Below are 57,671 nucleotides of genomic sequence, written 5' to 3'. Positions count from 1 at the left end.
ACAAAAACCCAGGCCTGTCGGGATGCCTGCGCATCTCCATCGGCACGCGTGAAGAGTGCGAACGAGTGATCGCCGCGCTGCAAGCCTTTTCTGTGGAGCAAGCATGAGCCAGAAGACCCTTTTTATTGACCGCGATGGCACCCTCATCTCTGAGCCGCCTGAAGATTATCAGGTTGACCGGCTGGATAAGCTGGCATTTGAGCCAGACGTTATTCCGGCGCTGCTGGCGCTGCAGGCCGCCGGTTATCGGCTGGTGATGATCACCAATCAGGATGGTCTGGGCACCGCCAGTTTCCCGCAGGCGGACTTCGATGGTCCGCACAATCTGATGATGCAGGTGCTGACCTCACAGGGTATCGCGTTTGATGATGTGCTGATCTGCCCGCATATGCCGGACGAGCACTGCGACTGCCGCAAGCCGAAAACCAGAATGGTGGAAGCCTGGCTGGCAGAAGGCGCGCTCGATACCGCCAACAGCTACGTCATCGGCGATCGCCTGACCGACGTTCAGCTGGCGGAGAACATGGGCATTCAGGCTATCCGCTACGGCGCAGATGGCCAGAGCTGGCAGACCATCCAGCAGCGTCTGACCCAGCGCGATCGCCATGCGCTGGTGCAGCGCAACACCAAAGAGACGCAGGTTCGGGTTGAACTGTGGCTGGACCGCGAAGGCGGCAGTAAGATCAATACCGGCGTGGGCTTCTTCGACCACATGCTGGATCAGATTGCGGTGCACGGCGGTTTCCGCATGCACATTGAAGTGAAAGGCGATCTCTACATTGACGATCATCACACGGTGGAAGATACCGGTCTGGCCTTGGGGGAAGCGCTGCTTAAAGCACTGGGCGACAAACGCGGTATTGGCCGTTTTGGCTTCGTGCTGCCGATGGACGAATGCCTGGCGCGCTGTGCGCTCGATATCTCCGGCCGTCCGCACATCGAGTTCAAAGCCGAGTTCAACTACCAGCGTGTGGGTGACCTCAGCACCGAGATGGTCGAGCACTTCTTCAGCTCGCTCTCTTACGCCATGATGAGCACCCTGCATCTCAAAACCAAAGGCAAGAACGACCATCACCGTGTCGAGAGCCTTTTCAAAGCCTTTGGTCGTACGCTGCGCCAGGCGATTCGCGTAGAGGGTAATACCCTGCCGAGCTCGAAAGGAGTGCTGTGATGAACGTGGTGATCATGGATACCGGGTGCGCCAACCTCTCATCAGTGAAATGGGCGATTGAACGTCTGGGCTACCGCCCGGAAGTCAGCCGCGATCCTGATGTGGTCCTGCGCGCTGACAAACTGTTTCTGCCGGGCGTTGGCACCGCGAAGGCGGCGATGACGCAGCTGGAAGAGCGTGACCTGATCGATCTGGTGAAAGCCTGTACTCAGCCCGTGCTGGGGATCTGTCTGGGGATGCAGCTGCTGGGACGCGGCAGCGATGAAAACGGCGGCGTGCCGACGCTGGGCATTATTGATGAACCGGTTTCGTTAATGGACACGCAGGGTCTGCCGCTGCCGCACATGGGCTGGAACCAGATTACCGCGCAGGCGGGCAATCACCTGTTCCGCGGCATCGACGATGGCAGCTATTTCTACTTTGTTCACAGCTACGCCATGCCGGTCAACGCCAGCACCATCGCACAGTGTCACTACGGCGAAGCCTTCACCGCAGCGGTGCAGAAGGATAACTTCTTCGGCGTCCAGTTCCACCCGGAGCGTTCGGGCAAAGCGGGCGCACAGTTGCTGAAAAATTTCCTGGAGATGTAATGATTATCCCCGCGTTAGATTTAATCGACGGTAAAGTCGTTCGTCTGCATCAGGGCGATTATGGGCAGCAGCGCGATTACGGCAGTGACCCGCTGCCGCGTCTGCAGGATTACGTTCGTCAGGGCGCAACCGTTCTGCATCTGGTGGATTTGACCGGCGCGAAAGATCCGGCGAAGCGTCAGATCCCCCTGCTGAAAACCCTGCTGGAAGGGGTGGATGTGACGGTGCAGGTCGGTGGAGGCATCCGCAGCCGAGACGATGTGCACGCCCTGCTGGAAGCCGGTGCCAGTCGTGTGGTGGTGGGTTCCACCGCCATCAAACAGCCGGAAGAGGTCAAACGGTGGTTTGCCGAGTTTGGCGCTGAGGCGATCGTGCTGGCGCTGGATGTGCGTATCGACGCCAGTAACCGTAAAGAAGTGGCCATCAGCGGCTGGCAGGAAGCGGCCGGCGTGACGCTGGAAGAGGTGATTACCGATTTTCAACAGGTGGGCCTGAAGCACGTGCTCTGCACGGATATCTCCCGTGACGGCACCCTCAGTGGCTCCAACGTCGCCCTCTATCAGGAAGTGACCGCACGCTTCCCGTCCGTCGCCTTCCAGTCCTCTGGCGGCATTGGCAAACTTAATGATATCGCCGCCCTGCGCGGCAGCGGTGTTCAGGGCGTCATTGTCGGTCGTGCGCTGCTGGAAGATAAATTCACTGTTTCGGAGGCGATCTCATGCTGGCAAAACGGATAATTCCCTGCCTCGATGTGCGTGACGGCCAGGTGGTCAAAGGCGTACAGTTTCGTAACCACGAGATCATCGGTGACATCGTGCCGCTGGCCCAGCGCTATGCTGCCGAAGGGGCCGACGAACTGGTGTTCTATGACATCACCGCCTCCTCCGATGGCCGGGTCGTAGACAAGAGCTGGGTGTCGCGGGTAGCGGAAGTCATCGATATTCCGTTCTGCGTGGCGGGCGGTATCAAAACCCCGGAAGACGCGGCGCGTATCCTGGAATTTGGTGCGGATAAGATTTCGATCAACTCACCGGCGCTGGCTGACCCGACGCTGATCACCCGCCTCGCGGATCGTTTCGGCGTGCAGTGTATTGTGGTCGGGATCGACACCTGGTTCGATGAGAGCAGCGGCAAATATCAGGTTAATCAGTACACCGGTGACGAAGCGCGCACCCGCGTGACCCAGTGGGAAACGCTGGAGTGGGTGCAGGAAGTGCAGAAGCTGGGCGCGGGTGAAATCGTGCTGAACATGATGAATCAGGATGGCGTGCGTAATGGCTATGATTTGGTGCAGCTGAAGAAAATGCGGGATGTCTGCAAGGTGCCGCTGATCGCCTCTGGCGGCGCAGGTACGATGCAGCACTTCCTGGAAGCCTTTACCGAAGCCAATGTTGATGGGGCGCTGGCCGCCTCGGTATTCCATAAGCAGATTATTAATATCGGTGAGCTGAAGAGCTTCCTGATCGACAACGGAGTGGAGATTCGCGCGTGCTAACCGAACAACAACAGGCTCAGCTCGACTGGGACAAAACAGAAGGCATGATGCCGGTCATCGTGCAGCACAATGTCTCAGGCGAAGTCCTGATGCATGGCTATATGAATCCGGCGGCACTGGAAAAAACGCTGGCTGAAGGCAACGTCACCTTTTTCTCCCGCACCAAAAACCGTTTGTGGACTAAAGGTGAAACCTCCGGCAACTTTCTGCAGGTAGTGAGCATTACGCCAGATTGCGACAACGACACGCTGCTGATCCTGGCCAATCCGATTGGCCCGACCTGCCATCTGGGCACCAGCAGCTGCTTCTCCCCCGCGGCACCGGAGTGGACCTTCCTTTATCAGCTGGAGCAGCTGCTCGCATCGCGCAAAACAGCCGATCCGGAGAGCTCCTACACCGCCCGCCTCTACGCCAGCGGCACCAAGCGTATCGCGCAGAAAGTGGGTGAAGAAGGGGTGGAAACCGCGCTGGCGGCAACCGTCAATGACCGGCATGAGCTCACCAATGAAGCCTCAGACCTGGTTTATCATCTGATGGTGCTGTTGCAGGATCAGGATCTCGACTTCAGCACGGTGATCAATAACCTGCGCGCCCGCCATCAGTAAGTGTGCAATAACCTGCTCAGAATGCCGTTTTTACGCGGATTCTGAGCAGCATTCTTCTCACATCCTGCACCGCTCCCCCTTCGTGATCACCGCCCATCTTCCCGGGAGAAGACCATGACCACCCATGAAAAGTTAATCGCCCTGCTGGAGCAGCATCAGGCACGCTACCGCCTGATGGAGCATGAGCCGACCGGTAAGTGCGAGGCCGTCGCAGCAATACGCGGTACCGAGATCGGTCAGGGCGCGAAGGCGCTGGTCTGTCATGTCAAAGGCAACGGCGTTAAACAGCATGTGCTGGCGGTGTTACCGGCCGATCGGCAGGCCGATCTGAATAAGGTTGCCGACGCGGTGGGCGGACGACGCGCGTCACTGGCCAGTCCGGCAGAAACCGACCAACTGACCGGCTGTGTGTTTGGTGCTATCCCGCCATTCAGCTTTCATCCCGACCTGCTGCTGATTGCGGATCCCAGCCTGTTTGAACGTTACCCGGAGATCGCCTTCAACGCCGGCCTGCTGGCGCGATCGGTGATCCTCAATACCGACGATTACCGGGCGCTGAGCGGCGCTCGCGTGGTGAACATTATCCGCTAATTGCTATCCCGTCTGCCCGGCGTTACTCTTCATGAACCTTCATCACGACAAAATAAGAGAAAAATCATGAACATTTTCACGCAACGCCTGCGTCAGACGCTGGCTGTCACCCTTCTGGCAGGCTGTGCATTTGGCGCGCAGGCAAAAATTGAACAGGTGCGTTTCGCGGTCGACCCGACCTATCCGCCATTTGAATCGAAAACGCCCCAGGGCAAGCTGGTCGGCTTTGACATTGATCTGGGCAACGCACTCTGTAAACAGATGCAGGCGAAATGCGTCTGGGTCGAAAGCCAGTTTGACGGCATGATCCCCGCGCTGAAAGCACGTAAGTTTGATGCCATCCTGTCAGATATGGGCATTACGGAAGAGCGCCTGAAGCAGATTGACTTCACCGTCCCGCTCTACGACACCCATACTCAACTGATTGCCCGTAAAGGCGCAGGCGTACTGCCCACCATCGAGTCTCTGAAAGGGAAAACGGTTGGCGTGCAACAGGGAACGGTTCAGGAGCGCTATGCCCTGGCGAAATGGCAGCCTCATGGTGTGACCGTGGTGCCTTATGGCGATCAGGCACAGGTAGAAAGCGATCTGGTTTCAGGCAGGCTGGACGCGGTCTTTACCGATGCGGCACAGGCGGCTATCGGGTTCCTCAAACAGCCACAGGGCAAAGCGTTTGAGCTGGCCGGTCCGATTATTCAGGATCCGATCATCGGCCCCGGCACGGCGATTGGCCTGCGTAAAGGCGATACTGAGCTGAAAACCGCGCTGGATAACGCCTTTGCCGACATCAAAAAGAACGGCACCTTTGATGAGATTCAGAAGCGCTACTTCGCCACGGATATCTCTATTCAGCAGTAGTGTCGCGGGCCCCATTTTCGTCCTCACCGCGATCCGGCACTATACTCTAACCTTTTCGGGACGGCGCGCTGTCGTCCTTTGCCGATTAAAGGACATTAACACGGTATGCATCAACAACATCATCCACTGTTAAGCGCCTCTTTAGGCACCCAGCGTGAAATCATCAGCTTTCACTTTGCTCAGGAGCATGAGCGTCAGGTCTATATCCAGGCGGCATTACACGGCGATGAACTGCCGGGGATGGCGGTGGCGTGGTTCCTGAAGCAGCGGCTGCAGGCGCTGGAATCCGCCGGGCAACTCAAAGCCGCCTTTACGCTGGTGCCGGTTGCCAATCCTCTGGCACTGGGCCAGCACTGGCACGGTACTCACCTCGGACGTTTTCATACCCTCTCCGGTCAGGATTTTAATCGCCGTTTCCCCTCACTGGGCACCACCCTGGCGGCCGGGCTGGCTGAGAGCCTGACCCAGAGTGAATCGCAGAACAGAAGCCTGATCCGCGAGGCGATCGATCGCCATTACCGCGATACTGTCCCTAAGACCGAACTCGATGCACAGCGCTTCACGCTGATGCGAATGGCCAGCCAGGCCGATCTGATGATTGACCTGCACTGCGACTGGGAAGCTGTGCCGCATCTCTACACCACCCCGCATGCGTGGCCGGATATTGAGCCGCTGGCACGCTGGCTGGGCAGTGAAGTGCAATTGCTCGCGCAAATCTCCGGCGGCGAACCCTTTGATGAAGCCTGCTGCGAACCCTGGCTGACGCTGGCGGAGCGGTTTGGCAAAGCGTATCCGATGCCACGCGGGCTGCTGCCGGTGACGCTGGAGCTGCGTGGCGTGCGTGATGTCTCACCTGAGCAGGCAGAGAAGGATGCCGATGCCATTATTTCAGCGTTGCAGGAGGGGGGCTATATCGGCTACAGCGAACCTTCGATTTCTGTGGAAGTGGCCGCGCCCGTTATTGGCGGTGATGAGCTGGTCCCGGCGAGCGCAGGCGGGGATGATGTGGTGGCCATCAATGACGGCCCCATCGGTTTAACCGTACCCGATGCGGCTGAAGCGCCGGGAGAAGCAGGCGTGATCAAAGAGCGTCATAGTGAAGGTTCTGCGGCCTCCTCCCCTGCCCTGAAAAACCCGTCGACACCTCTGGCTGGCTGTGAATATATTCACTCGCCGGTGTCAGGATTAATCCTCCATCGTAAACCGCTGGGCACAGAGATTCGTCCGGGAGAGGTAGTGGCTGAGATTGTCGATCCACTGACGGACCATATCACCCCGCTGGTGGCGGAGCATGGCGGTATTCTCTATGCACGGCACTGGGTGAGGTTTGCCACGGCAGGTATGCTGGTGGTGAGGCTGGCGGGAGAGAAAGAGATTCGCAGCGGTGATTTACTGGTGGGATAAAAAAGGGCTTCCCGAGGGAAGCCCTTTTTAGTGATTAATCTAACCACTCGGTGTGGAACACACCGTCTTTATCAATGCGCTTGTAAGTATGGGCACCGAAGTAGTCACGCTGCGCCTGAATCAGGTTAGCAGGCAGGACTTCTGAACGATAGCTGTCGTAGTAAGCAATCGCTGCCGAGAAGGTCGGCGTCGGGATACCGTTCTGGATGGCGTAAGAAACGACATCACGCAGCGCCTGCTGATACTGATCCGCGATATCTTTGAAGTAAGGCGCCAGCAGCAGGTTAGCAATACCCGCGTCTGCTTCATAAGCATCAGTGATCTTCTGCAGGAACTGGGCACGGATGATGCAGCCAGCACGGAAAATCTTCGCGATTTCGCCGTAGTGCAGATCCCAGTTGTTCTCTTCTGATGCCGCACGCAGCTGTGAGAAGCCCTGCGCATAAGAGACGATTTTACCCAGGTAGAGAGCACGACGAACTTTCTCGATAAACTCAGCTTTGTCGCCGGTGAAGGCCTGCGCCTGTGGTCCGCTCAGGACTTTAGACGCCGCGACACGCTGGGTTTTCAGCGAAGAAAGATAACGCGCGAAGACAGACTCGGTGATCAGGGACAGAGGTTCGCCGAGATCCAGCGAGCTCTGGCTGGTCCACTTACCGGTGCCTTTGTTCGCGGCTTCATCCAGAATCACATCAACCAGATATTTACCGTCTTCATCTTTCTTGGTGAAGATATCTTTGGTGATGTCGATCAGGTAGCTGCTCAGCTCGCCGTTGTTCCAGTCGGTGAAGGTTTCAGCCAGCTCTTCATTGCTAAGACCCAGCGCACCTTTCAGCAGTGCGTAAGCTTCAGCAATCAGCTGCATGTCGCCATATTCGATGCCGTTGTGAACCATCTTCACATAGTGACCCGCGCCATTAGGACCGATGTAAGCCACACAGGCTTCGCCATCTTCAGCACGTGCTGCAATCTTATCCAGGATTGGCGCAACCAGCTCATACGCTTCTTTCTGGCCACCAGGCATGATAGATGGGCCTTTCAGTGCGCCCTCTTCCCCACCGGAAACACCGGTACCGATGAAATTGAAGCCCTGGTCAGACAGCTCTTTGTTACGACGGATAGTATCTTTGTAGAAGGTGTTACCACCATCAATCAGAATGTCGCCTTTATCCAGGTGTGGAGTCAGAGAGGCGATAGTCTTATCGGTCGCTTCACCCGCCTGAACCATCAGCAGGATACGACGAGGTTTTTCCAGCGATTCGACAAACTCTTCAACGGTGTAAAAAGGAGCAAGTTTCTTGCCCGGGTTCTCAGCGATGACTTCATCAGTCTTTTCGCGTGAACGGTTGAAGATTGAAACAGTGTAACCGCGGCTCTCAATGTTGAGAGCCAGGTTGCGGCCCATCACTGCCATACCTACAACGCCGATCTGTTGCTTGGACATTACATACTCCTGTCTGTGGTCTCGCATGGTGTTACCCGTAACACCACTTTGTAAGTGATCAGTATGTTAACTCAGGATAGCGGATTAAAGGTAATGAATGGTGCGGTCGCGCGGATGAAATTATCTGAGAGAAATTCACACACTTAACAAGGATTTATAAAGCTTTGTATAGCTTTGAATCATTCTATCTGCCGTGAAAAGCGATTCGAAGCGCACCAGCGCAGCGGCACCATAAGTCATTGCCAGTTCGGGGTTGTGCCAGATTTCATCCATCGCCTTCCTCAATGCTGCAGGATCGGAGGGAGGGACGACTAATCCAGTAACGCGATCAATATTGATAAAGGTCGTTCCGGTTCCAATCTCACTGGAGATCAGCGGTTTTGAATAGAGCGCACCCTCAAGTAAAGAGATGCCGAAAGCTTCTGATCGTAAATGCGACGGGAAAACCAGACAGGTACATAACTGAAGCAAGGCAGATTTTTCACTGTCTTCCAGCGCACCCAGGAAATGGATATTGTCCACGCCTAACTGCTGTGCCTGCGCTTTCAGCTCAGCCTCAATAGGACCTGCACCCACCACGACGATGGGGTAACGGCTGTTTTTTGCCGCTTCGATTAGAATATGCAGGCCTTTGTAATATCGAAACGTTCCGATGAAGAGGAAGAAGCCATCCGGAAATCTTGCCTGCCATTTTTGCAGAACGGCAGGATCGTTATTCTGATAAAACTGTTTATCAAGACCGTAGGGAATAACTTCAACTTTCTCTTTGAACTGTTGCAGTACCGGGCTGCTTTCAACATAGTTTGGCGACGCGGCAACAATCCTATCAACACTTGAAAGAAAGCGGTTCATCAACGGAGTATATAGCTTTAACAGCACCTTCTGCTTAACAATATCAGAGTGGTAACTCACCACCGAGGGCTTTTTAATGCCAGCAGAAAAATGCATAAAGTCCATAAAAGGATATGGGAAGTGATAATGGATGATATCCGCATGCTGAGCCAGTTCCCTGAATTCTTTTATTGCTGAATAAGAGAATGGCGTTGAGGCAAACTCACACTGCGTTTTGACCCGATGAATCTGATGATTATCCAGGCTGTTTTTTTTGTTTTCAAACTGGGGACTATGAGTAAAAACAACAGATTCGATACCTGATTTAAAACCACCTTCTGCGAGCTGATAAATAACCTGCTCGATGCCGCCAAAAGTATCAGGGTAGTAGGTTTTGTAACAGTGTAGAACTTTCATCATATATATTTTGCGACCTGCTCATAAGCTTCAATGGTTTTATCCGCACACAGTGACCATGAAAATTCGCGGGCACGCGCTAACCCCGTATCAATCATTCGGCGCTTTTCATCAGCGTTTTCAATCATCATCTGGATGTAATTTGTCAAAGCATGAACGTCCTGAGGTTCATGCATTAATGCTGTATCTCCAGCGACTTCCGGAAGTGATGTTGCATTTGAGCAGATCACGGGTGTTCCTGATGCCATCGCTTCAAGAACCGGCAGGCCGAAACCTTCATAGATTGATGGGAAAACAAAGCTCGTTGCAGCACTGAATAAAAACGGCAGATCTTTACCGGGCACAAAACCTAAATATTTTAACCACCCTTCTCTCTCGCCCTTGTCAAAGAGCTTAAAGAGTTGCTCATTTTCCCAACCCTTATAACCACTGATGACCAGCGGGAAGGTGGATTTTTCATGGGCGGGCAGACGATCATATGCCTGAAGCAGTGTCAGTATATTCTTTCTTGGTTCAATCGTGCCGGTATAAAGAAAGAAACGTCGCCAATTAAGATTGTATTTTTCAAGAACCTGTTGTGCTTCTGCTTCATCACGGGGGTGAAAATTTTCATTACAGGCCAGAGGTGCTACGGCAATTTTATTATCTTCAATACCAAAGAAATCCATTAACTCATTCTTTGTATAATAAGAGTCAGTAATCAACATTGACGCACGCGAAACAGTATTCCTTAACTCTTTTTGCATCAGGTGGACGCGGCCAGCCGGATGAAATTGAGGCCAATGGAATACTGACAGGTCGTGAAAGGTAGCAACACAATGTTTCACGCGAGGCGGTAGATAGTAGTTAGGACTATGAAATATATAATTCTTGAAATCCCTCAGCGCTATCATTTTCATTACCGGAAAAGTCAGGCGATATATTTCACTTACTGTTTTGCTTCTTTGTAACTTACGCTTCAGAGATTGAACCGATTGAGCAGACTCACTCGCGACTGCAAGTGAGTCGCGAGTCTTCGTGCCATGAAGAAACGTCAGTGAGACGTTTTTTCTTTCCTGAAGCTGTTTAGCAAGCTCAAACGCATAACGGCCAATACCGGTTAAAGGATATTTTATACAGTCCGTAGAGTAAACGACGTTTATTGCTTTGCTTCCAGCATCCATTTCAGGGTATCTCTAAGAGGAATTTTAGACGAAGTCTCACCGACTAAGCTAGTGAGCAAAGTGATATCGCCACAGAGTTCTTTAATTTCATTAGGCCGCACAAAATCAGGATTAACTTCAATCTTAATATCATGGCCTGTCAGGGATTGGCAAAGATCAACGACTTCCCTCAATGAGTGCATTTTACCTGAAGCGACATTGACAATCTGAGCAGATGAGCGGGAGTGAAGTAACGCTGAATAGCTTTTAACGACGTCACGCACGTCGGAAAAATCACGCCATACATCTATGTTACCCAACTCAATGACATCTTTTCTCTCACGAAAATGTTTGACGATTTTCGGGATCAGAAAATTTTCTGCCTGACCGGCACCGGTGTAATTGAATGGCCGGGTAATAATAATCGGCAACTTTTCATAAAAAAGACTGGTCATATACTCCATAGCCAGTTTGCTTACCGCATAGTCATTTGCAGGTCTGGCAGGAACCGACTCTGCTAATTTTCCCGGTGTGTTATTACCGTAAACATTAGCACTGCTGGCGATCAAAACTGCATCCGGCATTTTTGCTGATTCGCTAAGAGCCTGTAACAGATTACGCGTACCGCAGAGGTTTACACTATAGAACGCATTCGGGTCAGCATGACCAACAAAAGCGATGGCTGCAAGATGAACAACGACGTCAGGCTGAATGCTGTCTACAGCATTTTTTACCTGTGCTGCATTCGTAAGATCAACCTGAAAATAGCGTGTGGAATTCTGGGCGGGAGTTGAACCGAAACCATAAACTTCATATCCGGCAGCGGATAAATCCGCTGCCATATATTGGCCGGTAAAGCCCTTGATCCCAGTGATCAATGCTTTTTTGCCATTAGTCATATCAGAAGGAGAACCCTTGTTTATTGCGGCGCAGATCTTCTTCTACCATCATCGCACACAATTCTTCGAGCGTGGTTTTTGGTTCCCAGCCCAGAATGTCTTTCGCGCGCTGTGGATTACCAATCAGTAATTCTACTTCAGCAGGACGGTAGAACTTAGGATTGACCTTGACCACCACTTTATTGGTGGCGACATCGATGGCAACTTCCTGCTCATCTTTACCTTCGAAGCGCAATTCAATGCCAGCCGCTTTGAACGCCATTGAAACGAAGTCACGGACTGTTTCAGTGCGGTTAGTTGCCAGGACAAATGTATCTGGCTCATCAGCCTGCAGCATACGCCACATGCCTTCGACATATTCCTTAGCAAAGCCCCAGTCACGCTTGGCGTCCATGTTACCTAACTCAAGCACATCCAGCTTACCGAGCTTAATTTTGGCTACTGAATCGGTGATCTTACGGGTGACAAACTCCTGTCCACGCAGTGGTGATTCGTGGTTAAACAGAATGCCGCTTGATGCGAAGATGTTGTAGCTCTCACGGTAGTTAATCGTCATCCAGTGGGCATACAATTTTGCAACGCCATACGGGCTACGCGGATAGAAGGGTGTATCTTCTTTTTGCGGAATAGCCTGAACTTTACCAAACATCTCTGAGGTAGACGCCTGATAGAAACGAATCTTAGGGTTCACGATGCGAATAGCTTCTAACAGGTTTACCGGGCCAATACCGGTAATTTCAGCGGTGGTCAGCGGCTGGTCGAAAGAAACACCTACAAAGCTCTGAGCCGCAAGGTTGTAAACTTCGGTCGCTTTGCTTTCCTGAAGTAAACGAATGCTTGATGACAGATCAGTCAGATCATATTCGACCAGGTGAAGATTAGGATTATTTTTGATTCCTAATTCTTCGATGCGCCAGAAGTTTACCGAACTGGTACGGCGATAGGTGCCAAAGACTGTATAACCTTTGTCGAGTAACAATTCGGCTAAATAAGCGCCATCCTGACCAGTGATGCCTGTAATAACTGCAGATTTCATAAAATATTACCTTAAACCAGGGTGTTATAGAGATCGATTGATTCTTTAGCAGAGTTGTACGATGACAGCTGTCTGACTCGTAGCAATGCGCCTTCGCTAAGTTTAGCTACAGCACTGTCATCATTGTTTAACAATGCGATTTTATCAGCAAGAGCTTGTGAATTACCATCTTCAAACAGTAATCCACAATAGTTATCAATGACAACTTCAGGAATTGCGCCTGAGTTGCTTGCAATAACTGGTTTACCGTGTACAAACGCTTCAAGAGGGACTAAACCAAAAGATTCATATCTTGAAGGGAAAATGACGACATCACTTAACGCATAAATTTTCTCACGATCGAAGTCATTAACTTCTCCGAGATATACTATATTGTCGTGATCTTTAAAGCGTTCATTTAGAATAGACCTAATATCAATTGAAGAGCTACCTGCTATTATGAAACACGCATTATTGTTGTTCAAATTATCCAGGTTAAATTTCTCAATTGCGTCTAATAATATATCAATGCCCTTTCTCAATTCCAGTCGACCTAAGAATAGGAATTTTTTCTTATTCTCTAATTTATCATCATTTAATTCAGGGAAGTTGTCTAACTTAGCATAGCCCTGAGAGACTTCATAATAAGGCCAGTAGGCTATACCTGCATGAATTTTATGATACTTTACAGTTTCAGACGGTGAATATTTTTCGATAAAGGTTTTCTTAATAGATTCACTAATAGGAATGACGGCGTTAGCGTTGTTGACAATTTGTGTTTCGAAGAAAGTTAAATAGTCAACATCTTCTGTTTTCATATTCCAGGCATTTTTTTCGTTGGCTACCTTCAGTGGCGTAACTAATCTGACCACTAAAGGGATTTTAAGCTTTTTATTAATCAGGCTAAATGCATAAACTTCAGAATCCCAAAGACATGAATCAACAACTGATACAGGATGAATCTCGTTAAGGCTATCTATTTCTACCGCCACTCTTGTAGACCATCCAAGAATAGAGTTGGCAATTTTTGAATCATCAATGTATATGTGATTAACCGATTGTTTTTCAATCGCAATAAGCTTAAATCGACCGCGCTCTAAAACATTAGGCTCATCACTTTCAATAATTACAGTTACAAAATGTCCAGCCAGCAGCAGTTCACTGACAAGGTGATAATAAAGTGTACCAATCCCACCAGAACGGGTAAATGGAGGAAACTCTTTACTAACAACTACAATATGAAGTCGCTTATACTCTGAAGACTCAAGGTTGAACGGAAGAAATTCTCCTGGCTTTAAATCTTCATTGTTTAATAGTTTTGCAGGATTGTTAGCTGCACTTAAACCAGCATCGAAACCTCGCCAGATATCAGCAAGATATTCATCAAACTGATATTTATTAATTTCTTTTTTATTATAACCACTTTGTATGTAATCGACTCTTTCCCTTTTGACGATAGATTTAAGTTCTTCTATCAGGAAATCCCGATTTTCTTTTGAGTAGGTTAGTGCAAAATAAACAGTATTTTTTACAATTGAGTACCAGTTATAGCCATATTTATTAGTTCTGTTTTCGCTTTGCGCAAATTCATGTCTTAAATATGCATTCTCACAATGATTAATTGAGAAACCATTTTTAATTAACCTAAAACAAAGATCGGTTTCATCAAGAAAGTAATCATATTCTTCATCAAATCCGCCACACTCTATTAGATAATCACGTCTGAAAATAGAGTTAGTACCAAGCAACGTCCTATTATAATCAGGATCATTCTTAATAGATTCGTTAGGATCGACAACACCACTACCAAAATGATCAACAAATATGTCTTTGGCTTGGAAATTCAATGACCCTGCATAGTAGGTGGGACCACCTGCACCAGCCACGTAGGAGTGTGTACTGTTAAAATAGTTTACAAGTGTTTCAAACCAGTCGAAAAACGGTATCGCATCATCATCAATAAACGCAACAAGATCTCCAGAAGCAGCTTTGATGCCTATATTACGTGATATAGATAGGTTTTTTACTGGATTGTTAAATACTTTAATTAGATGAGACCATTTCTCAAGTACTTGCGAAGTATTATCGGTAGATGGTCCATTGACGACAATGACTTCAAAATTATTGCTATAGCTTTTTCCCAGGTAATCCAGACACCTGTCTAAATGATCGCCGCGATTGAGAGTACAGATAACGACAGAAACAGTTTTAAATTGATCTTTATGCGGAAGAATCGTTGACAGGAAGCTATCTGCATATCCTTTCCACGAACTATAATTATTTTTAGTCAGTACATCATTTTGATAATCAATCAATGTCTGTCGGTAAATATTATCATTTAGAGATTTAGTTAACAGACCTTCCAGCTCATCTGTACCGTTAAATATACCTGGAGAACCTGATAATGTCTCAAATACCGCTGCCTTATTTAAGGCTAGAACGGGCAATTGATACTGTGAAGCTTCAAGTAAGGGTACCCCGAATCCTTCATGTTCACTAAACGAGATGAAGCAGGATGATTTTTTATAATAACTATCCAGTTCTTCTTCAGATACAGAGCCTGTAAGGATTACCTGATTTTTTAGATCGAGATCGTTAATAAGTTGAACTACTTTTTTATAGTAGGCAGAAGCGGTATCGTATTTACCCACAAGGAAAAGTTTATTAACTGTGTTTTTCTTTCTGTATTGATTGAAGAACTCGATCAGTTTATGTTGACATTTGTTTTCGCAAACTCTCCCCACAAATAAAATATTTTTTTCAACCTCATCTACTTTTCTAAGTTTATCAAGTTTACGATCATCTATGATTATAGGCAATTTAAGCGTTCTATTCTCAGGAAATCCAAGCTTGATAATTTCCTGGATGTTATAAAAGCTATCACCCGTAACAAAACTAAACTTGTCGATTATCGAACTTAGCTGGTCTCTACCCTTTTTACAGAGGTCATAAAGAAATGATTTTTTTTCGAAGAAATAATGGGGCGTAATATTATGATAATGTAGAACTTTAAAGCCTCGAGACGCGATTACTTTATCGGCACAATGTGCCGAAAATGCAGAAAAATGGAAAAGTATAATATCGTCATCCGTTGTCTGTAAATGATCGATGAACTTTACCAAAGGCTCTCTTTCTGGATGAAAATGCCTGACATAAATTTCTGATGTCAAGCCATATGCGCTTTTTACGTACTCATCGATATTTACGACATGATTAGAACATGCATCATACATATCCAAAGATTCAATTACTTGGATAAACCGTCCTGAAAAATGCTTATACATATTCAGCCTCTAACCTTAATATATATTTTTCTTGCAAGATCAAAAAGGGTTTTATTTTTACGCAATATTTTTACTGCGCCATACTTGAAACTGCCTTTTACCTTGACTTTAGATTTAGGATGGAGAGCCAGAAGGTTAATAAATATAAATGGACTTCCTCTGAATCTATCAATAAACGAATACCCTTCAATGTTTTCAGGCGAGCCTTTTGTAATCAAGACGACCATGGTCTTACGATAATCATCTTTACATAAAGTTATTAATTCATTGATCTCAAATCGGGTAGTCTTGAAAAGAAATCTTAATTCCTTAGGTAAAATATTGATACCTGTTCTTTCAGTCTGTCTCCTTTCTGAACGGGCATCTTCGATTGTCTCCAAAATAGCCTCATTGGCAGAGACAATTTTTTCATTATTCATAAGAACTCCGTTATTTAGTTGCGGAAATTTCCATTTCTCTGCAAAGACCGTTCTTTCTGTTATCTTCTACTAACGTTACATTAGTAAAACCAGCATCAGTAAGCATTTTTTTTAACGAGTCGACCGAGAACATTATGTAATGGAAGTCGCCTTCATAGTCCTGTGCTCCATAAGTTACTTTACGGAGATCATCGAAACTCATGTTTCCACTGACGTAATCCTTAATCATACTATCTGCGTCTGGCGTAACTAATTTAAGTATCCCGCCAGTTTTGAGCTTCTTATGCCAATGTGGAAAAATAACTTTGTTAAGTTCTAATTCTGTAAAGTGTTCAATGAGATGTGCAGCATAAATTTCTTCTAATTCTTCATCTTCAAATACTAAATCGCTTGCGCTGCAGATTACATCGACCCCAGGTAATTCTCTGGCATCAACGTTTATATAACCTTCAGGTTGAATATGTCCGCAACCAATATTGATCTTTCTCCAGCCGAGATTATCAAATTTATCTGAGGATAATATCTTTGTTTCAATTTCTTTTTTATTATCTCTGTCTGTCAACGTTCCTGTTTTCAGACGCAGTTCGAACATGAATTCTTCGCGTACAAATTCGAGCCTATCCTGAAGATTATGTACAAGCTGCTCAATGACGGCATTTTTTTCAGCAGTCTGATCAACACCAGCTTGAATCAACTGGCTCTTTTCTTCATTTAGCCGATTAAACTTTTCATCAATAGATACTATGTTTTGATTTAAAGCTTCAATTTTGTTATCAACATTTGTCACCTTACTTTCGAGTACATTAAAGATGTTAATAATATTATTATATTTATTTTTGATATCGCTTATAATATTTAACATAATTTTCCTAAATTTTGTTTACGATGCAGGTGTTTTCAAGCCAGGCGCTGCCGACAAATATTTTCCCAGGTGCTATTACGTTAAATTGCCCTAAGCCATCTTTCCAGTGAAAGCACTCTTCGTAATGATCCCTTTCTTTGTGTAATGCTGCTGAAATACTGTATTCGCCAACGCCTATATTCATATTAAATTTAAATCTAACGATCTTTTTACCCAGCTCATTCATTTCGATTTTGTGAGCGAGTGTATTAGTTCCAAAAACGATATTCCCAAGGCGATCCCGGATATGAAATCCAAGAGTCAGACCGGAGCTAACCTCTTTGTTATCAATGGTAAAGCATAGCGAACTCTCTTCAGCAACATTAACCACCTCAGTCTTTTGACCTGCTGAATTTTCAAGAAAGAATTTAGTAATAACCGCTTTTTTATTACCCGATTCAGATTTACCGTTTTCTGCATTAATGGCATTCTGTTCGGAACTTTTAGAAAGTTTGGCATTATATAAATTCATTACATCTGTAGGAGCGCCATCCGCTAAAATCTGTCCTTTATCGAGTAGGATAGCTCGGGTACAAATATTAGCTATTGCAGCCTGATCATGAGAAACAATGAGCAGTGTTGTGCCTTGTGCTTTAAATTCTCTGATTCTGTTGAAACACTTTGCCTGGAAATAAGCGTCTCCAACAGAAAGAGCTTCATCCACTATTAGCAACTCAGGCCTGACAGCAGTTGCAACAGCAAAGGCCAGCCTTACCTGCATGCCGCTAGAATATGTTCTAACAGGTTGATCAATATATTCATGTATTTCCGCAAAGGCCTCAATCGCCGGCATAAGGTCTTTGATTTGAGCACTATTAAGTCCCATTAACTGACCAGACATATAAACGTTGTCTCTGCCAGTAAAGTCAGGATGAAAGCCCATACCTAATTCAAGTAAAGCTGCCACTCTTCCGGTAACTGATACACTTCCTGAAGTGGCAATTGTTGTGCCAGTGATAATTTTCAAGAGCGTACTTTTGCCAGCGCCATTCATCCCAATGATGCCAACGGATTCACCGGCCCCGACTTTAAAGTCTATACCTTTAAGTATATCGATAGTTGTATGACACTTCTTATATCCCAATGATGCCCATTCAATCAGGCGATAGTTTTTTTTGGGATAATTTTTGTAGCTCTTTGTGACATTATTGACAGAAATTATATTCATTAGAGTTCATCTACCATTTCGCCGGAATGTTTACGGTAAAGATAAAATGCAGTGATATTAAAAAATACAGCAAGTATCATTGCCAAAGTTACGTTGCTCCATTCCGGAGCTTGATGATTAACAAATATATTCTGATATCCCATTATGATGCCAGTCATGGGGTTCATCAACAGCCAGTGTCTGGCCCATTCAGGCAGAATATTAATCAGGTAAATAACGGGGGTAAACCAGAACCAGAATTGAAGAACAATATTCATAAATTGTCCTACATCTCTGAAGAAAACGTTTAAAACTCCAAGCGTAATCCCCAAACCAGTTGCAAAAAGTATCTGTATTACAAGTAACGGGATAATATAAAGTATTTCAAAACCCGGGAAATTGCCTGATATAAGGAGAAACATTACATAGAGAGAAAAAATTATCAAAAAGTTTGTAAAAGAAACTCCTATTGAAATAATTGGTAAACAAATTCGCGGAAAATTGAGTTTCTTTAAATAGTTTCCACTATCTACAAAAATATTAATCAATCTGGCAACTAATTCTGAGAAAAGGCCCCAGGTCAAAAGTCCAGCACAAAGATAAATGCTATATGCAAATGGACCATTATTATCTGGCATCCTCGCCTTCATGACTTCCGAAAAAATGACTGTATAGACTGTAATCATGGCTAAGGGTTGCAGCACCAACCATGCCGCACCAAAGATACTTGTCTGATACCTGCTTTTAAAATCACGAATTATACTATTTAATATAAAATCACGATATCCGGCCGCAGCCACTAATGACTTTATCATTTATTATTTCCTTGAATCACATCAATTAAATTTTTTGTATTTAACTCCATTTCACGCAAGCAACCCCGAGCTTCCACATTGATTCTTAGTAAAGGTTCGGTGTTAGAATTTCTTACGTTTACTCTCCAGTTTTCAAATTCAATACTTACTCCATCAATGTAGTTCTCGTTGACGCAGTCTTTTAGATATTTAGCTTTTATAGCTTCGATGACTTTCTGTGTATCTTTCACTTTGAAGTTAATCTCACCGCTGCAAGGAAACGCCTTCATTCTTTCCGAAACCAGTCCGGAGAGCGTCTCCCCTTTCACTGCCAGCAGTTCAGCCACCAGCAGCCATGGAATCATGCCGCTGTCGCAGTAAGCGAAGTCGCGGAAGTAGTGATGAGCACTCATTTCCCCTCCATAGACTGCATCTTCTTCACGCATGCGCTCTTTGATGAAGGCGTGACCGGTTTTAGACATTACCGGAATACCACCTGCTTTAGTCACCACGTCGATGGTGTTCCAGGTCAGGCGGGGATCGTGAATGATTTTCGCACCAGACTCTTTTTTAAGGAACGCTTCAGCTAACAGGCCAACGATGTAATAGCCTTCAATGAACTCTGCATTCTCATCAAACAGGAAGCAGCGATCAAAGTCACCGTCGAAGGCGATACCCATATCCGCCTGATGCGCACGCACCGCATCAGAAGTATCTTTACGGCACTCTGGAAGCAGAGGATTAGGAATACCATTGGGGAAATTGCCGTCTGCTTCATGATGTACTTTGATAAACGATACAGGCGCATTCGCCTGCTTAAAGCGTTTTTCAATCTCATCGATGATATGACCCGCAGCACCATTCCCTGAGTTGATGACAAGCTTCATCGGTTTGGTAAAATTATTCAGGTCGATGTAGCCCATCAGATGATCGACATAAGCATCCAGTACTGAAATCTGCTTATAGCTACCGCGTTTGCCCTCTTCTACTGGAGCAAAATCATTGGCTTCCGCCAGACGCTGAACATCACGCAGACCGGTGTCACCGCTGACAGGACGTGCACCTTCCCGTACCAGTTTCATGCCGTTGTAGTTCATCGGGTTATGGCTGGCAGTCACTTCAATGCCGCCATCAAGACCTAAATGAAAGGTAGCGAAGTAGATCTCTTCTGTTCCGCTCATGCCAATGTCGAGTACATCGGTGCCCGCATCCCGCAGTCCATTGGCCAGTGCCAGCTTTAATGACTCGCTGGTCAGTCGGACATCGCCGCCCACGACGATCGTTTTTGGGCGGACGAATTCGCCATAGGCGCGGCCGATACGGTAGGCAATATCTTCGTTCAGTTCAGTGCCTAATTCGCCACGAATGTCATAAGCTTTAAAACAGGTCAGTGCTGCCATGATCTTGTCTGTCCTTACTTACTTGCAAACTGTTGTTTAATCAAAATGAGGTCATCATCGCCAAGGTAAGAGCCCGACTGAATCTCCAGCAGTTCCAGTGGAATCTTGCCTGGGTTTTCTAAAGTGTGCGGGTGACCGATGGGAATAAAGGTTGACTGGTTTTCTGTCAGCAACAGGGTTTTATCCTGAATGGTGACCTGGGCTGTGCCTGAGAGTATCACCCAGTGTTCGGTACGGTGATAATGCATCTGCAACTGGAAGGCTTCGCCAGGCTTAACCGTAATACGGTTAACGTTGAAACGACCCGTGTTCACCACCAGATCACAACGTCCCCAGGGCCAGTAGGTTTCCCGATGGCGGCGGTATTCGCTGCGGCATTCGCTCTTCAGGAACTCAACTACACGCTTAACATCCTGAACCTGATCTTTACGCGCGACCAGTACCGCATCCTTAGTATTTACAATCACCAGATTTTCAACGCCAATGGCAGCAACCAGCTGATCTTCACTATTGATGTAGCAGTTTTTAGCGTTATGCAGGAAGGTGTCACCCTTCAGGGAGTTACCATGTGCATCTTTATCATTCACTTCCCACAGTGCAGACCAGGAGCCCACATCACTCCATCCGGCCGCCAGTGGGACAACCACTGCCGCATCGGTCTGTTCCATGACGGCGTAATCGACTGACTCATCCGGGCAGGCGATAAAGTCATCTTTATCAATACTGATAAAATCGTTGCCTTCTTTGACGTTAGCCATGGCACGTCGGCAGGCTTCAAGGATATCCGGACGGAATTTCTCAAGCTCCTGCAGATAACGTTTAGCCCGGAACATGAACATGCCGCTGTTCCAGTAATACTCACCTGACTCGAGGTACTGCTCAGCAGTGCTCTGATTCGGTTTTTCAACAAAGCGCTGAACCTGATAAGGACCATTTTCTGAGCCTGGCAGCGCTTCGCCACGCTGAATATAGCCATATCCGGTTTCCGGACCGGTTGGCACGATGCCGAAAGTCACCAGCTTGCCCTGTTTGGCATAGGCGGTAGCGACTTTGATAGCCTGATGAAACGCAACGCGGTCTTCAATCACGTGATCAGCAGCCAGCACCAGCAGAACCGGATCATCGCCCTGCTCTACAGCGTTCAGCGCAGCCAGTGCAATGGCAGGAGCTGTGTTGCGCCCTACCGGCTCAAGAATAATGTTATGAGATAGCTTGTTGATTTGTCGCAATTGCTCGGCAACCAGGAAACGGTGCTCCTCGTTGCAGATGACCATTGGTGCGCGTGCCTCGACGCCGCTCAGACGATTGACAGTCTCCTGCAGCATGGAGTGCTCGCCATGCAGACAGATAAACTGTTTAGGGTAAAGTTCGCGGGAAAGGGGCCATAAGCGGCTGCCGGTTCCTCCGGCCATGATTACGGGAAGTAACATTCCACATCCTCTAACAAATTTAAACATGCTATGCATATAAGCGGGTCAATATTTATTCATTATAAATAAACAGCCACGCTACCGCCCCTGGCTTGCAGCAACCAATGCGCTGTGTGATAGGAATTTCGCCTTCACGGGTTAGCTTGTCGATGCGCTGATGATATTTCATTCAATCGCATACGGGTTCCGGGATAACTGCAAATAGTACATTTTGTGCGGCAAAAATAATATGCCTAATCTTCCAATGCGAGTGACAAAACTTAAGACTGACTAAACAATAATCGTGCCCAGCATGATGAGATGTAAGCACTGGCAAAACAGCATAGTCGCTCAGGAAAAATCATGCATAGTGCTTCTTCACAGAGCCGTACTACTCTCTATTGTCATCAGCCCCTCATTTCGAAAGACCAGGATAATTCTGTATTAAGCGTCGAGATATCCATAAACTGCCAGTTAAGTGAATGAGCAAACCACGAATCTGAAGTTCCTCTTAATGCAGGCATAAAAAAACCCGGTCAAAACCGGGTTTTTTGATTATTACGTCGTCAACTACCGGAACCCATCCGGGTTCCTACTCTGCCAGTTCCACGTATCGCGCATCATTTCATCGATGCCACGTGTTACGCGCCAGTCGAGCTCACGGTTCGCCAGGGACGCATCTGCCCAGAAGGCAGGCAGGTCGCCGTCACGACGCGGTTTAATCTCAAACGGAATTGCTTTGCCGGAGGCCTGCTCAAACGCCTTGATCATCTCCAGTACCGAGAAGCCTTTACCGCCGCCGAGGTTAAAGGCGGTGTAGCCCTCAACTTTGCTCAGATGGTCCAGCGCTTTCAGGTGTCCTTCAGCCAGGTCGACCACATGGATGTAGTCACGCAGGCAGGTGCCGTCTGGCGTTTCGTAGTCTCCGCCAAACACACCCAGCTTCTCCAGACGACCAATCGCGACCTGTGCGATGTAAGGCAGCAGGTTATTCGGGATGCCGGTCGGGTCTTCGCCGATTTCGCCTGACTCATGCGCGCCAACCGGGTTGAAGTAGCGCAGCGCAATCGCCTTAAACTTCGGCTCTGCTTTGGCGAAGTCGCGCATGACGAACTCGATCATCAGCTTAGAAGTGCCGTAAGGACTGGTGGTGCCGCCAATCGGGGTTGTTTCCACATAGGGAACCGGTGCATCCGCGCCATAAACGGTGGCTGACGAACTGAAGATGAAGTTCCAGACGCCCGCGTTGCGCATCTCTTCCAGCAGCACTACCGTACCCGCGACGTTGTTCTCGTAGTACTCCAGAGGCATACGCGTCGACTCACCGACCGCTTTCAGCGCGGCGAAGTGGATGACGGCGGAAATGCTGTTTGAGGCAAACAGGTCGCGCAGGCAGGCGCGGTCACGGATGTCGCCTTCGACGAAGGTCGCTTTCTTCCCCGCCAGCTTTTCAACGCGGTTGATCGCTTCGCGTGAGGCATTGCAGAGGTTATCCAGCACCACCACATCATCACCGCGCTGCAGCAGCGCCAGTACGGTATGGGAACCGATATAGCCTGCCCCGCCCGTTACCAAAATAGCCATGTGCACTCCTTGTAAGCTGCCGCGCAGTGCGCGGCAAAATAATTACTGTTGTTTTGCCAGGATGTTCTGAATCGCTTCGCGGAAATCGCGGCCCTGGGCGTTGTTACGCAGTCCGTAAGAGACGAACGCCTGCATGTAACCCAGTTTACGACCGCAGTCGAAGCTGTGGCCGGTCAGCAGTGAAACATCAACAGGTTTGTTTTTGCTCAGGCTGGCGATCGCATCGGTCAGCTGGATACGGCCCCAGGCGCCAGGTTCAGTGCGCTCCAGTTCAGCCCAGATGTCCGCAGAGAGCACATAGCGCCCTACCGCAGCCAGGTCAGAGTTCAGCTCAGCCGGATGCTCAGGCTTCTCAACAAAGTTGGTGATACGGCTGATATCACCTGGGTTGTTGATCGGCTCTTCGGTGGTGATCACGGAGTACTCAGAGAGGTCGGAGGCAGGCATATGCTGTGCCAGAACCTGACTGTGGCCGGTCTCTTCAAAACGGGCAACCATCGCCGCGAGATTATAACGCAGGTGGTCAGCAGTGGAATCGTCCAGCAGCACGTCCGGCAGCACCACGACAAATGGATTATCACCGATCATCGGACGGGCGCAGAGAATCGAGTGGCCCAGGCCCAGCGGCTGTGCCTGGCGCACGTTCATGATAGTTACGCCTGGCGGGCAGATAGACTGCACTTCGCTCAGCAGCTGACGCTTCACACGCGCTTCCAGCAGCGCTTCCAGTTCATAAGTGGTATCGAAGTGGTTCTCGACCGCATTTTTCGATGCATGCGTGACCAGCACGATCTCTTTAATACCTGCGGCAACACATTCGTCAACGATGTACTGGATCATCGGTTTGTCGACGACAGGCAGCATCTCTTTCGGAATGGCTTTAGTCGCAGGGAGCATATGCATACCGAGGCCCGCAACCGGGATTACTGCTTTAAGCTTGGTCATATTTATTCCGTTTAATAAAATGAAGATGTGGGTCGATTATGCAGGATCGGCCGGAAGAGCAAGTATAATCTTTATCTGAAAAGCGGACAGTAACTCTCTGTCATAACTTAGAAATTCGGCATTTTGCCCATTGCCAGCGATACCATAAACTGAGTAAAGACAATCAGTAATCGCAGATTGCCACTGTGATCTGCAGCACTGTTCGTTGCATGGCTGAGACCAGCCATAAATGAAAACGGGCGACCCTGAGGTCGCCCGTTGATATCGCTGTGTGATGATTACAGCCAGCCTTCAAACCACTCCGGCATGATGAAGAGATTGAAGTGGTTCACCAGCACCATCAGGCCGACTAAGACCACCGACACCGCCACCCACTGCCGGGCATAGGGCATAAAACGAATGCCAATTACCGGCTTGATAAAGAACGGGTGGGCCAGCGCCGAGATCAGGATCTGCGAGATGGAGAGCGTCAGCGCCACATAGAGTACGTTAGGCCAGATAAAGGTGGTCGCCAGCACGCCCAGCACCACGATACTCGCCACGATGTTCCAGTAGAACTCGACGTTGGTGCGTCCGTTAGCCTGCGAAATGGCACCGGTCAGTCCCCCCATCGGCCGCAGCATACCGAACAGCAGCATCAGCGGGATCAGGTGATAAACCTGCTCGTGAGATGCGCCATAGAGTATACGGACGATCACCGGCGAGAAGATGCCAATGACCAGATACATTGCGCTGCTGAACAGCATGATCCCCAGCGTCCCCTTGAGGAACAGCTTTTTCAGCTGCTCAGCATCGTGCTGCTTCTCAGCAAAGCGCGGCAGCGCCAGACGGTTGATGACCGGCGTCACCAGCTTCAGCGGTTGCAGCACCAGCTCTTTTGCCAGCGAGTAGACACCCAGCATCTCAGCGCCCATCACCTTACCGACCACCAGCGCATCCGCCTGGGTGCGCAGCTGATTAATGGTCTGGGAGCCAAGCTGGTAGCTGCCGTAGCGAATCGCCCCGAAGAAGGTCGCTTTGTCGAACTCCCAGGTCGGGCGCCATGACTTCTCACCCAATGCAATCATGCAGAGGATACGGGTAAAGGCATTGATGAACAGGCCGAGAATCGCTGCCGCTACGGTCAGTGAGGTGAACTCCAGCATTGCCACCACACAGAGGAAGGCAAACAGCTTGGTGCCCATCTCAATCTTCGCCAGCGACACCATCCGCCTGGTCTTGATGTAGTGCGCCTGATACTGCGACAGATGTCCCAGCACGAGGAAGTTGAGACTGGTCAGCATGATCAGCCCCGTCAGCTCCGGCAGGTGATAGAACCAGGCCACCGGGAAAGCGATCAGCAGCATGATCAGGCCGGTGCAGAGACTGAGTGATACGTTAACCCAGTAGATGGTGCTCTGCTCACGGCGGGTGATGTTCTGGCGATGCACCAGATAACTGCTCATCCCCATATCCTGCAGGACACCCGCCACCGCCAGAATGGCGTTGATGATGGCCAGCAGTCCCAGCTCGTGGGTTTCCAGTTTGCGGGCGAGAAAGCTCAGCTGTGCAACCTGCAGCACCGCAGAAAAGCAGGTGCTGCCAAACAGCCAAATCGCCTGTGACTTAAATCCACTCACACCAGTCGCTCCAGAATCTGTGCCAGTTCGCCATAGGCGATATGCTGATTGAACTCCGTCTCAACTTTATGCCGCGCAGCAGCGACCACCGGGGCCACATCCACTTCGCCCTCAGAGAGCTTAAGCAGCGTCTCTGCCAGCGCCTCGGGATCGTCCTCTTCCACCAGCCAGCCGGAGACATTGTTCTCAATCAGTTCGGGAATACCGCTGTGGAAGGTAGAGACCACCGGCAGGCCGACCGCCATCGCCTCCATCAGCGCAACCGGAATCCCTTCCATGTCGCCATCAGCGGCGGTTTTGGAAGGCAGCAGGAAGATGTCCGCTTCGCTCAGCGCGCGACGAATCTCCTCCTGCGGTTTGAAGCCCGGCATACTGACGCAATCTTCCATTCCCTCGCGGGCGATGAAATCACGCATCATCTCATCCTGATCGCCATTGCCGATGATGGTGTACTGGAACTGACCGCCCCGCTGCTTCAGGATGGCGCTGGCTTTCACCGCCACATCCAGCCCTTTCTTCTCGGTCAGACGCGCCACCGAAACGATACGCAGCGGCTTGTGAAATGCCTGCCGCGGCTGGAAGTTAAACTTCTCTGGCTCAATCCCCATGCGTGTCACATGAATTTTTTCCGGCGGGCAGCCCATCTCAATCAGCTTGTTTTCCCACAGGTGGCTGATTGGCAGCATCAGTTCGCTCTGGCGGAACAGGTTGACGTAGTCGAGCTTGTGCTCTTCCAGAATGTGACGACGGGAAATATCGGCGCCGTGGAACACGGTCGCCTGCTTGCCCTTCAGTACGCCCAGCTCACGCAGCTTATTCGCCAGCGCACCGGCATAGCCGAAATGCACCAGGAAAACATCCGCGGTGAACGTCTGCTTCGCATTAGCCACGATCGACGGCAGCAGCAGCTTGCTGGACTGCGCGCCATATCGACGCATGTTCAGCGAACGCAGCAGCGACGGTTTGGTCACGTTCGGCAGCACCAGCCTGATGCGCTGGTTGAGCTTATCGACAATCGAGATCTTCTCTTCCGGCAGCAGATAATGCGTCTTCGCCGCCAGACCATACTCATCAAACGCGGCGTGCCGGTTCACTAAATCGCCGGGAAAGACTGAAATAATCTCCACCTCGTAACCGGCATCAATAAAATGGGTTACCTGATTCAGAACGAATGTCTCAGAGGCAACCGGGAAACGCATGGTGAAAAAAGTCAGTTTCATCACATTACCCTAATACTTTGAGAATCTCTTCAGTGATCCGGTTGCCAATTTCCCTTTCATTCGCAACGGCCGTATTGACCTTCAGCTTAATGTTGTCGTAGTCGGCAAGCACACTCTTCACCTTGTCGATCAGCGAGCCATCCATCAGGCTTTTCACATCGGTTGCCATCTGCGGCAGACCCAGCTGGTTCATCACACCCATCGACTTGTGCTCATAGTTGATCGCCACGGCCGGGGTGCCAAAGTTCATGGAGATAATCGCCGAGTGCAGGCGGGTACCAATGGTCAGATGGCAGTGGCTCAGCAGGATGCCCAGCTCCAGGTCATTAAACTCATCCATGATGACATGGTAATGCTCAGGCTGCTCCACGTGATCGCGCAGGGTCAGCGCCACCATGCGGTCATCTTTGGCATAGCTGTCGATGCCGGTACAGGTGGAGAACGCCACGACCTGGTAACCTTCTGCGATCATCGCATTGATCACCCGACCAAAGGCTGCTTCATACTCTTTCTGTGTGACGCCCAGACGTTTATCAAACGGTGCCAGTTCGCGCACGGTGATGGCGATGGTTTTACGGCTGCTGATAATCCCCTGCCAGTGAAGCAGGTTATGGCTCGGATTTTCCACTTCACGCGCGCGCACCAGGAAAGCGGTGTCGACGCCGGCCGCGACTTTCGAGCTGGTGACGCCATCACGTTTCATCAGATCGAGGCTGACCGACTCACGCAGAACCAGGCTGTTAACGCGGTCAAAAACAAAGTTAGCCAGCGCATTGACGCGCGGGTTCTGGAACGGACCCACCGAGTGACCAATCAGGTAAATAGGCTTTTTCGCCATCAGCGCACAAAGCGCGTGGTCAAACTGGGTGACGCCATAGAGATCGACGAAGAATGACCCGCCAACCTGAATAATGGCGTCATATTTCGCCAGGCTTTCGGTAAAGGCTTTGAGGTGCGGTGGCACGGCAAACGACTTAAAGACGCCGCCCTTGCCCAGGTGCGCCATCATGATGTCGGGCATCAGACGGTTCGCGACTTTACGCTTAAACGAACCGACCAGACCTTTGCCTGACTTGCTGTTGTGCAGAAACAGCGCATCCTGCTGAATATCCTGCTGGAGCAGATAACCGGAGCTGGTTGGATAACGGCTAATCACATCAATGTCTAAATCACTGCGTGCAGACTTCATTGAATCAATCAGTCCACGAAGAATCGCGCCATCCCCACGATTCCCACACGTATGGTTACCCACCAATAAAATTTTCATAACAACTCCGAATAAATTTTTTTAATTCTGTAAGCCGCCCGGATCCGTCATGGGCAAAATGAGCTCTGTTCAAAATAATGCTTACGGGATAACGCACCCAAAGGTACCGCTCCTGTTAAATCCGGCCGCCTCCGTTGTGGCGGCCGTCATGCAAGGGTTAGGACTTAATGGCAAAGTAAGGCAGGGCAACCTGTTTCCCGTTGATGACCACGGAAACAAAGCCTTCCGGCTTGCTGGTATCGACCTGGTCGGCAGAGAGCGGACGCGACGCCATCAGCAGGTCGCCCTGCTCGTTGGCCCCGACACCCGCTTTGCCGTTGTGCAGACTGAAGCGCTGCGGCGCGCGTTTGGTCTTATCGCCCGCCGGCGGATTGCCTGGCTCCATCCGCGCGTTAACGCGCGCACAGCGACCGGTAACAAAACGATCCTTGCCGGTGGTTTTCACCAGCACGGCGGCCGACGGCGTCCAGCCCGCCAGTTTGACGAAGAGGCGAACGTCGGTGTCATGTTCAGCGACATAGCGCACATCGAGGACCGGGCTGCTGCCTTCGGCTGACCAGCTCGCTTCAGAGAGGTCTTTCTTGCGCTGCACGTGGATCACGGCGCGGCCACCGGTGGTTTTGTCGCTGATCAGGTTCATCAGGGGCTTGTCGCCGCTGCCGTTGCTGAACTGCGCCTGACCAAAGATTTCGATCTCCCAGGAGTCGCCCACCGTGGGTGAGTAGAGGCTGCCGAGATCAAACCAGGTCTCCTGATTGGTGTTGTTCTCCAGACGCCAGCGCGAGGTGATGTAGTTGTATTTCAGGCTGCCATCCAGCGCGACGCCGTAAGATTCAACGCGGGTCGACCCCATCTCCCAGATGCTGAGCAGACGATCGCCCTGCATCGAGTTATCGATCCAGCTGCCCGACTGCAGGCTGGTCTGGCGCATATTCAGACGCGTGTTATGGGCGATCAGCGGGTTCTTACAATCCTCCAGGCTCAGCGCATCAACGATCCACTGACCGTTGGAGAGATCGCCCGGGTTGTCACAGTGCTCAATCCAGCCGTTGTGGATAATCGACTGACCGCAGCGCGGCAAGTTGAGGACTTTGCCCCCACGGCAGTACTGCGCGTTGAAGTTCGACAGCTCGATAGCGGTGCTGTGGTCCCATTTGCCCTGCTTCTGTCCTGACCAGCCCGATTTGATGACGTCGCCGCTGCAGCGGGAGGCATACCACTGGTCGATTTTACAATCGAGGGTATCCTGCAGGCTGATCGCGGTACCGCCGACGGCGTTAAAGCGCAGGCAGGCACCCCGGAAATATTGTCCGCCCGGGCATATGTTATGGAAAAAGCCCTGCTGGTTCGGACTCTTATCGCTATTGCCGTTAAAAATCAGGTTGGAAAGCTCGACCCGGCGGGCATTCATCTGGAAGACGAACTCTGACTTACCATCGGAAACGAGGGTGGTCGCCGGGAAGTAACCAAAGTTGACCATCGCACCGGACATGCGGAAGAAGTTGAGATACTTGTCGCCCAGGTTGCAGGCGGAAACCATAAAGGTCCCGGCCGGGAACTGAACGCAGATCTGCTGGTTCGCCTGCTGCGACCACTGGAACATCGCCATAATGGCGGGTGCCGTATCGGTTTTCCCATCGGCGATGGCACCGAAATCAAACAGCGTCAGGCGGTTGAAATCGTCTACCACACGACGCCAGTGAAAGCCGTCACCGGCAAAGTTGACGCCGCCATCATTCTGCGCGGGCTGGAAGCTGCCGACGAACTCGCCGCCGCCCACTTCCCGCCCCTCGTGCCAGCTTTTGAGTTTGATCTTGGCCCCTTCAAACAGCGGACGGGTCTTGCGTAACTCCGCCACGGACGGGATCTCGCCAATCAGCTGATAACCCGCCGGCTGTGACAGGCGCTGACTGAAATCAGCAGCGCCCGGGCGACTGACATCCGCGATGTTAAACAGGGTCTGCCCGTTATTATCTTCTACCGTCATCGAATGCGAAGGATCGGCAATCAGCGCAGCATTATCCTGAATAAACTGCGCAAAGTTGCCCTTGTTCAGCGCGATAGGCTGAGCAATCTCGGAGACCTTACCACTGGCGTCACGCAGGAAGACCGGAATCTGGTTGCCAGGCTTGCTGGCATCCACACCGGCTTTACCAATCCAGAGCTTACCCTCAAAGCTCTGCCAGAACTGCGGTGGCATCGCGTAGACATTTTCCGGCGTCAGGATCGGCACGTCCCCTTTCGGCACGGCGGTGGCATCAACCGGTTTCAGGGCAATGCCGTTACTTTTAGCAGCGTAGCTGGAAAAGGTGCTCACGGAGAGAGCCCCCACCAGAGCGGAGGCGGCGGTCTGTAACACTTCTCTTCTTTTCATGCATCAATTCCCGTAGTCAATAAGGCCATTGGCCATGGCGGTGTCCCTGAGGCACGTCGCAAGTGAGCGTTTCCAGCTCCGGTTAAACCAATGACAGCCAGCTTTTTTTGATCTGATTACCGTCGAATTTCAGCGCGGTCTGTTTCGTTTTTTCGCTCATGGCATAGAGCAGCGCATCATCTGTCGCCAGCTGCTCCATTCGCGCCAGAAACGTGGCTTTGTCATTCATGGGCACCAGGAAACCATCTTCGCCGTGGTTGATGATCTCCTGAGGCCCGGTCGGGCAGTCGTAGGCGACGACCGGCAGTGACCAGGATTTCGCTTCCAGCAGCACCAGCGGCAATCCTTCATAGCGGGAGGTCATCAGCGCCATGTCGCTGTCGCGATAGTAGTCATTGATATTGCTGACCTTGCCGACAAACTTCACGCTGTCCGTGATCCCCAGCACTGCCGCCTGATCGTGCAGCTGCTGACGCAGTTCACCGTCACCGGCAATCACCAGCGTCCAGTCCGGGTGTTTTCTGGCAAAGTCACGCCAGATATCCAGCATCAGGTCAAACCCCTTCTGGTTATCCAGACGTCCGACGGCCAGCGCCTGACGGGAGCGGGTCTGGCGCTGATAGCCTTTGTAAACCACCGGATTGGGGATTTGCATGCTGGGAATGCGCCAGCGGCTGAACACCTGATGATCTTTGTCGGTCAGAACAATCACGCGGTCGTAGTAGCGCAGCAGCAGGAACTTGAGGAACTTAATCGGTTTGCTGAAGGAGTTAATGGCGATGTGTTCGCAGGCGTAGGCTTTGCCACGCTTCTTCTTCATCAGCAGAAGATTCCAGAAGGCGAACATCACGCTCAGGCGGCCCATGCTGATCAGGAAGACGGTGTCGAAACCCTCTTCATGGATTCGGGCAACCGCGCTTTTGATAGGGTTGCTCTGCCCTTCAAAGCTGACAATCTCTTTGACATGCTCAAACGGGTAGAAGGTTTTTCCGCTGCCTTCCAGCGAGTAGATGGTGACGTCATGCGTTTCGCCAAGACATTCTGACATGAAGTTACAGATATTCTCGGTGCCCGCATAGGAGTAAGCATCTTTGATCACCAGGACAATTTTTTTCATGAAACGCTATCCACCTCAAATTTTAAAGACAATCCTGCCGACGGGCTTAACGATGCTTAAGGGTAAACAGCACACCATTCACCATATACCAGGCGTAATAGTAATAGATTTTTAAAGGATTGTTTTTATAGATAATTCTTAATAATTCGAGGTGCCACTGGGCCGCTTTATTCTTATTACGTGAAAGGGAATCCCCTAATTCGTAATAGTTGACCAGAATCGTCTGAATTACGCGTGCCTGCTTGTAGCGGGTGAACAACTCATAGAGAAACAGGAAATCTTCGTGCCCTTTGCGCTGGAAGAAGAGTCCCTGAGGCGGGCGGCGGAAGCAGACGGAAGAAAAGCAGACGCGATACTGCTTTTTCACGAAATTTTCCTGCTGCAGATAAGGTTTGCCGTAGGTGATGTCGTGCTCAGCCTTGCGGGTTTTGTAGTGATACTCGGTAATGACAAAATCATCACCGGCCTCAATGGCGGCCACCTGCTGAGTCAGCTTATCCGCATGCCATTCATCATCACTGTCGAGGAAGGCGATGATCTCTTCCGTGGCCGCACGCAGCCCGACGTTGCGGGTCTCTGCTGCGCCCATGTTGACCGCGTTGTCCAGAATGGTGATGCGCGGGTCCTGGCAGTGCTCACGCACAAAGGCCAGCGAGTCGTCAGTGGATTTATCGTTGACCAGATAGAGGTGCCAGTCGGTATAGTGCTGGTTGATCACCGATTGCACGGCGCGTAATACCGTCTGACGGGCATTATACATAGGCATCACAATGCCAACGGTTCCAACAGAAGTCTTCATCTTCAACCCTGAATTAAATGAAAAGAGAGTGGCTCCTGATATCAGGAGCAGAGCGGGACACGCCGCGCGTCAGGAGATCGCTTTCTCACCACCGAAACGTGCTCTGACCTTGTCTTTGACCCGGTTCATGAAATAGGCACGGTTATCTTTGTTAGTGAGGAAGAAGTAGCGGGCAAAGCTCAGGCTCGCCATCAGCGACTTGCCATCCATCTTGTAGCGCAGCGGCAGCTTAAAGGCTTTGTAGGTGTGGATATCACGCGGGGTCAGATGCGGCTTCATGGTATCAAGCCAGAACATCGAATATTTCACCGATTCGCCTTTGTGCTTGGAGCCAAATTTGGTGACCAGATGATAGTTCGCCAGCGGCGCGGCAATCATCACGAAGTCATAGCCCATGCGGTCGGCACGAATACAGAAATCATAATCCTGATGGCGGATATAGCGGGTATCGAACTGAATTTTTGCCGCGTCTTCCCGCTTCAGCACGATGGTGCTGGTCTGGATAAAGCCGTAGCAGCCGAACAGATACTCGGCGACGGTTTCGTTTTTGCCTGGTGGCTGCATCGGCATTACTTTCAGGAACGATCCATCCTGATAGATATTGACCTGACTGAAGATGACAAATTTCTGTCTGCCCTGCCCCTCCAGCTGCACGATTTTCTCGCTCACCTGCTGCAGTTTGTCAGCGGCCCACTCATCATCGGCGTCCAGGAAGCTGACATAGTCGCCGGTGGCCAGCTCAATGCCTTTGTTGCGCGCACCGGCGCCGTTAAGTTTCACCTCAGAGAGCACCAGATTGATATCCAGCTCCTGATAGCGTTCGCTGCGAACAACGTCCGCCAGCGCGGCGGCATCCGCCGACTTATCATCAACGATGATGACCTCAAAATTGCGATACGTTTGAGCTTTAACGCAATCCAGCGTCGTGACAATCGATTCTGACGCGTTATAAGCCGGAATTACGATAGAGAAACGAATGTCCTTCATGGCCAGCACCTCATCAAAATAATTCAAAAATAAACAGTTCAGTCGACAACCGTCGAAGAAAAACCGGGGATCTGACAGGCGGCTGCCTCTCTGGAGAGTCCAGCCGCCCGGTAATCAGTGAATCAACCAAAACTCCCGCGCCACTTCATAGCCGGTCACCGCCTGCTTGGTTGAAATGGTGTTGTAGTAGAGGTAATAGAGCAGGAAGAACACCAGCATGCCAAACAGCGCGGGTTTCCATGACCGTCTGGCCTGATAAATCAGCGAGGTCAGGATGATCGGTTCAACCTGCTGCAGATAGTTAGACAGACGCGAACCGGATGGGAAGTTGTACAGGAAGATCCTGATCGCGCCGCCGATGGCAAAACTTAAAATCAGCAGATAGTTAAGACGATACTGGGCGTAATTTTCGCGCTTCAGCTCATCGGTCAGCATGAAATAGAAAAACACAAACACCAGCATGATGTTTTTCAGGTTCGACACCGCCAGGATACTGCCACCCATCGCATAAGAGGGGTCATTGTTATAGCCCGACGCCCTCTCACCCAGCGATCCCAGATGTCCGGCAATCAGGGCAATAAAGCTGGAACCGCCCACGACGGAGAGCGGCAGGCTGGCCACGATGATGATCACCGGCCACCAGCGCCAGTCACGAATAAACAGGAACGGCACCAGCGTCACGACCATGATTCCGGTGTTGTGACTGGTGAACGACAGCACGAAGAAGGCAAACGCCCACCAGTAGCGCTTGAGATAGATCGACCACAGGACGCCAAGGAACAGCGCCGAGCTCAGGCCAAAGCGGATCTGGTTGATGTCTTTGTTGATAAAGATGTGCGCCGAATAGAGCATCAGCGCCAGCACCGGATAGGGTGACATCTTCCGGAAAAAGTAAGTGTTAATGAAAACGGCAATGGCGCAGAAGACAAACAGAAAGATGCTGGCGTTGTGCGAAAACAGGCTGGTCAGCCAGGCGATCGCAAAAATCAGCGGTTCATAACGGAAAAATGCGACGGTTTTAAAGAAGCCGTTAATCTCGATACGTCTGACAAAGTCTTCAAAGAAACTCCGGTACTGGAAATCATCCATGCCGGTGCCGAGACCGCGAATCCCCCCGAAAACAATCAACAGTATGGCGGCCACACAGAGCAGCCAGGTCAGAATATGATTTGTGCGTTCGTCTTTTTTTAGCGCGATTTCAAACAGCGCAAGCAGCAGTAAAAAGCCTGATACATACCAATAGGGAGCCATGGTGTGATTCCTTAATTCCACAAGTTCTCATGCCAGCAATCATCCTGCTTCGCCTTCCCGGCCGGCTTTTCCGCGAGCCAGAGAGCACGATCACAAATGACGTGCGGGCGATGCCCTGCTGGAGATGAAGTCTGTTGAGTGACGCTCGCCATGCGATTTATCGTTTTATCGCTTTTCCGGGTCCGGACAGAATAACCTGTGTCAATTGATGCGTGTCGTCATTCAAAGGGACGATAAAAAGGGGCGGTCAGACCGCCCCCTGTTGCTTACTCAATGATCAGCTTTTGTTGGTCTTGCCGTAGTCGTAGGCGTAGTAGTCGTAACCATAGCCATACGCGTTGGCCGCTTTACGCACCACGGCGTTGAGGATCACACCTTTAATCTCAATACCGTTCTGGGCAAAGCGTTTGAAGCTGACGTCCACTTCTTTCGTGGTGTTGGCTTCGAAACGCGCCACCATCAGCGAGGTGCCTGCCAGCTTACCGATAATTGACGCATCGGTAACGGCCAGGATAGGTGGCGTATCGATTAATACCAGGTCGTAGTTCTTGCTCGCCCAGTCCAGCAGCTCACCCATACGACGATGCATCAGCAGCTCAGACGGGTTCGGCGGCACCTGACCACGAGGCAGGAAGTCGAAACCGTATACACCCTGCTGAATCAGCGCCGGGCTGAACTCCGTTTTACCGGACAGGACGTTGGACAGGCCTGATTTGTTATCCGCGCCCAGCAGTTCGTGGGTGTAGCCACGACGCATGTCGCCATCGATGAACAGGACACGCTGACCCGCTTTCGCGACCAGGGTCGCCAGGTTGGCACAGATAAAGGTTTTACCAATACCCGGGCTGGCGCCGGTGATCATCAGGATGTTGTTTTTCGCTTCCATCATGGCGAAGTGCAGGCTGGTACGCAGACTACGAATCGCTTCGATAGAGAGGTCAGTCGGGTTACCCAGCGCCAGCAGCGTTTCGTGCGGATCGGTTTTCACCTTGCTGCCGCGACGCGCCAGGGCTTCGGTATCCTTCTTACGCTGCCAGTCTGACAGAGGCACGCTGGCATAGACATTCATGCCCAGCTCTTCCAGCTGATCCGGGTTCTCGATGCCGTGATGCAGCAGCGCTTTCAGCAGAACCAGACCGACCGACACGAACAGACCCAGAATCAGGCTTGCGGCGATGATCAGCATCTTCTTCGGTGCGACCGGCGCGTTTGCTGTCTGCGCGCTGTCGATGATGCGGACATCACCCACGGTGCTCGCTTTACTGATGCCCAGCTCCTGCTGACGGTTCAGCAGCTGCATGTAGATCTCCTGACCAGACTGAACGTCACGGGTCAGACGCAGGATTTCCTGCTGAGTCTGAGGCATGCCAGAGATTTTCTTGTTCAGCTGAGCCTGCTCATTCTCCAGCGTTTTACGTTTTTCCAGCAGCGCACGGTAGGTCGGGTGATCTTTGGTGAACAGCTGAGAGACTTCCGCTTCACGGAAGGTCAGTTCGTTCAGCTGGCTCTGCACGCTGACAGAAGAGTCCAGGGCAGATTTCGCTTCCAGTGACAGGTCAACCGATTCGTTCTGACGACGGAAGGCGTTCAGTTTGTTTTCCGCATCATCCAGCTTGCTGCGAACGGCAGGCAGCTGAGTGCGCAGGAACTCCAGACTTTTCTCGGCCTGCTCAGACTTGCGCTCAACGTTCTGCAGCAGATAGTTATTCACGATCTGATTCAGGACTTTGCTGATCTGCTCCGGATCTTCACCCAGGTACTCCAGACCCAGCACGCCGGTATCTTTACCTTTGTCAGCCACGGTCAGGTTGGAGAGAACAGAACGGATCGCCTGCAGGTCGTTCAGCTTGGTGACGGTGAAGCTGGTGCCTTCGTCAGCGTGGATCTCGCTGACCAGCATGGTGACGTCGCCGTGCGACTCCAGCTGACCGACTTTACCTTTGAACAGCTCATCACCATCTTTAGAGACGGTGTAGCTCTGCGAGCCGGTCACTTCCAGTTCCACGTTACGCTTGTCGATGGTGCGTGGGATTTCCAGGCGGGAAATCGCGATGCTGGCAGGTTTATTTCCCATCAGGCGCGACAGACCCTTACCGATAACCGGGAAGTAGTTCTGCTCAACCACGGTATCCAGACCCAGATCGTCAACCGTTTTGCCGATGACCATACGGGATTCGAGGATCTCGATTTCCGTATCAGACGCCGGGGTCGGTGGCAGAATGCTGTCAATTTCGTTCAGAACGGTGCTGGCGTTCTTCTGCTCAACCTGAACCAGCGCATCTGCGCTGTAAATCGGTGTCGCAAACAGTGTGTAGAGTGTTCCCGCCAGCATGAAAAAAGCGGTAACGGCAACAATGATCCAGCGATGATCAATTAGCTGTCCCACAAGATGCGCCAGATCCCATCCATTCGACTCCTCTCCCGGCGCGGTTCTGACCTTATTTTTTATATTCATGGATAATCCCAACTATCGGCTTAATACGTTGACCCACTTCTGGGTAGCGTTTTCCAGTAACCCGTAAATCTCTTCAAAGGCCTCACGGCTTTTTCGATACGGATCCGCAATTTCTTTCTGATTGAGCCAGTGCCCAAGCAGCATGGTTTTGCCACGCGCAGCGGGGTCGATGCGATTCACCTGTTCAATCTGTCGCTTTTCCATCACCAGAATCAGATCGGCCTGACGGCACATCTCGGCCGTCAGCTGCTGCGCCTGGTGACCGTCCAGCGACAGACCCTGCGCAGCGGCGACGTCAGAGGCTGTCTGGTCGGCCGGGTGGCCTACCAGCGCCCCCAGGCCAGCAGAACGAACATCCAAATCGGGCAGCGCGCGTTTAAACAGGCGCTCTCCGGTGGGAGAGCGGCAGATATTGCCGACGCAAACGACTAACACGGACGTAATCATGGTCAGACCTTAGTTCGACCAGTTGCGGATACGCAGCGCGCTCTCGCTCACATCGTTGATACCCGCAATGGTTGGCAGTAATTGCGAGATCACACGGTTCCAGCGCGTCAGCGGTGTAGAGGTGACATAAACGATGTCGTAAGGCTGAAGCTGGAAATCGGTGCCCATCACCATGGATGCCGCATCTTTGGTGTTCAACTGATAGATGTTGGCAATCTTGCTGCGATCGGTACCGTGCAGTGGACGGATAACGAAGACACCGGTGGCGTCAGAGGTGGTCTGATCCATCCCGGCCGCATTACCCAGCGCTTCCGCCAGCGTCATGCCGCTGCGGTCCATTTTCAGGGTCGCCTGCTGCTTCACTTCGCCCATGACGAAGATTTTCAGATCGTCATTACGCGGAACGTAGAGGATATCGCCCGGATAGAGGAGATGGTTCTGGCTCAGGTCGCCATTCTGCATCAGCGCCTGCAGAGAGACACGCTGCTCACGACCATTGTGCGTCAGCACGACGTTACGCCAGTCTGCATCGGCAGCCAGGCCGCCCGCGGCGTTAATCGCATCCAGAATCGTCAGCGGCACGTTGGTAATCGGCTGCTGGCCTGAGGTGGTGACAGAACCGGTCACGTAGGCTTTCTGTGATTTGAACGAGGCGATGCTGACATCAACCTGAGGACTTTCGATGTACTGTGCCAGGCGACGGGCGACTTCGTTACGAACGTCGCCGACGGTACGGCCCGCGACACGCACACGACCGATGTAAGGATAGAAGATGGTGCCGTCTGAGTGTACCCAGTTGCCGGTGTCGCTGGCGCTACGATACTGACCGGCTGGGGTGGTCAGCTCCGGGTGATCCCAGACCGTGATGGTCAGTACATCGCCCACACCGATACGGTATTCGTAGTTCTGAATTTCGTTCTGGAGAGTCGGGTTCGCCTGGGCCACCAGTGGCTTAGGACGCATCTTCTCAACCAGTGAAGGGGTTAACGGAAAGACGTTGACGTATTTGTCGATGTCAAAGTTGCTATCCTGCTGCTCAATGACATCTTTTCCCGACGTAGAAAGGCGCTGACCTGGTTCGATCGTACACCCGCTGAGGAATGTGGCGGATACCAGCAAGGGTATCAATTTCATTTTGATTGTAATCATTTAGATCTTCGCTATCAGTTATTTATTGATAGAGGCGAAACCGCCGCTGTGTAAGCGTCCAACAAAAAAAGTAAATCCTGCCTGACTTAAGCTCTGAACCTGTCGTTCATTATCCTTGCTCCACTTGTTATACGTTGTCGCCATCTGTCAGGGCGAATCTGCGTGCCGTGCATCATAGTAGACTAATAATGCACGACGATATCCCTGACGATGGCGCCAACAACGACACGCCTGACAACGGCACAACACCTCTGAGTGCGCGTTAACGCACTCCTTTCGACTCACACTTAATACGCACCGTCACGTTTCAGGACGACACCCACTGTTTTGAACAGAATGGCGATGTCATTCCACAGTGACCAGTTTTTTACGTACCACGAGTCGAAATAGACGCGGGTTTCATAGTCAACATCATTACGACCGCTGACCTGCCACAATCCCGTCATGCCTGGCTTAGCCATCAGGTAATAATCAACATCACCAGCATAACGGCAGAGTTCATCTTCAATGACCGGACGAGGACCGACCAGGCTCATATCACCGCGCACCACATTCCAGAGCTGAGGTAACTCATCCAGACTGGTTTTACGAATGAAGTGGCCCACTTTAGTAATACGTGGATCATTTTTAAGTTTGAAATCTTTATCCCATTCCGCACGCGCAATCGGGTCAGTACGAAGGACCTCTTCCAGCACTTCTTTGGAATTAATCACCATCGAGCGGAACTTCAGGCATTTAAATTTACGGCCATTCATTCCTACACGTTCGTGACCATAAATCGGCGGTCCACCATCACGGCCAACCAGGAAGCCGAGCACCAGCAGCGCAGGCATCAGCATCAGAATAATCGACAGCGCACCGACAATATCGAATGTCCGCTTCAGGAAGCGAGACGTGCGTTTCGCCAGGTTGTTCTGAACACGCAGAATCATCACTTCATGGCTGAAGATGTAGGCCATGTCGGTCCCGTAGAGCGGCACACCGCGCAGGGTCGGGATAACGGAGACGGAACGGCAGTTGTGCATCGCCAGCGACTTCAGCCACATATCGCGGTACTGACTCTGCTCAAACTCCACCGCCACGATGAACTGGGTTTCACTGCTGGCCAGATGCCAGAGTTCCTGCTCGTCGCGCAGCACCGGCACGCCGTTCATGATCTCCTGCGGGCAGGTTCCATCAACGTCATAGAAGGCCACCACGTCAAAGCCCATCACCTCTTCGCTTTGCAGCGCCTGCCAGGCTTCGTGGGCATTTTTACTGCTGCCAATAATAATGGTCTGTTTTTTCCACAAGCCATTTTTATTAAGCAGACGTTTTGCCAGGGCGCGACAGGTTGGAATGAAAATCAGCGCCAGTACCCAGGTCAGCAGCCAGACAAAACGCGACATCTGCCACTGCGACAGCGCGGTAATCGACAGGTCAATAACAGAAAATATAAGAATGGTACGAAAAACTTCTTTTAATTCGAACCAGAAAGGTTTGCGGTAAGTGTAGTGACGAAGTCTTACCCAGAACCAGCCGATGCAAATAATTGACAGACAAATGTGCGTGGCAATTTGTAGATTCATTTCTTTTTCAGAAATATCTGCCAGCGGCGAATCTGACTGAACATTAATTAGCATCATCGCTATAAATAAAGCTGCGTTGAAACAAATTAAATCTGAACAGGCCAGCGTTAATTTGGTAATAAGACTTTTAAACGTAAATTGTGTATCGCGCATATTTAACTCTTTATTTTATTTCCTTTAACCCGCAACGGCTATCGCCTGTTTAATCGCTGAACGATGAAGCCTCTTCAGACTGAGCCGTTTCTAAGGGGAGCTCCTGCGGCGTTTACGCCCATGATCTTAACCATAAATCCAATAATATTGTGATGAATACCAACAGATTACTCTGACTTTAATCACCGCCAGCGCTGCTCATTTTATCAACGAAAAACACGATTCAGGCACGCTACCGCCCTTGGCTGTCGCTGCCAATATCGCTGTCATCATTCATATTGCTCCCCATAATGCGTCAGCGTTACCGGAACGCATCATACAGACGTTCGCGCTCAAATTACGCAATCCGGACATTGCGATTAATGTCGAATTGGTACGCAAATTACGACTCTGGGGAAGAGTTTGCTAACTTGTTGCTATACTAGTTATTACTGGCTTGTTTACAAGCAGGTCCCGCTATCCCTGGACTATTTTAGGAAAAAGACTACCAGCGATTAGTATTGAAGCCAGACAGGCAGTGCAATCCTTTCGTAATAATTCGGATTAATGCCATACTCCCGCTGCGATAAATCGCATAAGCCCCGCAGGTGAATATCGTTTTCACGGTGCAGAATGAGTAAGAATTATCTCCCCTCCCCTCTGCAGAGTTAATCAAACCGTCACACCGTTATGCTCATCTTTTGCACGATAAATCCGGGCTATCCGGCTGTAACGCCCCTGCCCTGCCATTTGTACCGGGCTTCGCACTCCACTATCATCAGAGAAAACGCAATTTAAAATATTCAGGTGAACACGAGATGCTGGACGTAATGGCGGATCCCTCGCTCTGGGCAGGATTAGTAACGCTAATCGTTCTGGAACTGGTTTTAGGTATCGACAATCTGATCTTCATCGCCATTCTGGTTGAAAAGCTTCCCGGGCCCCTTCGTGACCGGGCACGCGTGATCGGGCTGCTGCTGGCGCTGCTGTGCCGGTTGCTGCTGCTGGCTTCGCTCTCCTGGCTGGTTACGCTGAAGGAACCCTGGGTTACGCTGGCGGGCCATCCCTTCAGTGCGCGCGATTTGCTGCTGCTGTCAGGCGGGATTTTCCTGCTATTTAAGGCCACAACAGAGTTGAATGCGCGGCTGGAAGGCCATGATGAAGAGAGCGGTCAACAAAAAGGCGGCGCTAAATTCTGGCCGGTGGTGGCGCAGATTGTGGTGCTGGACGCCATCTTTTCACTAGATGCCGTGATTACAGCCGTCGGGATGGTCAACGACCTGCCGGTTATGATGATTGCGGTTACGATTGCCATTCTGCTGATGCTGCTGGCCAGTAAGCCCTTAACCCGCTTTGTGAACAGCCATCCGACGATTGTCATCCTCTGCTTAAGCTTTTTACTGATGATTGGCTTCAGTCTGGTGGCGGAGGGCTTTGGCTTTGTGATCCCGAAAGGGTATCTCTACGCCGCCATTGGCTTCTCGGTAATTATTGAGGCGCTGAACCAGCTGGCTCACTTCAACCGCAGGCGGGTCCTCTCGGCGGGCCGCCCGCTGCGTCAGCGAACGGCGGAGGCGGTGCTGCGACTGCTGCGTGGCGCGGCGGAACCGGCGGAGCTGGACGCAAAGACCTCGTCACTGATTGCAGACAGCGATGACAGCATGCTGTTTAACCGGCAGGAACGGGTGATGATTGCCCGAGTGCTGGGCCTGGGTCAGCGCCACGTCAACAGCATCATGACCTCGCGCCATGACGTCGAACATATCGATCTCAGTGACGACCCGTCAGAGATCATGTCACGCCTCGACCGCAATCAGCACACGCGAATCCTGATTACCGACCACTCCAGCGAACCGCTGGGTGTGGTTCACGTCATCGATCTGCTGCATCAGTCACTGCACAACGTGTCGCTCGACCTGCGCGCCCTCATCCGCCAGCCGCTGGTGTTTCCTGAACGCCTGACGCTGCTGCAGGCGCTGGAGCAGTTTCGCCAGGCGCACACGCACTTCGCCTTTGTGGTGGATGAGTTTGGTTCGGTGGAGGGCGTCGTCACCCTGAGTGATGTGATGGAAACCATCGCCGGCAATCTGCCGAACGAAGCCGGTGAAATCGACGCCCGTTACGATATTCAGATTCTGGCTGAAGGCCACTGGGTGGCTAACGGCCACATGCCACTGGAAGATCTGGCGCTCTATGTGAAGCTGCCGCTGGATGAACAGCGCGACTATCATACGCTGGCAGGATTACTGATGGATAAGCTGCAGCACATCCCGCAGGCCGGCGATGCGCTGCAGCTGGGCGACTATCTGCTGAAAACCCTGCAGGTTGAAAACCACCGGGTTCAGAAGGTGGAGATCCTCTTCCAGCCCCCTGTTGTTGAGGAGGTGTAAGATCCTGCGCCCGTTACGGGCGCAGGATTTTCTTCAGGTTCTGTTTGTTCTCGTCATCTTTCTGGCGATCGATCCACTGATTGAGCCGGGATTTCGCTTCACTCTGCAACCGGTCACGCAGCACGGCATCCACCGGCAGTGAATATTGCAGACTGTCCCAGTCGCCATACATACGCAGCGGAATCGGCTGAGCAGAGAGCGTCTTCACCAGCGCGTCGTCACCCTGCCAGCCACTAATTTTCAGACCCAGCGTGACGTCCAGCTGACGCTGCGCCAGATCCACGCTGCCCGCGCCCTGTAAGCCGAGATCCTGACCATTGCCTTCGATGTCGCTGAAGCTGAGCACACCTTTATTCAGGGCGACCTGCGCACTGATCGACTCAATGCCTTCATCGGCCTTCTCTGTATTGCTGACTTTGTCGCTCACCCGCGCCACGGCGCGCTGCACCATCTGCTGAAGGTTAATCTGAGCCAGCTTCAGGTTACTGGCGCTGATCGTCGCCCTGCCCTGCCAGCGACGTTTGGCCGCCTCGACATTCAGCGTATCGCCGGCCAGTTCGCCATCAAGACTCAGATTGCCCTGCATACTCTCCGGCAGCGCAAATGCCTTCAGCAGCGGCTGAATGGCAATCAGCCGGAGCTGGGGCTTCAGGGCCACCTGCGTCTCCGGCTGACGGATATCAATGCTGCCAGGGATCGAGAAACTGCCATTGCCCAGTTTGCCGCGCAGGGTGTTCAGGGTCATCAGCCCCTGCTGGTTGCTGGCATCGACGGTGAGGCCGGTGAGCGACAGTCCGCGCCAGACCGCACTGTCCGCCTGTAATTTCAGGGCCAGATCCATCTCGTTCAGCGGGGAATCGGCATTGCGGGTTTCACGCGGCGCAGCAATCACCGGCGACCGTGCGACGGTCGCACGCTGCACGCCGGGCGTCTCGGCAACGGGGGCACCGTTCAGCAGATTATCGAGGTTCAGCGTGGTCGCTTTCAGATCCAGCGCCAGCCGCTGCGGCGGTGCAATATGGCCCTCACCCTGACCGGTCAGCGTGGTGTCATTGGCCGTGAGTTGCAGGTTGCTGAAGGCAAACTGCTGGCGGTCGCCATTCCATTCGCCCTGCAGGGTGAGCGAACCTTTAATGCCCTGAGGCGGGATATCGGCACCGGAAAGGGTGTAATCAAACTGCTGGAGCTGGCCGGTGAGACGATGAGGATACTGGGCAGCATCCAGCTGACCTTTGAGGGTGACGGTGGCGTTGCGCTGGTTGCGCATCAGCGTGGTGCTCAGCGCCAGCGTCGCCTGTTTGTTCGCGTCCTGCTCCATGTTCATGTTGAGGTCACGGAAATTGTATTCGTCGCCGCCTGGCTGCTGCCAGATCAGCAGGCTGTCTGCCACCCGCAGTTTCGCGATGTCAAACGACCAGCCGCCGGAGGGGGCAACCGGATCGGCATCACGGGGTCCCTGGGGGGCATTTTTACTCAGCCGGGCAGCGCTGTCTGGCGTGACGCGCACCACCGCATTTTTCAGCATCACCTGGCTGACGCTCAGCTGATGGGATAACAGCGGCCAGAGATCCACATCCAGCCGCATATTGTCGGCCGAGACCAGCGGCTGGCTGGCACCCGGCGCAGTCAGACTCATCCGGCCGGAGAGAATGCTCAGCTGCGGCCAGACGTGCCAGCGCAGATCGCTGCTGACCTGAAGCTGATAACCACTGCGTTGTTCGACCTGCTGCACCATATAGGCACGAAAGTCGTTGGGATTGACCAGCAGCACCAGCGCGCTCATTCCCGTTACGACCACCACTAACAGGATGGCCAGCGTGGTTATCACTCTTTTCATCAAATCCTCAGATTAGTCTTTGTCGATACGACTGGCGTCAGCGCCCTGCTGACCCCGATATTTAGCATCTTCACGACGGTTATAAGGGCGCGCAGCCGGGCCAGAAAGCGGCTCGAAACTCAGCGCCCCGATAAGCATGCCGGGACGCAGCGCCAGCGGCAGTTTACCGGAATTGTAGAACTCCAGCACGATCCGGCCCTGCCAGCCGGGATCGATGCGGTGCGCCGTGACATGCACCATCAGTCCGAGCCGGGCCAGCGAAGAGCGACCATCCAGCCAGCCCACCAGATCGTCCGGCAGCGTCACCGACTCCAGCGTTACCGCCAGGGCCAGCTCACCCGGATGCAGGAAAAAGGCTTCGCCATCTGCCAGCACGATCTCATCGCTCATCACGCGATCCAGTGCCGCGCTCACTTCCTGTTTCGGGCCACTCAGATCGATAAAGGCTGCGGTATGACCGCTGAAGGTACGGAACTGATTGCCCAGGCGCACATCGACCGTGGCGCCGTTGATGCGCTCGACCGGCGGACGCGGCTCAATCGCCAGCTTGCCGCTATCCAGCCAGGCTTCGATATCGCGATCGCATAATCTCATTGCGGTAACTCCATGACATGAGTGTAGCAAACCGGCAGGCGTGCCTGCCGCCGGTCTGCCTCACGTCCTCAGGGACGTGAACTATTCAAAAAACTGATTGATTTTCGCCTTGAGGATATCGATGGCGATACGGTTCTTGCCGCCGCGCGGCACGATGATATCCGCGTACTGCTTAGACGGTTCGATAAACTGCAGGAACATCGGACGCACGGTCTTCTGATACTGGCTCATCACCGAATCCATGGAGCGGCCACGCTCATTGACGTCACGCTTCATACGGCGCATCAGACAGATGTCGAGCGGCGTGTCCACGAAGATGGAGAAGTTGAGCTCCTGGCGCAGGCGCGCGTCAGTCAGCAGCAGGATCCCCTCAAGGATAATCACCTTCTTCGCCTTGAGGATCTGCGTTTCCTGGGTGCGGGTGTGCTCGACATAGCTATACACCGGCAGCTCAATATCCTGCCCGGCTTTGACGGCCTGCAGATGCTGCAGCAGTAAATCATGATCCATCGCGCTCGGATGGTCATAATTGGTTTTAACCCTCTCTTCCATGGTGAGGTGACTTTGATCTTTGTAATACGCATCTTCCGGGATAACCCCGATATGCTCGCCACCAACCTGATCACGGATTTCACGATAGAGCGTGCTGGCAATTAAACTTTTACCGGATGCGGAAGCGCCGGCAATGCCTACAATCACGCACTGATGGGACTTGTCAGTCATACTTTTTTAAGACCTGATAACTGGAGCCTGCCACTGGTCACACATTACGCGGGCAGCTGACGGGCCGAAATGGAGAGGGTGTGTTCGCGCTAAGTATAGGGATTTCGGCCTTTTGATGCCAGAGAAATGGCGTCTGCGACTTTTCAGACTTTCTCCTTTGGACGCTACTCATTTCACCGATAAACTAGTGTCACCTTCTACTCAGAAAAAAATGGCCTGCGCAGCGGGCCATTCAGATAACCCGTGTCGCGAACGTGACGACCGAATGATGCATCAGGAGTTGTATGCACTGGAAGACTTTGACCTATTTTGGCGACAGCATGCTGTTGATTCCGACAGCGGTGATTATTGCGCTGATTCTGCCATGGAAGAGTGATAACCGTCTTACGGTGTTTTACTGGATTGTGGCATTTGGCCTGGCCGGTCTGACCGTCAGTCTCTCTAAAATTCTGTTTCTGGGCTTTGGCATCGGCAGCGCCCGCTTCAACTTTACCGGCTTCAGCGGTCACAGCGCCATGTCTGCCACCCTGTGGCCAGTGATGCTGTGGCTGATCTCCGGGCGCTGGCCTGCGCTGCTGCGCGTGGCGGCGATTGGCGTTGGCTATCTTATCCCGCTGATGGTCGGTTTCTCCCGTCTCGTTATCCACGCACACTCGAAAAGTGAGGTGGCGACCGGTCTGCTGCTGGGCTTCACGCTGAGCACCGCGTTTCTGATCTCCCAGCGCCGCACCGCGCTAAAGGGCTTCAGCTGGCCGCAAATCGGGGCCGCGCTGCTCGTGCCGTTTGTCCTGATGAGTCACGGTCGCGTTGCCACTACCCAGCAGTTTCTGGAGCGCTTCTCCGCCAGCCTGGCGGGTCTGGAAAAACCCTACACCCGGGCCGATCTTTTTCGCCAGTAATCAACAGGCTGCCCATCGATATTTCCCTGCCCGTCAATTCGCTGAATAACGGGCAAACTCGATTTCCTCCCTTTTTTCTTTGCCGAATGTGCTAGCATGCAGTCAGAGAATGACCGGTGCCTGATTCGCCATTGCGGAGCCCTGCACCCTGCCGGAAGTCTGCATGACGATTGAGATCTTTGCCCCGCAAAATAGCACACCTGGCCGCTGGCTCTCGGCCCTGCTTCTGGGCTGTGCGGTATTTGTCCTGACGCTGTTCTGTCTTGAACTGATCGTGGTGAGCGTGAAAATTTCACCGCTCTGGTTCCCGACCACCTTCATGACTATTGTGGTGTTTCGCTGCCCGCTACGTCAGCTGCCGCTGCTGCTGACGGCCTGCGTGCTCGGCACCGCAGCCGCTAATGCCATCGTCATCGGCCCTGCCCTCGCTAACATTAAATTCGCCCTGCTCAACCTGGTGCAGGCGGGCGTGGGCGGGATGCTGCTGCGCGCCCTGCTCGATCGGCGTGCGCCGCTGAATTCGCTGCACGACTGGGCACGGCTGGTGCTGTCGGTGGGCATTGTGACCCCGCTGCTCGGCGGGCTGCTGGCGCTGTGGATGCTCAGGGTCAGCGGGCATGCGTCGTTTCCCTTCTTCTATACCTGGGTGATCTCTGAAATCATCGGCATGCTGGTGTTAGGCCCGATGTTACTGCTGATGCCATGGCCGCTGCGTCGCGCGCACTTCAGCGATCTGCGTCCGGCGGAGTGCGTGCTGACGCTGCTTATCACTTTAGGCGCCAGCTACCTGGCACTGCGTTTCATGCCGTGGCCCTTTACCTTTATCGTGGTGATCCTCTTCTGGTGCGCCGTTCGCCTGCCTAAGCTGCAGGCGTTTGTGCTGTTCTTCCTCAATGCCAGCTTTATCGCATTATTGCTGGCCTGTAACCTGGTCAGCGTGGTGAATAACAACACCGCGCTGGGCCCGGTTTCCAGCTGGTTACCCTTCCTGCTGGTCCTGATCCCCAGCCATATTATGTCGCTGGTGATGGATGCGTTCCGGCGCGAAAAGCTGCATATCACCGACAGTGAAACCCGTTTCCGTCATGCGATGGAGTACTCCGCGATCGGTATGGCGCTGGTCGCGCCGCAGGGTAACTGGCTGCAGGTGAACCGTTCGCTTTGCCAGATCCTGGGCTACCCGGCAGAGGAGCTGAAGCGGCTGACGTTTCAGCAGATTACCCATCCAGACGATCTGGCCCTCGACCTGCAGCATGTAAACCAGCTGCTGGAAGGTGAGATTGATACCTACACCTTTGAAAAACGCTATTTCCGCAAGGATGGCGAGATCGTCTGGGCGCGGCTGACAGTGTCGCTGGTGCGTGACGGCGACACGGCACCGCTCTATTTTATTGCGCAGATCATCGACATCTCCGAGCTGAAAAAGAGCGAGCAGGTAAACCGACGGCTGATGGAGCGCATCACGCTGGCGAATGAGGCCGGCGGCATCGGCGTCTGGGAGTGGAACCTGCTGACCGGCGAGATGCTGTGGGACAAGCGCATGTACGCCCTGTTTGGTCTGGCTCCGCACGAGTCGCCCAGCTATGACCTCTGGCTCCATCTGCTGCATACCGCCGACCGCGAATATGCCGCATTGACGGTGCAGCAGGCGATAGAGCTGCGCAGTGCATTCCATATGGAGTACCGCATCGTGGACGCGCAGGGTCAGCGCTGGATCCGCACGCAGGCGAACCGGCAGCTGAGTAAAGAGGGCCGTATCGAGCGTATGCTCGGCATCTGTCAGGACATTACGCCGCTGCGCGATCTTAATGAAGCGCTGTTTCAGGAGAAAGAGCGCATGGCGATCACCCTGGACTCGATCGGCGAGGCGGTGATCAGTACCGATGAAGCGATGCGCGTAGCCTTTATGAATCCGGTGGCGGAGAAGATGAGCGGCTGGTCTCAGGAGCAGGCCGCCGGCAAGCCGCTGAGCGAGCTGCTGCACATCACCCAGGGACAGACCGGCCCTGAGGTGGAGAATCTGCTGCTGTGCCAGTTACCGCCGGAAAAAATCACCCCCGACCTGGATGAAGATCTGGTGCTGCACACCCCGGATGGCGGCCATATCGATATTCACTACAGCATTACGCCACTGCGCTCCGAAGCGGGTCTTGAACAGGGCGCGGTGATGGTTATTCAGGATGTGAGCGAGTCACGAAAACTGATGAAGCGCCTGAGCTACAGCGCGCTGCATGACACCCTGACGCGTCTGCCTAACCGGGCCAGTTTTGAGCTGCAGCTTAAGCGACTGCTGTTTGACGCGGCTGAACATCATCATCAGCACGTGCTGGTGTTCATCGACCTGGATAAGTTTAAAGCGGTCAATGACAGCGCCGGCCATGCCGCGGGCGATGCGTTACTGCGGGAACTTTCAGAGCTGATGCAGCACCATCTGCGCAGCAGTGATTTCCTGGCCCGACTGGGCGGCGATGAGTTTGCCCTGCTGATGGCCGACTGTCAGGTCGACCAGGCGCGTGACGTGGTGCAGCGGATTGTGGCCGCCGTAAACGACTATCGTTTCCAGTGGCAGGAACGCCGCTATCAGGTGGGGGCGAGCGCGGGCGTCACACAGATTTCCGCCGACAACTGTGTCAGCGGTGATGTGCTGTCGCAGGCAGACATCGCCTGCTACAACGCCAAACGCAGCGGGCGCGGACGGCTGGTCGTCTTTGAACAGCACCGCCTGCCGCTGCCGGGCAACCCTCAGGGAGTGGATGCTGCGATGATTGATGCGCTGCAAATTGAGCTGCCCGCCTGGGCTGTCGCCCCACCCAAAACGCCTCAGTCAGCCTTTATCTGGCTGCTGGAGGTCCAGCTGTTGACTGCAGAGGGGATACTGGTGGATGAAACCCTGCTGCGTCATAACCTGCCGGATGAAACGCTGCGTCGCCGGCTCGATAGCAATATCATCGAGGCCTTTTTCCGCCAGGACGTCGGGACGCTCAACAAAAAAGGGATCCCGGTCATCCTGCCGCTGAGTGAAGAGCTGCTCGGTGACGCCGCTTTTGTGCAGCAACTCTGTCAGCGCTTTGTCGCCGCAGGTCTCGCCAGCAGCCGCTGTGGTTTTGCTTTCCCGGCCGCCAGCGTACTGAGTAAAAGCGATCGGTTCTATACCGCGCTGCTGCAGCTGCGTGAGTGTGGCTGTCGTATCGCGCTGCACCATTTTGGCCGCAATCTGGACGCCTTTAATCTGCTGAGTGACGAAGTAGTGGATTACCTGGTGCTGGCACCGGAACTGGTTGCGAACGCCCACACCAGCCTGATGGATGAGATGCTGCTGACCATCATTCAGGGCCAGGCAACGCAGCGCCATATTTCGGTGCTGGCGGGTCCGGTTTCCGTTCCGGCGGTGCTTAGCACGCTGGCTGATCTTGACGTCGATGGCGTCTGGGGCAGCGCGGTAACCGAGCGTCAGCCGCTCCGTTCCCTGGCAGAAGATCGCCTCTTTGCTATCCGCTGATTCCCGCGCTGGCCGCTTGCCACCCTGCTGAAGCTGCGCTAAAGTCGCCCCCTTTTTTCCGGCATGGGGGCGAAAATGTTCATAGGATTCGATTACGGCACGGCTAACTGCTCCATTGCAGTGAGCGAAAATGGCTCGCCGCGTCTGTTAACGCTGGAAAAGGGTCAGCGTCTGCTGCCGTCAATGATCTGTGCACCGACCCGCGAGTCGGTCAGCGAATGGCTCTATCGCCATCATCAGGTGGCAACCCCTGACAGTGAAACCACCGCGCTGCTGCAGCGCGCGCTGCGTTACAACCGCGAAGAGGATATCGAGGTTCAGCCCGGCAGCGTGCAGTTTGGTCTGACCGCCCTGCAGCACTACATGGTCGATCCCGAAGATGTCTGGTTCGTTAAATCCCCCAAATCCTTTCTGGGTGCCAGTGGTCTGAAGCCACAGCAGATCGCCCTGTTTGAAGATCTGGTCTGCGCCATGATGCTGCACATCCGCCAGCAGGGTGAAAGCCAGCTCGGGCAGACCCTCGATCAGGCGGTGATCGGTCGCCCTGTCAACTTCCAGGGGCTGGGCAGCGATGAGTCGAACCAGCAGGCAGAGGGTATCCTGCTGCGTGCCGCCCACCGCGCCGGATTCCGTGACGTTGAGTTTCAGTTTGAACCCGTCGCCGCCGGACTCGATTTCGAAGCGACCCTGCAGCAGGAGACGCGGGTGTTGGTGGTGGATATCGGCGGCGGCACCACCGACTGTTCGATGTTGCTGATGGGCCCGCAATGGCGCAACAGAGCCGATCGTCGTGAAAGCCTGCTGGGCCACAGTGGCTGTCGCGTCGGGGGTAACGATCTGGATATCATGCTGGCCTTTAAGACGCTGATGCCGCTGCTGGGTCTGGGCGGCAACACTCAGAAGGGCACCGCCCTGCCCGCGCTGCCGTGGTGGAACGCGATTGCCATCAACGATGTGCCGGCGCAGAGCGACTTTTACAGCGCCGCCTGCGGGAAATGGCTGCGGGATTTAGTGCGTGACGCAGAACAGGGTGACATCGTGGCGCGACTGCTGAAAGTGTGGCAGCAGAAGCTGAGTTACCGCCTGGTGCGCGCGGCGGAAGAGAGCAAGATTGCGCTGTCAGACGCTCCGGTGCATACCGCCTCACTCGACTTCGTGGCCGCCGCGCTGCAGACAGACGTGAGTGTGGGTCAGCTGCAGGAGGCGATCAGTCAGCCGCTGGAGAAAATTCTGGAGCAGGTGCAGCTCGCCTTAGCCACCAGCCAGATTAAGCCTGATGTCATTTACCTAACGGGCGGCAGTGCGCGTTCGCCTCTGCTGCGCGCGGCGCTGCAGCAGACGCTGCCCGACACGCCGATTGCCGGTGGCGATGATTTCGCCTCGGTCACGGCCGGTCTGGCCCGCTGGGCAGAGGTGTTGTTCCGCTAGGCTGGCACTGTAATACTAAAAACGGCACCTGAGGGTGCCGTTTTTTTTGCGGGTAACTGAGAGCAGACTCCCATCGCTTTATGTCTGAGAGTCCTCTGTTCAGGTGTTATTGAGGATCAGAAGGCAATATTGGCGCTGATACCGCCGATAAAGGCATCTTTGACTTCACTCACCGCACCCGGTGCTACGACATACTGCAGGTTAGGTCGCAGTGACATCCAGTTCGTCACTTTGGCGTTGTAGTAAACCTCATAGTTGTACTCTGACCCTTCCTGAATCGGCAGATAGGTCGGGCTGTCAAAGCGGCTCTCACCATTAGCCTGATTCTGCTGACGCAGTGAGCGGGTATAGTCGCTGTTCACATGAATGCGTGATGCGCCTACGCCAATCTCATCCTGCGGACGGGCATCAAACGGACCGGTCCAGGTCAAGGCGACAGACTGGTAGTTGTCGGTTTTCGAGGTCTTGTGATCGTTCATCACAGCCTGCACCCGCACGCCCAGACCACGATTCACATCGCCATCCTGCGCGGTCAGCTGCTGTTGTAACAGCAGATAGCCGCCATAGGCGTGAGCCTGATCCTGATAGCCGCCGTTGTGCCAGCTGCCATAAACATCGCCATCCACTGACGAGTAGTAGTAGCCGATGCGGTAGTTACCCGGTAATTTCTCCGGCCCGAACGTCGGTTTCCAGCCCAGTTCGACCGGCACCAGATTGCCTTCAGAGTTGCTGGTATCCAGCCGGAAGCCATCGCCGCGATCGTAGTTGGCGCGGTTCTGGTTGTAGAAACCCACCTGGAAGAACAGCTCAGGCGTCATATTGATTTTTACCCGACCGCCCCACTGCGAGACCGGCCAGTTGAACCAGCGGTCGCCGCGCCAGTTACCCGCCTGGCCGCTGCCCAGCGCCAGGTTCTGGAACAGGTTGCCGTCGAAGTTATCGAAGTCCTCGCCCACGGTGACCCGCCCGGCTTTCAGATCAACCACATCGTTGAACAGCCCTTTGCGCAACCAGAACTGCGTCAGCCGCCAGGTCTGACCGCGACCGTACACCTCCTGAACCGATGAGAGCATACCGGTGCGTTTATCCGCCACCTGCTCAGAGAGATTCTGTCCGTCGCGGTTAGTGACGGTCATCTGAAACTCTGCATCCTGCCAGTTCAGCAGTTTTTCCAGATCGAAGTTGGTGCCAAACGTCCACTGATCGCTATAGCGCATGGTGGTGTTGGTATCTGCGCCGCCACCCAGATTGGCGGCACTTTCCATGGTGTAGTTAACGTCAAACTTAATCCCTTCGTCCTGCAGCTGCGTTCGGTAACCGTCCCAGTCACCAAACATCCATTCGGAATCCGGGCTCAGAGCGTCAGCCGCCATAGCGGGCGCGGAGAGGATAGCCAGGATCAGGGTGCCGGTTGCCACACGGCGCAGCGGAAAAGCGTGCTCTGCTTGTCTGTTTTTCATGGTGCGTTTTCTTATGTGAGTGACAGGAAGTGACGCGCAGAGGATAGTGCTGGATAAGCTTCAATTTTTGTAAATACGTGCGCATAACTTCCTGAAACATCAGTTTATTAACGCATTTGTGATCGGGATCGCTGAATGGTTATTCTGCGGGCAGAATGCGCATTTTTTGACAGGCGTAATCGATAAAGGGGCGCTAGCGCCCCCTGAATCAGCGGCTGGCCTCGTCCAGCTGTGCAATCTGCTCTGGGGTCAGGGTCAGCTGTGTCGCCCCCACCAGGTCGTCGATCTGCTGAAGCGAGGTGGCGCTGACGATCGGCGCGGTAATCCCGGGACGGGCGATCTGCCAGGCGAGTGCGACCTGCGTCGGCGTCACCTGATGCGCCTCGCTGATGGCATCCAGTGCGTCGAGAATCCGCAATCCGCGCGGATTGAGGTATTTCTCTACCACGCCCTGCCCCCGTGCGCTTTTTCCGGCATCAGCCGCATCACGGTATTTGCCACTGAGAAAACCGCTCGCCAGCGAGTAGTAGTTGATGACGCCCAGACCGTGCGCCATGACCACCGGCTCAAGCTCCGATTCATAGGGCTGACGGTCGTAGAGGTTATATTCAGGTTGTAAGGTCTCATAGCGCGCCAGCCCCTGGCTCTCACTCACCTGCAATGCCTCCTCAAGCCGCGCCGCACTGTAGTTAGAGGCTCCGATGGCACGCACTTTCCCTTCACGGATCAGGCTGTCGAAGGCACTCAGGGTGTCGGCCAGCGGCGTATCCTGGTCGTCGCGATGCGCCTGATAGAGATCGATATAGTCAGTCTGTAACCGGCGCAGTGAATCTTCGACCGCCTGGCGAATATATTGCGGCTTCAGCCCGGTTTTCTCGGGTGACAGCTCCATGCCGACCTTGGTCGCCAGTACGATCTGGTCACGTTTACCGCTTTTTTTCAGCCACTCACCAATAATGGTTTCCGATTCTCCCCCTTTGTTGCCCGGTGCCCAGCGGGAATAGACGTCGGCTGTGTCGATAAACCAGAGTCCTTTCTCCACCAGCGCATCCAGCAGCGAAAAGGAGGTCGGCTGATCTACCGTCCAGCCAAATACATTGCCGCCAAACGTCAGTAACGGCACCGCGATACCACTGTCACCTAACTGCCGGGTTTGATTCTGACTCATCCTCTGCTCCTTATTTGCCTGATAAAGGGTCTTTATTTCAGCATAGCAAAGGGATTTTCATGGCTTAATGACGATTGTGCTGCGATTAATGAAAGAACAGGCATAATTACGCCGTCCTGACAGATATCCTTAATTCCTTCAATTTCTGCCTGTCAGAGGCGACTACACTCTGTCGTTTGCAGGCTCCCCCTTTGATGCCTGCGCCTGGGACTACGTCACTGCTGGAGAGCATCAACAATCATGAGCACCCGACATCCTGTTATGAAAAAAACCCTGATCGTGCTGGCCCTGATCGCCGTGGCCTCTGGCGGCTATTACGTCTGGCAGCGCCCCGCTGAGCCGCAGAGCAGCCAGAGTGGCTCGCCAGCCCCACGCGGTAAGGGTGGCGATGACGGCGCACGCCGTTCGCTGGCACCGGTTCAGGCCGCCACAGCGACCCGCCAGAGCGTGCCGCAATATCTGAGCGGTCTCGGCACCGTCACCGCCGCCAATACCGCCACGGTGCGCAGCCGGGTGAATGGCGATCTGCTGGCGATCCATTTTACCGAAGGTCAGCAGGTCAAAGCGGGCGAGTTGCTGGCGGAAGTCGATCCGCGGCCTTATCAGGTAGCCCTCACCCAGGCACAGGGCCAGCTGGCGAAAGATCAGGCGACGCTGGCTAACGCCCGCCGGGACCTGGCACGCTATGAAAAGCTGGCGAAAACGTCGCTGGTGTCGCAACAGGATCTGGATACCCAGCGCTCGCTGGTCAGCGAAACGCTCGGCACGCTGAAAGCCGATGAGGGCAGTGTCGCCAGTGCGCAGCTTAACCTCACCTACAGTCGGATCACCGCACCCATTGCCGGTCGGGTTGGTCTGAAACAGGTGGATGTCGGCAACTACGTGACCAGCGGCGACACCAACGGCATTGTGATCATCACCCAGACGCAGCCGATCGATGTGGTCTTTACCCTGGCAGAAAACAGCATCACGCCGATTCTGAAAGCGCAGAAAAGCGGTGAGCCACTGCTGGTGGAAGCCTGGGATCGCAGTAACCAGAATCTGATTGCCAGCGGTAAGCTGCTGAGCCTGGACAACCAGATTGATGTCACCACCGGCACCATCAAAATCAAAGCGCGTTTTGACAATCAGGATGACACGCTCTTCCCCAACCAGTTCGTCAATGTGCGCCTCAAGGTCAACACCCTGCAGGATGCGATTGTGATCCCGCCTGCCGCGCTGCAGATGGGCAACGAGGGCCACTTTGTCTGGGTGGTCAACAGCGACAACAAGGTCAGTAAGAAAAGCGTGATGGCCGGGCTGCAGGACAGCCAGAAGGTGGTGGTCAGCGCCGGTCTGGAAGCGGGTGAGCGTGTCGTCACCGACGGTCTGGATCGTCTGACTGAAGGTGCGAAAGTCGAGGTCGTGACCGCCCAGAGCAGTGCACCGGGCAGCAGCCGGGCCACCCTGCCGTCAAAAGGAGAGCGTGAGTAATGCAGGTCATGCCTCCCGATCACAGTGGCGGGCCGTCACGGCAGTTTATTCTGCGTCCGGTTGCCACCACGCTGTTGATGATTGCGATTTTACTGGCCGGGGTGCTGGGTTATCGCTTCCTGCCGGTGTCGGCCCTGCCAGAAGTAGACTATCCGACCATCCAGGTGGTCACGCTCTATCCGGGCGCCAGCCCGGATGTGGTCACCTCTTCCATTACCGCCCCGCTGGAGCGCCAGTTTGGCCAGATGTCCGGCCTGAAACAGATGGCGTCACAAAGCGCGGGGGGCGCCTCGGTTGTGACCCTGCAGTTCCAGCTGTCGCTGCCGCTGGATGTGGCGGAGCAGGAGGTGCAGGCCGCCATTAACTCCGCCACCAACCTGCTGCCCAACGATCTGCCCAATCCACCGGTCTACAGCAAAGTGAACCCGGCCGATCCGCCGATCATGACGCTGGCGGTCACCACCAGCAGCATGCCGCTGACGCAGGTTCAGGACATGGTGGAAACGCGGGTGGCGCAGAAGATTTCTCAGGTCAGCGGCGTCGGCCTCGTCACCCTGTCGGGCGGTCAGCGTCCGGCCGTGCGGGTAAAAATGAATGCCCAGGCGCTGGCGGCGCTGGGTCTGACCAGCGAAAGCGTGCGCACCGCGATCAGCAATGCCAACGTCAACTCCGCCAAAGGGAGCCTGGATGGCCCGACCCGCTCAGTCACCCTGTCAGCCAATGACCAGATGAAATCTGCCGAGGATTACCGCCAGCTGATTATCAGCTACAAAAATGGCGCACCGGTGCGGCTTGGCGACGTGGCGACCATCGAACAGGGCGCGGAAAACAGCTGGCTGGGTGCGTGGGCCAACCGCGATGCGGCGATTGTGCTCAACGTCCAGCGTCAGCCCGGAGCCAATATCATCGCCACCGCCGACAGCATTCGCGCCATGCTGCCTGCGCTGACGGCGACGCTGCCAAAATCGGTGGAGGTGAAACTGCTCACCGACCGCACCACCAATATCCGCGCGTCGGTCAGTGACACACAGCATGAGCTGATGCTGGCGATGGCGCTGGTGGTGATGATTATCTACCTCTTTCTGCGCAATGTGCCGGCCACCCTGATCCCGGCAGTCGCCGTGCCGCTGTCGCTGATCGGCACCTTTGCCGCGATGTATTTCCTCGGTTTTTCGATCAACAACCTCACGCTGATGGCGCTGACCATCGCCACCGGCTTTGTGGTCGACGATGCCATCGTGGTGATTGAGAACATCTCACGCTATATCGAGAAAGGAGAAAAGCCGCTCACCGCTGCGCTGAAAGGGGCTGGCGAGATCGGTTTTACCATCATCTCCCTCACCTTCTCGCTGATTGCGGTGCTTATCCCGCTGCTGTTTATGGGGGATGTGATTGGCCGCCTGTTCCGCGAATTTGCCGTGACGCTGGCGGTGGCGATTCTGATTTCTGCCGTGGTCTCGCTGACGCTGA

The 57,671-nt window shown here is 52.8% G+C and carries 46 protein-coding genes (2 of these 46 cut by a window edge); 15 read left to right on the top strand and 31 right to left on the bottom strand.

The annotated features are described in order from the left end of the window. The 9 genes from hisC to HFD97_RS10545 all read left to right on the top strand — a co-directional run. Positions 1 to 107, top strand: the end of a protein-coding gene (gene hisC / locus HFD97_RS10585) for a histidinol-phosphate transaminase (protein ID WP_167431469.1). It extends 970 nt beyond the left edge of the window; only the last 107 of its 1,077 coding nucleotides appear in the window; its start codon lies beyond the left edge, outside the window; the stop codon is at positions 105 to 107. Continuing rightward, a complete protein-coding gene (gene hisB / locus HFD97_RS10580; protein WP_167431468.1) occupies positions 104 to 1,171 on the top strand; it encodes a bifunctional histidinol-phosphatase/imidazoleglycerol-phosphate dehydratase HisB in 1,068 nt (355 codons plus the stop codon). The genes hisC and hisB overlap by 4 nt, the downstream gene beginning before the upstream one ends. Next, the gene (hisH, locus tag HFD97_RS10575; protein ID WP_111208232.1) at positions 1,171 to 1,761 is read left to right on the top strand and encodes an imidazole glycerol phosphate synthase subunit HisH; all 591 of its coding nucleotides are present in this window, start codon (positions 1,171 to 1,173) and stop codon (positions 1,759 to 1,761) included. The genes hisB and hisH overlap by 1 nt, the downstream gene beginning before the upstream one ends. After that, a complete protein-coding gene (hisA, locus tag HFD97_RS10570) occupies positions 1,761 to 2,498 on the top strand; it encodes a 1-(5-phosphoribosyl)-5-[(5-phosphoribosylamino)methylideneamino]imidazole-4-carboxamide isomerase (RefSeq protein ID WP_167431467.1) in 738 nt (245 codons plus the stop codon). Before hisH ends, hisA begins: the two co-directional genes overlap by 1 nt. Next, the gene (hisF, locus tag HFD97_RS10565; protein ID WP_009089307.1) at positions 2,480 to 3,256 is read left to right on the top strand and encodes an imidazole glycerol phosphate synthase subunit HisF; all 777 of its coding nucleotides are present in this window, start codon (positions 2,480 to 2,482) and stop codon (positions 3,254 to 3,256) included. The genes hisA and hisF overlap by 19 nt, the downstream gene beginning before the upstream one ends. Then, entirely contained in the window at positions 3,250 to 3,861 is a 612-nt protein-coding gene (hisIE, locus tag HFD97_RS10560) for a bifunctional phosphoribosyl-AMP cyclohydrolase/phosphoribosyl-ATP diphosphatase HisIE (protein ID WP_150028834.1), read from the top strand. Before hisF ends, hisIE begins: the two co-directional genes overlap by 7 nt. A 114-nt stretch (positions 3,862 to 3,975) precedes the next feature. Continuing rightward, entirely contained in the window at positions 3,976 to 4,452 is a 477-nt protein-coding gene (locus HFD97_RS10555; protein WP_167431466.1) for a YbaK/prolyl-tRNA synthetase associated domain-containing protein, read from the top strand. Positions 4,453 to 4,518: 66 nt separating this feature from the next. Continuing rightward, a complete protein-coding gene (locus HFD97_RS10550) occupies positions 4,519 to 5,310 on the top strand; it encodes an ABC transporter substrate-binding protein (protein ID WP_167431465.1) in 792 nt (263 codons plus the stop codon). Between the two features lie 105 nt (positions 5,311 to 5,415). Continuing rightward, entirely contained in the window at positions 5,416 to 6,714 is a 1,299-nt protein-coding gene (locus HFD97_RS10545; RefSeq protein ID WP_167431464.1) for a succinylglutamate desuccinylase/aspartoacylase family protein, read from the top strand. Positions 6,715 to 6,748: 34 nt separating this feature from the next. Here the strand turns inward: HFD97_RS10545 and gndA are convergent, their stop codons facing one another. The 26 genes from gndA to wbaP all read right to left on the bottom strand — a co-directional run bounded on the left by gndA (position 6,749) and on the right by wbaP (position 40,751). Beyond that, on the bottom strand, positions 6,749 to 8,158 hold the full coding sequence (gndA, locus tag HFD97_RS10540; protein WP_009089298.1) for an NADP-dependent phosphogluconate dehydrogenase: 1,410 nt from the start codon (positions 8,156 to 8,158) through the stop codon (positions 6,749 to 6,751). Positions 8,159 to 8,293: 135 nt separating this feature from the next. Then, on the bottom strand, positions 8,294 to 9,409 hold the full coding sequence (locus HFD97_RS10535) for a glycosyltransferase family 4 protein (RefSeq protein WP_167431463.1): 1,116 nt from the start codon (positions 9,407 to 9,409) through the stop codon (positions 8,294 to 8,296). Then, positions 9,406 to 10,569 carry a glycosyltransferase family 1 protein gene (locus tag HFD97_RS10530; protein ID WP_185155348.1) on the bottom strand — a complete coding sequence of 388 codons (1,164 nt, stop codon included), beginning with the start codon at positions 10,567 to 10,569 and terminating at the stop codon, positions 9,406 to 9,408. The genes HFD97_RS10535 and HFD97_RS10530 overlap by 4 nt, the downstream gene beginning before the upstream one ends. After that, positions 10,545 to 11,447 (bottom strand): GDP-mannose 4,6-dehydratase, encoded by a 903-nt coding sequence (locus HFD97_RS10525; RefSeq protein WP_167431462.1) that lies wholly within the window; start codon positions 11,445 to 11,447, stop codon positions 10,545 to 10,547. Before HFD97_RS10525 ends, HFD97_RS10530 begins: the two co-directional genes overlap by 25 nt. Before the next feature lies 1 nt (position 11,448). Further along, positions 11,449 to 12,483: a GDP-mannose 4,6-dehydratase gene (gmd, locus tag HFD97_RS10520; protein WP_167431461.1), complete on the bottom strand. Its 1,035-nt coding sequence runs from the start codon at positions 12,481 to 12,483 to the stop codon at positions 11,449 to 11,451. An 11-nt stretch (positions 12,484 to 12,494) separates the two neighbouring features. Further along, positions 12,495 to 15,746, bottom strand: a complete 3,252-nt coding sequence (locus HFD97_RS10515) for a glycosyltransferase (RefSeq protein WP_167431460.1) — start codon at positions 15,744 to 15,746, stop codon at positions 12,495 to 12,497. A 2-nt stretch (positions 15,747 to 15,748) separates the two neighbouring features. Next, positions 15,749 to 16,165 (bottom strand): hypothetical protein, encoded by a 417-nt coding sequence (locus tag HFD97_RS10510; protein WP_167431459.1) that lies wholly within the window; start codon positions 16,163 to 16,165, stop codon positions 15,749 to 15,751. A gap of 10 nt (positions 16,166 to 16,175) precedes the next feature. Further along, positions 16,176 to 17,027: a hypothetical protein gene (locus HFD97_RS10505; RefSeq protein ID WP_167431458.1), complete on the bottom strand. Its 852-nt coding sequence runs from the start codon at positions 17,025 to 17,027 to the stop codon at positions 16,176 to 16,178. 7 nt (positions 17,028 to 17,034) lie between these two features. Further along, positions 17,035 to 18,234 carry an ABC transporter ATP-binding protein gene (locus HFD97_RS10500; RefSeq protein WP_167431457.1) on the bottom strand — a complete coding sequence of 400 codons (1,200 nt, stop codon included), beginning with the start codon at positions 18,232 to 18,234 and terminating at the stop codon, positions 17,035 to 17,037. Then, positions 18,234 to 19,028 (bottom strand): ABC transporter permease, encoded by a 795-nt coding sequence (locus HFD97_RS10495; protein WP_167431456.1) that lies wholly within the window; start codon positions 19,026 to 19,028, stop codon positions 18,234 to 18,236. Before HFD97_RS10495 ends, HFD97_RS10500 begins: the two co-directional genes overlap by 1 nt. Continuing rightward, positions 19,025 to 20,407, bottom strand: a complete 1,383-nt coding sequence (gene cpsG, locus HFD97_RS10490) for a phosphomannomutase CpsG (protein ID WP_167431455.1) — start codon at positions 20,405 to 20,407, stop codon at positions 19,025 to 19,027. The genes HFD97_RS10495 and cpsG overlap by 4 nt, the downstream gene beginning before the upstream one ends. A 14-nt stretch (positions 20,408 to 20,421) precedes the next feature. Continuing rightward, complete coding sequence (locus tag HFD97_RS10485; RefSeq protein WP_167431454.1) at positions 20,422 to 21,837, bottom strand: mannose-1-phosphate guanylyltransferase/mannose-6-phosphate isomerase; 1,416 nt, start codon at positions 21,835 to 21,837, stop codon at positions 20,422 to 20,424. 549 nt (positions 21,838 to 22,386) lie between these two features. Then, a complete protein-coding gene (gene galE / locus HFD97_RS10480) occupies positions 22,387 to 23,400 on the bottom strand; it encodes a UDP-glucose 4-epimerase GalE (protein WP_167431453.1) in 1,014 nt (337 codons plus the stop codon). Between the two features lie 42 nt (positions 23,401 to 23,442). Continuing rightward, entirely contained in the window at positions 23,443 to 24,345 is a 903-nt protein-coding gene (gene galF / locus HFD97_RS10475; RefSeq protein ID WP_009089271.1) for a UTP--glucose-1-phosphate uridylyltransferase GalF, read from the bottom strand. 278 nt (positions 24,346 to 24,623) lie between these two features. Then, positions 24,624 to 25,964, bottom strand: coding sequence for a lipopolysaccharide biosynthesis protein (locus HFD97_RS10470; RefSeq protein WP_167431452.1), 1,341 nt, complete (start codon positions 25,962 to 25,964; stop codon positions 24,624 to 24,626). Further along, positions 25,961 to 27,184 (bottom strand): glycosyltransferase, encoded by a 1,224-nt coding sequence (locus HFD97_RS10465; RefSeq protein WP_009089267.1) that lies wholly within the window; start codon positions 27,182 to 27,184, stop codon positions 25,961 to 25,963. The genes HFD97_RS10470 and HFD97_RS10465 overlap by 4 nt, the downstream gene beginning before the upstream one ends. A gap of 4 nt (positions 27,185 to 27,188) precedes the next feature. Then, positions 27,189 to 28,451, bottom strand: a complete 1,263-nt coding sequence (gene wcaK / locus HFD97_RS10460) for a colanic acid biosynthesis pyruvyl transferase WcaK (RefSeq protein ID WP_033736181.1) — start codon at positions 28,449 to 28,451, stop codon at positions 27,189 to 27,191. Positions 28,452 to 28,608: 157 nt separating this feature from the next. Then, the gene (locus HFD97_RS10455; protein WP_009089264.1) at positions 28,609 to 30,825 is read right to left on the bottom strand and encodes a phage tailspike protein; all 2,217 of its coding nucleotides are present in this window, start codon (positions 30,823 to 30,825) and stop codon (positions 28,609 to 28,611) included. An 82-nt stretch (positions 30,826 to 30,907) separates the two neighbouring features. Continuing rightward, positions 30,908 to 31,942, bottom strand: a complete 1,035-nt coding sequence (locus tag HFD97_RS10450; RefSeq protein WP_009089262.1) for a glycosyltransferase — start codon at positions 31,940 to 31,942, stop codon at positions 30,908 to 30,910. Between the two features lie 46 nt (positions 31,943 to 31,988). Further along, positions 31,989 to 32,741, bottom strand: a complete 753-nt coding sequence (locus HFD97_RS10445) for a glycosyltransferase family 2 protein (protein WP_046102193.1) — start codon at positions 32,739 to 32,741, stop codon at positions 31,989 to 31,991. A 69-nt stretch (positions 32,742 to 32,810) separates the two neighbouring features. Continuing rightward, positions 32,811 to 33,728 carry a glycosyltransferase family 2 protein gene (locus tag HFD97_RS10440; RefSeq protein ID WP_167431451.1) on the bottom strand — a complete coding sequence of 306 codons (918 nt, stop codon included), beginning with the start codon at positions 33,726 to 33,728 and terminating at the stop codon, positions 32,811 to 32,813. A 114-nt stretch (positions 33,729 to 33,842) separates the two neighbouring features. Beyond that, positions 33,843 to 34,979, bottom strand: a complete 1,137-nt coding sequence (locus tag HFD97_RS10435; protein ID WP_009089257.1) for an EpsG family protein — start codon at positions 34,977 to 34,979, stop codon at positions 33,843 to 33,845. 277 nt (positions 34,980 to 35,256) lie between these two features. After that, positions 35,257 to 37,434: a tyrosine-protein kinase Wzc gene (gene wzc / locus HFD97_RS10430; RefSeq protein ID WP_167431450.1), complete on the bottom strand. Its 2,178-nt coding sequence runs from the start codon at positions 37,432 to 37,434 to the stop codon at positions 35,257 to 35,259. A gap of 12 nt (positions 37,435 to 37,446) precedes the next feature. Beyond that, positions 37,447 to 37,881, bottom strand: a complete 435-nt coding sequence (locus HFD97_RS10425) for a protein-tyrosine-phosphatase (RefSeq protein ID WP_009089253.1) — start codon at positions 37,879 to 37,881, stop codon at positions 37,447 to 37,449. Positions 37,882 to 37,890: 9 nt separating this feature from the next. Beyond that, positions 37,891 to 39,030, bottom strand: a complete 1,140-nt coding sequence (locus HFD97_RS10420; RefSeq protein ID WP_009089251.1) for a polysaccharide export protein — start codon at positions 39,028 to 39,030, stop codon at positions 37,891 to 37,893. Between the two features lie 287 nt (positions 39,031 to 39,317). Continuing rightward, positions 39,318 to 40,751 carry an undecaprenyl-phosphate galactose phosphotransferase WbaP gene (wbaP, locus tag HFD97_RS10415; RefSeq protein ID WP_009089249.1) on the bottom strand — a complete coding sequence of 478 codons (1,434 nt, stop codon included), beginning with the start codon at positions 40,749 to 40,751 and terminating at the stop codon, positions 39,318 to 39,320. Between the two features lie 797 nt (positions 40,752 to 41,548). Here wbaP and HFD97_RS10410 point away from each other — a divergent pair. Continuing rightward, complete coding sequence (locus tag HFD97_RS10410) at positions 41,549 to 43,120, top strand: TerC family protein (protein ID WP_167431449.1); 1,572 nt, start codon at positions 41,549 to 41,551, stop codon at positions 43,118 to 43,120. A gap of 13 nt (positions 43,121 to 43,133) precedes the next feature. Here HFD97_RS10410 and asmA read toward each other — a convergent pair whose 3' ends face one another. The 3 genes from asmA to udk form a co-directional block, all read right to left on the bottom strand. Then, positions 43,134 to 44,957, bottom strand: coding sequence for an outer membrane assembly protein AsmA (gene asmA, locus HFD97_RS10405; protein ID WP_167431448.1), 1,824 nt, complete (start codon positions 44,955 to 44,957; stop codon positions 43,134 to 43,136). A 12-nt stretch (positions 44,958 to 44,969) separates the two neighbouring features. Next, positions 44,970 to 45,551 carry a dCTP deaminase gene (dcd, locus tag HFD97_RS10400; protein ID WP_009089244.1) on the bottom strand — a complete coding sequence of 194 codons (582 nt, stop codon included), beginning with the start codon at positions 45,549 to 45,551 and terminating at the stop codon, positions 44,970 to 44,972. Positions 45,552 to 45,632: 81 nt separating this feature from the next. Then, positions 45,633 to 46,274 (bottom strand): uridine kinase, encoded by a 642-nt coding sequence (gene udk, locus HFD97_RS10395; protein ID WP_009089240.1) that lies wholly within the window; start codon positions 46,272 to 46,274, stop codon positions 45,633 to 45,635. A 284-nt stretch (positions 46,275 to 46,558) separates the two neighbouring features. Between udk and HFD97_RS10390 the strand changes: the two genes are divergently transcribed. From HFD97_RS10390 to yegD, 3 genes are all read left to right on the top strand, one after another. Next, on the top strand, positions 46,559 to 47,173 hold the full coding sequence (locus tag HFD97_RS10390; protein WP_009089238.1) for a phosphatase PAP2 family protein: 615 nt from the start codon (positions 46,559 to 46,561) through the stop codon (positions 47,171 to 47,173). A 163-nt stretch (positions 47,174 to 47,336) separates the two neighbouring features. Continuing rightward, positions 47,337 to 50,672, top strand: coding sequence for a diguanylate cyclase (locus HFD97_RS10385; RefSeq protein WP_167431447.1), 3,336 nt, complete (start codon positions 47,337 to 47,339; stop codon positions 50,670 to 50,672). A 75-nt stretch (positions 50,673 to 50,747) separates the two neighbouring features. After that, the gene (yegD, locus tag HFD97_RS10380; protein WP_046102197.1) at positions 50,748 to 52,100 is read left to right on the top strand and encodes a molecular chaperone; all 1,353 of its coding nucleotides are present in this window, start codon (positions 50,748 to 50,750) and stop codon (positions 52,098 to 52,100) included. Between the two features lie 116 nt (positions 52,101 to 52,216). On the opposite strand, the gene HFD97_RS10375 is transcribed toward yegD, so the two are convergent. Then, on the bottom strand, positions 52,217 to 53,560 hold the full coding sequence (locus HFD97_RS10375) for a carbohydrate porin (protein ID WP_167431446.1): 1,344 nt from the start codon (positions 53,558 to 53,560) through the stop codon (positions 52,217 to 52,219). A 208-nt stretch (positions 53,561 to 53,768) separates the two neighbouring features. Next, on the bottom strand, positions 53,769 to 54,728 hold the full coding sequence (locus HFD97_RS10370) for an aldo/keto reductase (RefSeq protein WP_167431445.1): 960 nt from the start codon (positions 54,726 to 54,728) through the stop codon (positions 53,769 to 53,771). 240 nt (positions 54,729 to 54,968) lie between these two features. Here HFD97_RS10370 and HFD97_RS10365 point away from each other — a divergent pair, with 240 nt between their 5' ends. Then, entirely contained in the window at positions 54,969 to 56,201 is a 1,233-nt protein-coding gene (locus HFD97_RS10365; RefSeq protein WP_167431444.1) for an MdtA/MuxA family multidrug efflux RND transporter periplasmic adaptor subunit, read from the top strand. After that, positions 56,201 to 57,671: the start of an MdtB/MuxB family multidrug efflux RND transporter permease subunit gene (locus HFD97_RS10360; protein WP_167431443.1), read on the top strand. It continues 1,652 nt past the right edge of the window; the window shows 1,471 of its 3,123 coding nt (coding positions 1-1,471); its start codon is at positions 56,201 to 56,203; its stop codon lies beyond the right edge, outside the window. Before HFD97_RS10365 ends, HFD97_RS10360 begins: the two co-directional genes overlap by 1 nt.

The sequence above is a fragment of the Pantoea sp. EKM103V genome (assembly GCF_011800365.1).
Taxonomy (GTDB): domain Bacteria; phylum Pseudomonadota; class Gammaproteobacteria; order Enterobacterales; family Enterobacteriaceae; genus Pantoea; species Pantoea anthophila.
Note: the sequence above shows the minus strand (reverse complement) of the source record. Positions and strands in the feature narration are given on the sequence as shown.

Bases quoted from the DNA above. Each gene is read 5' to 3' on its own strand.
- hisB (WP_167431468.1), top strand. From the start codon at position 104: ATGAGCCAGAAGACCCTTTTTATTGACCGCGATGGCACCCTCATCTCT.
- hisH (WP_111208232.1), top strand. From the start codon at position 1,171: ATGAACGTGGTGATCATGGATACCGGGTGCGCCAACCTCTCATCAGTG.
- hisA (WP_167431467.1), top strand. From the start codon at position 1,761: ATGATTATCCCCGCGTTAGATTTAATCGACGGTAAAGTCGTTCGTCTG.
- hisF (WP_009089307.1), top strand. From the start codon at position 2,480: ATGCTGGCAAAACGGATAATTCCCTGCCTCGATGTGCGTGACGGCCAG.
- HFD97_RS10555 (WP_167431466.1), top strand. From the start codon at position 3,976: ATGACCACCCATGAAAAGTTAATCGCCCTGCTGGAGCAGCATCAGGCA.
- HFD97_RS10550 (WP_167431465.1), top strand. From the start codon at position 4,519: ATGAACATTTTCACGCAACGCCTGCGTCAGACGCTGGCTGTCACCCTT.
- HFD97_RS10545 (WP_167431464.1), top strand. From the start codon at position 5,416: ATGCATCAACAACATCATCCACTGTTAAGCGCCTCTTTAGGCACCCAG.
- gndA (WP_009089298.1), bottom strand. From the start codon at position 8,158: ATGTCCAAGCAACAGATCGGCGTTGTAGGTATGGCAGTGATGGGCCGC.
- HFD97_RS10535 (WP_167431463.1), bottom strand. From the start codon at position 9,409: ATGATGAAAGTTCTACACTGTTACAAAACCTACTACCCTGATACTTTT.
- HFD97_RS10530 (WP_185155348.1), bottom strand. From the start codon at position 10,569: ATGGATGCTGGAAGCAAAGCAATAAACGTCGTTTACTCTACGGACTGT.
- HFD97_RS10525 (WP_167431462.1), bottom strand. From the start codon at position 11,447: ATGACTAATGGCAAAAAAGCATTGATCACTGGGATCAAGGGCTTTACC.
- gmd (WP_167431461.1), bottom strand. From the start codon at position 12,483: ATGAAATCTGCAGTTATTACAGGCATCACTGGTCAGGATGGCGCTTAT.
- HFD97_RS10515 (WP_167431460.1), bottom strand. From the start codon at position 15,746: ATGTATAAGCATTTTTCAGGACGGTTTATCCAAGTAATTGAATCTTTG.
- HFD97_RS10510 (WP_167431459.1), bottom strand. From the start codon at position 16,165: ATGAATAATGAAAAAATTGTCTCTGCCAATGAGGCTATTTTGGAGACA.
- HFD97_RS10505 (WP_167431458.1), bottom strand. From the start codon at position 17,027: ATGTTAAATATTATAAGCGATATCAAAAATAAATATAATAATATTATT.
- HFD97_RS10500 (WP_167431457.1), bottom strand. From the start codon at position 18,234: ATGAATATAATTTCTGTCAATAATGTCACAAAGAGCTACAAAAATTAT.
- HFD97_RS10495 (WP_167431456.1), bottom strand. From the start codon at position 19,028: ATGATAAAGTCATTAGTGGCTGCGGCCGGATATCGTGATTTTATATTA.
- cpsG (WP_167431455.1), bottom strand. From the start codon at position 20,407: ATGGCAGCACTGACCTGTTTTAAAGCTTATGACATTCGTGGCGAATTA.
- HFD97_RS10485 (WP_167431454.1), bottom strand. From the start codon at position 21,837: ATGTTACTTCCCGTAATCATGGCCGGAGGAACCGGCAGCCGCTTATGG.
- galE (WP_167431453.1), bottom strand. From the start codon at position 23,400: ATGGCTATTTTGGTAACGGGCGGGGCAGGCTATATCGGTTCCCATACC.
- galF (WP_009089271.1), bottom strand. From the start codon at position 24,345: ATGACCAAGCTTAAAGCAGTAATCCCGGTTGCGGGCCTCGGTATGCAT.
- HFD97_RS10465 (WP_009089267.1), bottom strand. From the start codon at position 27,184: ATGAAACTGACTTTTTTCACCATGCGTTTCCCGGTTGCCTCTGAGACA.
- wcaK (WP_033736181.1), bottom strand. From the start codon at position 28,451: ATGAAAATTTTATTGGTGGGTAACCATACGTGTGGGAATCGTGGGGAT.
- HFD97_RS10455 (WP_009089264.1), bottom strand. From the start codon at position 30,825: ATGAAAAGAAGAGAAGTGTTACAGACCGCCGCCTCCGCTCTGGTGGGG.
- HFD97_RS10450 (WP_009089262.1), bottom strand. From the start codon at position 31,942: ATGAAAAAAATTGTCCTGGTGATCAAAGATGCTTACTCCTATGCGGGC.
- HFD97_RS10445 (WP_046102193.1), bottom strand. From the start codon at position 32,741: ATGAAGACTTCTGTTGGAACCGTTGGCATTGTGATGCCTATGTATAAT.
- HFD97_RS10440 (WP_167431451.1), bottom strand. From the start codon at position 33,728: ATGAAGGACATTCGTTTCTCTATCGTAATTCCGGCTTATAACGCGTCA.
- HFD97_RS10435 (WP_009089257.1), bottom strand. From the start codon at position 34,979: ATGGCTCCCTATTGGTATGTATCAGGCTTTTTACTGCTGCTTGCGCTG.
- wzc (WP_167431450.1), bottom strand. From the start codon at position 37,434: ATGAATATAAAAAATAAGGTCAGAACCGCGCCGGGAGAGGAGTCGAAT.
- HFD97_RS10425 (WP_009089253.1), bottom strand. From the start codon at position 37,881: ATGATTACGTCCGTGTTAGTCGTTTGCGTCGGCAATATCTGCCGCTCT.
- HFD97_RS10420 (WP_009089251.1), bottom strand. From the start codon at position 39,030: ATGATTACAATCAAAATGAAATTGATACCCTTGCTGGTATCCGCCACA.
- wbaP (WP_009089249.1), bottom strand. From the start codon at position 40,751: ATGCGCGATACACAATTTACGTTTAAAAGTCTTATTACCAAATTAACG.
- HFD97_RS10410 (WP_167431449.1), top strand. From the start codon at position 41,549: ATGCTGGACGTAATGGCGGATCCCTCGCTCTGGGCAGGATTAGTAACG.
- asmA (WP_167431448.1), bottom strand. From the start codon at position 44,957: ATGAAAAGAGTGATAACCACGCTGGCCATCCTGTTAGTGGTGGTCGTA.
- dcd (WP_009089244.1), bottom strand. From the start codon at position 45,551: ATGAGATTATGCGATCGCGATATCGAAGCCTGGCTGGATAGCGGCAAG.
- udk (WP_009089240.1), bottom strand. From the start codon at position 46,274: ATGACTGACAAGTCCCATCAGTGCGTGATTGTAGGCATTGCCGGCGCT.
- HFD97_RS10390 (WP_009089238.1), top strand. From the start codon at position 46,559: ATGCACTGGAAGACTTTGACCTATTTTGGCGACAGCATGCTGTTGATT.
- HFD97_RS10385 (WP_167431447.1), top strand. From the start codon at position 47,337: ATGACGATTGAGATCTTTGCCCCGCAAAATAGCACACCTGGCCGCTGG.
- yegD (WP_046102197.1), top strand. From the start codon at position 50,748: ATGTTCATAGGATTCGATTACGGCACGGCTAACTGCTCCATTGCAGTG.
- HFD97_RS10375 (WP_167431446.1), bottom strand. From the start codon at position 53,560: ATGAAAAACAGACAAGCAGAGCACGCTTTTCCGCTGCGCCGTGTGGCA.
- HFD97_RS10370 (WP_167431445.1), bottom strand. From the start codon at position 54,728: ATGAGTCAGAATCAAACCCGGCAGTTAGGTGACAGTGGTATCGCGGTG.
- HFD97_RS10365 (WP_167431444.1), top strand. From the start codon at position 54,969: ATGAGCACCCGACATCCTGTTATGAAAAAAACCCTGATCGTGCTGGCC.